This window comes from Acinetobacter sp. WCHAc060006 (assembly GCF_004209135.1).
Lineage (GTDB): Bacteria > Pseudomonadota > Gammaproteobacteria > Pseudomonadales > Moraxellaceae > Acinetobacter > Acinetobacter cumulans.
Genome location: NZ_SGSS01000017.1, coordinates 1 through 57,671 on the forward strand (window position 1 = coordinate 1; position 57,671 = coordinate 57,671).

Here is a 57,671-nt window from a genome sequence, read left to right on the forward strand (position 1 = left end):
AACGTGACCAATTGTGCCCACGTTAACGTGTGGCTTATTACGTTCAAACTTAGCCTTAGCCATGTTTATATTCCTCGTTTACGTCGAACACAATTCTGAGCAAAACCCAGCATCGACTTGCTTGCCTAAAAAAATAGACACCCTGATACTTGAAAAGCAGACTAATAAGCCTGCTTTTGAAATCTTGTGCAACAAAGTTGCTAAACTGTAATCTGGAGCTCTTATCGAGATTTGAACTCGAGACCTCTCCCTTACCAAGGGAGTGCTCTACCACTGAGCTATAAGAGCAAATTTAGTACTTCAATGGAGCGGGAGACGAGGGTCGAACTCGCGACATGCAGCTTGGAAGGCTGCCGCTCTACCAACTGAGCTACTCCCGCACGATGTTGGTACATTCCACTTAATTGAAGTCTTAAAATTGGTGGTGAGGGAAGGATTCGAACCTTCGAAACTTTCGTAGCGGAGTTACAGTCCGCCCCCTTTGACCGCTCGGGAACCTCACCATTTTACACTTACTTCAGTGTCGTTCTTCAACCATACTCAAACCCTCTAAGATGGTGCCGGCACACGGATTCGAACTGTGGACCTACTGATTACAAGTCAGTTGCTCTACCAACTGAGCTATGCCGGCGTTTCTTAGTGTTTCGTACGTTTCGTATCGGAACGGTGTGCAGTTTAGCAAATCTTGAAATCCTTGCAAGTGTTTTTTCTAAAAAAAACGTGAAAAACTCATAAAATCAAACCATTTGATGATAATTCAACCGATTTGATCACTGCGCGAGCTTTTATTTGCGTTTCATTCCATTCAGATTCAGGATTTGAGTCATAAACCACCCCTGCTCCAGCCTGAACATAGACCTTATTTTCACGAATTACACAGGTACGAATGGCAATCGACATGTCCATTTCACCATGCCAGCCTAAATAACCAACAGCACCACCAAAAATTCCGCGTTTTACTGGCTCAACTTCGTCAATAATTTCCATCGCACGTATTTTTGGCGCGCCTGAAAGTGTTCCTGCAGGGAATGTTGCTTTAAAAACATCCAAAGCATCTACATCGTCACGTACTTCACCCTGCACATTCGACACAATATGCATCACATGCGAATAGCGTTCGATCACCATTTGATCAGTCACATGAACTTTACCAATTTTTGAAACACGACCCACATCATTTCGACCTAAATCAATCAGCATTAAATGCTCAGCGATTTCTTTTTCATCTGAAAGCAGATCTTTTTCTAAAGCCAAGTCTTCTTCTTTAGTTTTGCCACGTGGACGAGTGCCCGCCAATGGACGCACAGTAGCGACACCATTTTCTAAACGTGACAAAATTTCCGGTGAAGACCCTACAATGTGAAATGGGGTGTTATTGCCCAAGGTCTGCCCTTGTACAAGGAACAAATATGGCGAAGGATTAAGATGACGTAATGCGCGATAAACTTGTAATGGTTCTCCATCAAAGTCTGACACCATACGATGACCTGGCACCACCTGCATCACATCCCCTGCTCGGATGTAATCTTTTACTTTTTCAATGGACGCCAAAAAGTTGTCATGGCCTGTTAAAGACTCAAAGTGTGGTGCAGTGTGTTTGATGGCTTTTAAGCTGACAGGCGTCGCAAGTATATCTTCCAGTTTATCTAATTGTGCTTGTGCTTTACTATAGGCATCGGCGTCATTTGCATCCGCATGCACAATTAAAAACAGCGTGTCTTTTAAGTTATCAAACACAATCACGGTTTTAGACAGCATCATCCAAATATCTGGCAATCCAACTGGATCGTCCGCAGGTACATTTTTTAGCTTTGGTTCGATATAACGCACCGCATCATAACCAAAGTAGCCCACCAAACCACCTGTAAAGCTTGGTAAGCCCGGCAAGTCCTGTTGGGTTGGAACTTTAAACTGTGATTGAAAGTCGCGGATATATTGAAATGGATCGAGGCAGGCTTGCTTACTCAGACTGCCATCGGCAGCTTTCACAGTAAGCACACCTTCATTGCATGAAAATACAGTGGACTCGCCCAAACCAATAATCGAATAACGCGCCCAGTTTTCACCCCCCTCAACCGATTCAAACAAATAGGCTTGTTGGTGCTGTTTTAAACGCGCAAAAATAGACAGCGGTGTATCTGTATCTGCTAAACGCTGACGATACACTGGGATAAGACTATAGCCTTGTTGAGCGAGTTGCTGAAATTGTGCTGATGTTGTCATGTGGTTTTTCTCTTTTAAATAGGGTTACTCAGTATGTAAATAAAATTGAACTGAGCGACGCCATCGAAAAACCTTACAACTATTCATTTTCTTTCCTTAGTACCCTTTGCTAAGCCAGCAGTTCACGTAAATCATCCACAATTAACTGTGGCTGACAGTCTGCTATATTTTCACCATGATTATAGCCATAGCTGACCACAATACAATCAATACCCGCACGGCGTGACGCTTCAACATCATTTGAAGAGTCTCCCACCATCAATATTTGTGCTGAACTGACCTGATAATGTTCGACACAATGATTCAACTGACGTGGATGTGGTTTACGTTCTTCAAAGCGATCGCCACCAATCACATCATCAAAATAATGCAACATATCCAGAGTTTCTAAAATCGTTCGTGCCGGTTGCTCTGGTTTATTGGTCACACAGACCAAAGTTTTGCCTTGTGCTTTTGCCCAATCCAAAAACTGAAGCACCCCAACAAATGGACGGGTTTCTGCACATGGATCGGCATTATAAATTTTTAAAAATGTTGCCAACAGTTGTTGGTGCTGTGCAGGATCCACCGTTACGGTTAAGTGCTCCAACACACTACGACAAAAAAGCGCAGTACCCTTTCCAATCCAAGCACGCACTTGTTCTTCACTCACCGCTGGAAGTTGCAATACATTGAGACTCATATTCATAGCCAAATATAAGTCGGCTGCGGAATCGACCAAGGTTCCATCCAAGTCAAATAGAAAGACTTCACGGTCTTGCAACTTCACATCAAACATAACACCCTCAATTTTTTCATTTTCATTTCAAACCATACATTTCATCTGCTTGAGATGCAATTGTGGTCTATATCTTTTATATCAATACAACAAAGGCATGCGATTGCATGCCTTTAGTATTCGCAACTTCGGGTTTATTTAAAAATAAACCATGCAACAAGCGCAAGAATAATTAACACAATCAGACTCATTAGCCCCAAAGATGCATTTTTTTGCTCAAGCTTTTCTTCTTCGGCACGTGTGATGGGTTGTTCAACAGGAATTGGTTTAGGCTCAGGCGTCACTGCACTAATATCTACACCTTCAGGAATTGGCGCAGGTTTAGGTACAGAAACATTTTGAGGCATTCCATCACGATTGAGCTGTACATTGCTATCGCGCTCACCTAGCTGTGTCATGCCCTGATCACTCAATTGCTGCGCAGCTGTTTTCACTTCTTCTACTACAGGTGCAACTGTTGGCTCAGGCTGAATACTTAACTCAGACACCGCAACAGCTTCAGCAGGTTGACGCAATGGAGTCACTGGTGCATCTACAGAAGCTGCCACAGCAACAACCGTAAATTTAGTCGCACTGGCAAACTGCACCACATCACCTGCGTGCAATTCAACTTCTTCTGTAGCCAGACGAGTATCATTGACAAAAGTCCCGTTTGAAGAACCTAAGTCTTGCACCCATAACGCTTGTTCTTTGAGCAAAAAAGCCGCATGTTTACGTGAAATATCTGCTTGTGCCAACACAATATCTGCTGCTTGATGGCGTCCAACCAAAAGGTCACGCTCAATATTGATCTCTTGCGCCGCCAAGTCGCCACCTAGGGCTTTTATTTTCCAAGTCATGAAATTGCTTCTCTACATGATTTTTTAGCATCATAGCATGCTGAATCAAGAAAGCTTTAACACCCCTGTTAAAGTTTGATTCAGCATGTGAGCATCATGTTTATTGGTTGTTTTTGTTGGCCGGTACACCGTTTGGCACTGTAATTGTCTGACGCTTTAATGCTGGCTCTATGGCGACAGGTGTCGTTACCACTTTGGTCACAGGTGCCGTTTGCGCCACAGGAGCAGTAGGCACAGTTTGATAGGTCGTACCCGTCACATTAGATGCAAGTTTTGAAACTGGCAAACGTTGTTGATAGACATCCTCTACCTGCTCTGGCAATTTCGCAAAGCCACCATCAGCGTCTAAAGCCAACTGTAAGCTATACAATTGATTATAACGTTGCTGAGTCAAACGGCGACTTTCGTTGCTATTACCAATAATGGTCGGGTGAATAAAGACCAATAAATTACGCTTTTTATTGGACTTTCCATCGGAGCGAAATAAGCGACCTAAGCCTGGAATTGCACCCAAGCCAGGAACTGCCTGCCGTAGATAAGATGTGTTATCTGAAATTAGACCACCGAGTACAATTGTTTGCCCATGCTCAGCCAAAATAGAGGTCTTTAAAGCACGTTTACTGGTCACCAAATCAGATGCTTGCCCTTTGTTGGCTTTTACATCTGAAACTTCTTGCTCCACCTCTAAACGAACAGAGCCACCTTCGCCAATGTGTGGCACCACCTTTAAGGTCACACCCACATCTTTACGTTCGATTGTTGTATAGGGATTGGCTGTACCCGCTGAGCTGGTAGACACTGAGCCTGTGACGAAAGGTACGTTTTCACCGACCACAATATAGGCTTCTTCATTGTCCATCGTCACAATTGAAGGTGTAGATAACAAATTGGATTTGGTGTTTTCTTTTAAGGCTTGGATCATTGCGCCATAAAGCTTACGTGAGCCATCACTGCCTTCTTTATAATCACCTAAGACCAAGGACGTCCCTGCACTCACCGCACTGGCCGCTCCCAAAGCACCATTCGCTACCGCACCTGCTGCAATCTGACCTAAGCTAGAGCCAATATTATCAAAGTTAATAATACCAATACCGCTGCTAATATCCCCCAATGCCCACTGTACGCCGAGTTGATCTGCATCATTGCCTTCAACTTCAATAATCGCCGCTTCAATCAACACTTGCTGACGGCGTGTATCTAGTTGCTGAATCGCAGATTCAATTTCACGCATTAACTGAGGATCAGCCTTCACTACCAATGCGTTCTGAGTTGCATCGGCAATAATACTAATGCCATTACCGTTAAACGTAGTGATATTATTTTGGTTAGCGCTACTATTATTTGAGTTTAAATTAATACTCGAACCCGTATTATTATTTGAGCCATTATTCGACGTTGAATTGTTATTCATTAAACTATTCATGGTCGAATTGGTATTTGAAGAAGATGATCCTTTAGACGAATCTGTCGATGAGACTGCTTGCCCCGTGACTAAGCCTTGTAAAATCTCTGCCAAGTTTTTTGCGCTGGCATATTTTAAACGGAAAACTTTTAAGCCACCCAAACGATCTGCAGATGGCACATCCAACATTTCAATCATTTGGCGGATACGTTTACGCGATGCCGTATCGCCTTTAATCACGATTCGATTGGTTCGATTATCCGCAATAATACGCACACGTGCGCCTTTCAAATCTTTGGCTGCACCTGTAGAGCTCATAGAGTCCAATAAGCCAATCATTTCTTCTGCTTGACTCGACTGTAAGGTCACCGCTTCAATGTCATTTTGACCTGTGCCATCAAGGTTACGAATAATCGTTTCCAGCTGATAAATATTACTTGCACGATCTGAAACAATTAAAGCATTCGTCCCTGCAACCCCAGACAAATGTGCAAACTGTGGCATGAGTGGGCGCAGTGCAGGAATCAAATCATTGGCATTGGTATTATCCAACCAAATCACACGCGTTACGATTTGATCTCCCGTCGCACGATGACGTGCATCATAAGGGACACCTGAGCTTTTCACATTACTGTCTGGCACCAATTTAATGGTATTGCCTGACGGAATGGCGACCACGCCATTGACATTTAATACCCCTAAAAAGAGATCATAAACCTCATTTTTATTCAGTGGCTTGTTTGAAATAACTGTGACATTACCTCGAACCCGTGGGTCTACAGCAAAGTTTTTACCTGTAATGTCTGCAACTTCGTTAATAAATGCAGTTAAGTCTGCATCACGTAAATTAATTTTCCATGTCTGTGCATAGCTGGCAGTGCTGACCATAGCCACCAGCGGCGCCAAAGCATAGGCGGCCAATATTGGACGATTATTATTGAATAAAGCCATAACTACTCGTGTTTCCTAACCTGCTTTAGTGATCACACATCACTTCAAATCCTGTTGTACGGTTACCACTTGATCACCGCGTTTTATTTCGAGCTTGACCTGACCCTCACGTCGAGCTTGTTCTAATAATTGTGCTTCTGTTTTCCCTTGCCCAACCGTTTGACCATTGAGCGACATAATACGGTCGCCAGGTTGCAAACCAAGTTTATTGCGTAGCCCTACGGGTGTACGCGCTGTAACTTCATAACCACTGCCATTTGCCGACGACCCAATTCCCATATCTTGTAAATACTGATCACGGTTTTCTTGTATCTGTTGTACTGCTTGGCCTATGGCACTACTGGGCTGTGTATTTTGTGTATTGGCGGGTGCAGATGCACCTGTATTGCTATTTGATGCATTGGGATTAAGTTCTGGAACAATCGGTTGATCTAAACCATTTTCCATACCTTTAAACTTGAGTTCACGCACTGCGCCACTGTTGTTTCTTAAAATCACACGGTCCCAATACACTTCAGACAAACTATAGTTGGAACCTAAAATCATCTCACCCACGCGATAACGATCGGCAACTTCATTGACCTTAATCACGGCTGAAGAGAATTGGCTTGGATAACCTTGTACTACACCTTGCAAACTCATATTTAACTGCTGATCCGCTGCAGATGTATTGGCCGCTTCTTGAAAAAGTGCGAATGAGCTGATATTGGGTACTTGAGCTTGCTGTGAACCCAATTCCACCCGCTCGATTTGCATGACTTGGGGTGGCGCTAATAGCAACCAAAGTAAAGCGGCTAACTTCCAACATAAAATTAAAATCGCGATGGCCAGTGCCACAGGTGCGATACGATCTGCTTGCTTTAAATCCAGTTGTTTAATTTTATCCATCCACGCACTCATTACATGCCACCTCGTATCAATGGCTGACGTGAGCTCACTACATAAGTATCTAAGCCAGCTTTTCCATCATAAGAAGCAACATTCATTAATAAGCGCTGTGTCAATTGCACATCCAGCATTAGGCTGGCATCCAATTGCAAATTCATCATTTTTTGTTCACGTTGATCACGCACATCGATGAGCAACTTACCTTGTTCATCTGAGAGCTTAGCCATTAAAGACGGAATCGTCATTCGGTCTTGTCGTTGTGCATAGGTATAAATTAACTCACCACCCGCCCATTGCAATTGACCTTCTGCCTGCGTAAAACCTTGGCTTGGATGGTATCGAACCGCAACATCTTTTAATTGAATAGCATTCACGGGCCACTGCCAATCGGCTAAACTTTTGAGTGTTTCTGGCGCAATCTGCCCATTCATATCTTGAACATGTAGCGTTTTACCTAAGCCATAGCCTAGCACTGCATCAAGCTTGGTATTGCCACTATGAATTTCAACATTTGCACCCAAGCGCAGTAAAATTAAATCCCAAGGCCGAGTTTTCCAACTGACTGACCCTGTTAACTGATCTTTTTTCCAATCTGCCTGCCCACGCCAAATATTGCCACTGACGTTATGAAGGGTCTGATTATTTTTATAAAATTTTGAAAAAATCCATGCTGCTGGTACTTGCAACAGGATAAAAATAAAAAAACTAATGACAGCAAAGATCAACCATCTGATTTGCTTTGGTTTCTTGCTCATCCTGCCCCAACTAAAATTATCATTTTTCTTCCATGAAACTCGCATTCTTTATAGACACATTATGCACACTTTTTCCACAACGCCAATTCATAGGGATAAAAAAACCAAGCAAAAATGCTTGGTTTTTTATCTTAGCGTCCAATCATGACGATGCCATGACCAATTGCCTCGAAGTTTGCGTCAACTTAGATAATAAAATCTTCTAACTTCGCACCTTTTTCAAGTTCTGCAACCAACCAACGAGGTTGTTTACCACGACCTGTCCAAGTGTCTTCTGGATTTGCTTTGCTACGGTAACGTGGCTCTACTGATTTACGCACAGTTTTTTTACGTTTGCTTGCACCAAATTCTAAAATTTGTTCAATCGTTAAACCTACATTTTCTGCGATTTCTAGGATTTGATTATAGGCATCTTCAACTGCTTGATCTTTTTTAGAGGCAATTAAAGCTTCCGCTTCAACCTGTAGTCGTTTTAATTCTTCTACAGATAAATTACTGATGTCTGGCATTACATTAACTCCGAGTTTCATTTTATTTTGTTTTGTAAAACACGCTCATCATATTTATATTACAATTAATATTCAATAAAAATAAAAATAAAAAACATGTTTTCACTAATCTTCACAAAATATATATACCTCGAATTTAAATGATATTAGAAACACTTAATTCTATTTCTTTCATTTTTAAACGTACGCGCTCTGGAATTGCTGTTTTCTTCATATTGATTTTATCTACACAAACAATGACTGCCTCTCCTTGAGCAATAACTGCTTGTTGCTTTTCACTCCATAAAACATAACTCATTCTTAATGCACTATTTCGGAGCTCTTCAATACGTGTGGCCACACTTAATGTATCGGGATAAAATACAGGTTTTAAATATTGACACTGACTCGAAGCCACAACTGTAAATACATCGGTCGAAAATATATCTAAAGCATCAAAATATAGAATTCGCGCGCTTTCCATATAACGATAATAAACCGTATTATTTACATGACCAAAAGCATCCATATCCCCCCATGCAACAACTTGCTTGAGAATAATTGGATAATGCTTGATTAAGTCCATTTATAATTTTCCTTTAAATTTTAATTTTCACAAAATTCGCATTATTTTCAAAAATAAGATTTAACTGTTGCACTAAATCTTCTTGACCTTGCAACAAAGACTTAATTCTTAAATAACTCATCAACACATCATCTGGATATAACTGCAACAGTGCTTCTGCATCTTGAATACGCCCTGTGGCCATATACACATGCCATTTTGCAAAACTTAATACAGGCAATGCAGGATAACGACTTTCCCAAAGCGAAATTTGCTGCTCAGCCCGCTGATAGTCTGGGTTTTGACACAATAGTTGTTGCTCAAACCACAAATAAAACACCTCTTGATTGAATTGCTCTCCAAGCAAGTGCTCTGCGAGCTGTTGATGCTGCATGCCTAATTCTGGTAAACGCGCTAAAATCTTCAACCAAAGCACTTTAATATCATAAGGGCGCACCTCGATTTGTTCGCTTAAATCTAGATAGCGCTGTTGCAAACGTTGTAAATCAGCAACGGAGGCTTGATCAAATGCCTTTAACAACTGCTTTAACCAGACCTGCTTTGCAGTTTCATCTAAATGTCCGTAGCGCGTAGAATGTAAATATAACCACGGAAACTGCGCAGCAAACTGCCCCCACAAGCTAATTAAACGTTGCTCATACGCTTCTTTAACGTTATTTAACCAAGGGGATAATTCATGTTGATTTAAAAATTCCAGATGTGTGAGTGCTTGCTCACCATCATGCTTTGACAAAAAAATCTCAATACGCTGTTGTTCAGCTAGCTCAAATGCCATCGGATTTGCTTCATTTAAAGCAATTAAGGCTTCGTTATATTGTTGACGCATCCAATATAAACGCGCACTAATAATCCCTTTTAATAAACCTGATTGACTGAACACTTGTTGAATAAAGTTTTGCTGATCAGGACCTGCATTTAATAACCAAACCACTGCCAATTGCTCATAGGGATGCAATTGATTAAAACTAAAAACCGTTTCAATTTTACGTTGCTCACGGCTTAAATAACGTTTTACGGATAACCAAAGCATTTGAACAATAAAGCTTAATAAAATTAAACAGAAAATTAAAACCCACAGATTGGTTTGTATTTGCCATTCACGCCAATATAAATAAACATAGCCAGCACCATAACCATAGCTCAACAAACTAAATAATGCGGTACATAATAAGCCGACAAAGAGATAGGCTAAAATGATCTGCTTCATATTGGCTTATCCGATTAAAGTTCGTGTATTTAATACAGGTGCAGTAAATACAGGGGATTGTTTTAGTTGATGTATACGCTGAATAAAATGCTGGGTGTTGATATCTGGAAGTTGTTTTAAACTCTTTTCAATCGATGTCAACTCAATTTGAAAGGCTTGATATTGCCCTTTCTGTAAAAGTTGCTGTGCATTTAATAAGCGCAATTGGGCTTCTTTTAAAACCAATGAACGTTGCATTAAAACCGCACTTGGTCGATCGACAGATTCAATTTGAATCCAACGCTTTAAAAATGACTGATCTTGTTGTTCTGGCAAACCAATATGTTGTTTTTGGATTTCTTTAGCCAATTCCGCATCCAATTGCTGGAGCAGATTCACCGTCTTTTGGTTTTGTGCATTCCGTGCATGTACAAATTGCACAATATTGCCCCGATCTTTTTCAATCACCTGATGCAAACTAACTTTCAAAGCAGGTGCCAAAGTATAGCCTTCTAAGTTTTGATCCAATTTCATCAGCTTATCTAAAGCCAAAGTATATTGTTGTTGCTGTAAGGCAAACTCAATGTAATCCAACTGCATTGCAATGAGCTTGCTTGGCGCCATTTGCTCAACTGGAATCGGATCGACTTGTGCACTTGGAGCAACATTTGTGGTCAATGGCTCGCCTATTTGTCGTTTTAATGCCGCCATTTGATCATTTAAGCTGGCATTGCGTTGTTCTAATTGGCTTTGATGCTGTTGCGCCTGTTGCTGCTGCCCTTGCAACAGGTAAACGTCATAACTTAACTTCAGCAACCATAATGCCAGTACAACCACCAACAAGATAGACAGTTTCTTCATGTATTCCCTTGCACAGCATGAAGCTGTTTTAAAATAGTATCCTGTTTTAAATCTTCGAGCTGTATCACCTGATACCCCAATTGATGCTCATGACAAGATTGCTCGACCAGATGAGTCACTCGCTCAGCCAGAACAAAACAATATATTGAGATCTGTCCAAGCGAATAGTGCTGTGCTAATCGTAGCCAATTACGCCAACTGGCCTCACTACTCACCAGTAATACACAAAGCGAAGCCTCACGAATGAACACCAAATTTTCTTGCAAGCTTTGCTCTGTAGAGGTTGGGCAATAGCGTCGATACAACACAAAATTGAGAACTTGAATCCCTTGTGTAGCTAAAGTATCCATCATAAATTGACGGCCACCTTCTCCACGCCAAAACGCAATCCGCGCCGTTCGACCAAGTCGTTGTAGCACAGGTAAACGTAGCATGCCTTCCGAGGTTTCAACTTCGGGCACTTGGCTTTCGAAGCCATATTGCAATAGTGCTTGTGCTGTTGCTTGCCCGACCGCAATCCACTGAATATTGTGTAAATCTTCAGGCTTGCCACCAGCTTGAGCCAAGGCCTGCATGCCAAATTCCACCGCTGCTGGACTCACCACAACAATCACCTGCACTTCGTTTATTTGGGCAAATAAAGTCGCAAGTGATTCAGACCACGGCATCGCCTCAAGTGCTAGCAGAGGAAGTTCTAATACAGTCAATCCCTCAGCTTGTAATGCTGACGTCAGCTGCTGAGCGCGATCTGCGGGTCGAGTGTTAATAAACAACATGGCGTGAAGGATAAAACGTGTTTAGTACAAGGCTTTCAATAAATCGCCAGCACCTTGCTCCAGCAAATCTTTGGCTAAGGCCACACCTAGTGCTTCTGCATCTGTCGTTGCACCTTGTTGGGTTGCTTGTAGGAGCGTTAAGCCATCAACACTACCGACACGCCCTTCAATGTGCAATCCATCCTGTTGCAAGGTCGCATAACCTGCGATTGGCACCTGACAACCACCTTCCAAATAGGCATTAAAAGCGCGTTCCGCACGTACGCAGGCATTGGTTTCGTCATGCATTAAAGGCAAGATATAATCCAATACTGTGCTGTCTGCTTCACGGCATTCTAGGCCCAATGCACCTTGGCCCACAGCAGGCAAACTTAATTCAGCGGCTAAGCTATGACGAATGCGATCAGCCAAACCAAGGCGTTTTAAACCTGCGCTGGCCAAAATAATCGCATCATATAACCCTGCATCAAGTTTAGATAAACGTGTGCCCACATTGCCACGTAAATCAATAATTTCGAGGTCTGGACGGCTTTTTAAAATCTGACATTTACGGCGCAAGCTTGATGTGCCCACCTTAGCACCCTGAGGCAAGTCTGCAAAGCTTGCATAAGTATTTGAAACAAAAGCATCGAGCGGATCTTCACGCTCACAAATTACTGCCAGCGTTAAACCCTCAGGTAATGCCATTGGCACATCCTTCATGGAGTGTACGGCTAAATCTGCACGACCATCTAGTAAAGCAGCTTCAAGTTCTTTAACAAATAAACCTTTACCACCAATTTTAGCCAAGGGTGTGTCTAAAATTTTGTCACCCTGAGTTACAAATGTAACCAACTCCACCTGCAAACCTTGGTGCAGGGCTTCGAGACGAGCTTTAATGTGCTCCGCTTGCCAAAGTGCAAGCGGGCTTTGTCGTGTTGCAATCTTCAGGGTTTTCATAACATTCAAATAACAGTCAATATGAACACATTCTAAACTTAACTGTCTTACATTGAAATGCAATATCTTTAAGGCACAAATACGCGATTAAAGATTATAGTTTTTGTATGCGCTCTCTTAAACTGGGTAAATGTCGGCGACTCACTGCCAAGCGCTCTTCCAGTTCACGACAACGTACTTGATATTGCCCCGAACTTACTACTTCTAAGCCATCTAAATAACTCACTGACACCAAAGCATTACGATGGATTCTAATGAATTGGTCCCCAAATTCGAGTTCTAAATCTTTCAATGTTTCATCAATCAAAACACTGCCATTTTTATGTCTTACCGTGACATATTTTTGATCCGCCAAAAAATAGTAAATATTTTCTACAGGCACCAATTCCACACCACGATAAGTCTTTGCCGCAATCTGATGACGGCTGATTTTAAGTTCTTCCATATTTTCTTTTTGTTTTATACCGCTCATTTGAGCTTGAGTGAGTTTAACGAGATGATCTAAAACTTGTTGCAATTCCTGTTGCATCACGGGTTTAAGCAAATATCCCTCGGCATTGGATTTAAATGCATCCAGTGCATGGTGATCATAGGCCGTACAAAATATAATAGCTGGCATTGGATCCAGCTCACGTAAATGTTGTGCGCAAACCAAACCATCCATTTCAGGCATTTGAATATCTAATAAGATGACATCGGGTTCTAGGCTTTGTGCCAAATCAATCGCCTGTTGACCATGCGATGCTGTTGCCACAACTTGATGTCCCATCTGTGTGACCAAACGTGATAATCGCTCTACTGCCAGAGACTCATCATCACATATCAGGATGTCCATTTCTCCTCCTTACACAGTTCACTTTATTTATTTTTATAAGTGCGCGGTGCTGTTTTTTACTTATATTGATATTGTACAACGGTTGTAAACATTTCTTTTCCTGCATACGTTTGAAATGTCACTTGCGGTCCATAATAGGCCTTTAAGCGCTGATGTACATTTTCAACTGCAATACCATGTCCTTGGCGTAACTTTATTTTATCCTGAACAAAAGGATTAGTAATGACGATATTGACTTGATTTTGCGAAATTTCAATCAATATGCTTATCGTACTCTTTGTTAGAATTTTTTCAACTCCATGAAAAATACTATTTTCCACTAAAGGTTGTAAAGTTAGCAGTGGAATTTGTACGCGATCGTACATTTCTGGATTTACCAGTTTCCATTCCACACTCAAACGCTCACCTAAGCGAATTTGTTCAATGGCCAAATAACGCTGACACAACTCTACCTCGTCTTTTAGGCTCACCAATTTGAGTTCCTGAAAACTGGCCCGAAATAAGCGCGATAAATTCAACAGCATTTGTTCAGCTTTATCGGGATCAATCGCAATTAAGCTAATGACACTGTTCAGACTATTAAATAAAAAATGCGGATGAATACGCGCTTGCATCGCCTGAATTCGCGCATTCAACTCACTGTTTTGTTTACGCGCCCAAAGTTCTCTTAAATAAATATAACGAAAACAAATCGTTCCTAAAAGCACACCAAAACTTAAATGCATCAACACACCATCCCACGCATGCGTTGCACTCAAGCCAGCCAAACTCAGGTTTTCACCAAAATAGATTAGGCTATTGATACTCAAGGTCGTCAACAACACCAAGACTTGTAGCAGTAAAAAGCCCAAAAACAACTTAAATTGTAGTTTTAATGGCGACAACCTCGCCTCAAAATATTCTGTTAAAGCAGCAAAAGCCAATAAAATCCAATTAATAAATAGTACATATTGCATGGTATGGGTAAAGCTCAAATTCTCCCAAGCTCTGGCCTGTGCCAAGGCCAAAACCAAGGCCAAAATATTGCCCGCCCACAACAATTCCAGTAAATACTTCCCTCGACCAAAACGCGTTGTGAAGTAACTTAAGGTCGTGGTTCTTGACCGCTCACGAAAAGTTTGCAGGTCAGCTTCGGCAATGGGCGTTGAATTTGCTATACTCTTTTTAGTTCTACCGCTTTTTATCTTATTGAGCCGACATGACCACATCTTCTAATTCCTCTAATCCGTCACAAGCCCAAACTTCGGGTATGTGGGGCGGCCGTTTCGCTGAAGCAACCGATGCTTTTGTAGCTGAATTTACAGCATCTGTTCAATTTGACCAACGCTTTTATAAACAAGATATTGCAGGCTCTATTGCCCATGCAACTATGCTTGCAAAAGTTGGCGTTTTAACAGAACAAGAACGTGATGACATCATCACGGGCTTAACTGCAATTAAAGCAGATATTGAAGTTGGCAACTTCGAGTGGCGCATTGACCTAGAAGATGTGCACATGAACATTGAGTCACGTTTGACTCAGCGTATTGGCATCACAGGCAAAAAATTACATACGGGTCGTAGCCGTAACGACCAAGTGGCAACAGACATCCGCTTATATGTGCGTGATGAAATTGATGCTATTTTAGAATTATTGCAAAAATTGCAAAAAGGTATTTTGGGCTTAGCCGCTAAAAATACCAATACCATTATGCCAGGCTTTACACACTTACAAACTGCACAGCCAGTGACTTTTGGTCACCACTTAATGGCGTGGTTTGAAATGTTAGTACGTGACTCTGAGCGCTTAATTGACTGCCGTAAACGTACTAACCGTATGCCATTGGGCTCAGCGGCTCTTGCAGGTACAACCTACCCAATCGACCGTGCATATACAGCTGAGCTTCTAGGCTTTGAAGCTGTTGCTGAAAACTCACTCGATGCTGTATCTGACCGTGACTTTGGCATTGAATTTAATGCTGCTGCATCACTCATCATGATGCATTTATCTCGTATGTCAGAAGAAATGATCCTTTGGACATCTGCACAATTTAAATTTGTGAATATTCCAGACCGCTTCTGCACAGGCTCATCAATCATGCCGCAGAAGAAAAACCCAGATGTACCTGAACTCATTCGTGGTAAAACTGGCCGTGTATATGGCGACCTCATGAGCTTATTAACGCTGATGAAAGGCCAACCATTGGCATACAACAAAGACAACCAAGAAGACAAAGAACCATTATTTGATGCTATCGATACGGTTCGTGGTTCACTCATGGCATTTGCTGACATGATTCCTGCATTGGTTCCAAACATTGAAATCATGCGTGAAGCTGCCCTTCGTGGTTTCTCTACAGCGACAGACCTTGCAGACTACCTCGTGAAAAACGGCGTAGCATTCCGTGACGCACATGAAATTGTGGGTAAAGCGGTTGCGCTTGGCGTGCAAGAAAGCAAAGACTTGTCTGAATTAACACTTGAGCAATTACAACAGTTCTCAGATTTGATTCAAGCAGACGTATTTGAAAAAGCATTAACGCTGGAAGCTTCTGTGAATGCGCGCAACCATATTGGTGGTACGGCGCCTGCTCAAGTTGAAGCGGCTATTGCACGTGCTTACACACGTTTAGAAGCACTTTACGCTTAATCGCCTTATATAAACTTTGGAGTATTGATATGTCTCGACAAATTTTTTGCCGTAAATATCAGGCTGAAATGGAAGGCTTAGACTTTGCACCTTTCCCTGGTGTAAAAGGCCAAGAACTTTTTGACACCGTGTCTAAACAGGCATGGGGCGAATGGTTAAAACACCAAACAACGCTCATCAATGAAAAGCGTTTAAATGTGTTTGAACCGGATGCTAAAAAGTTCCTTGAAGAACAGCGCGAAAAATTCTTCAGCAATGATGAATCACTTGAAAAAGCTGAAGGGTTAAAGCCTGAAGAAAAATAAGGCATTGCCTTATTTTTCTGCAAGACAAGCGAAGCGCGTAGTTTCAAATGTCAAAAAAGGAGTCCGCAAAGGCTCCTTTTTTAATGCTCCGCCACGCCACAAGACGAGAAGCCATGCTTCGAGTGGAAAAATTAAAGCACTGCTTTTCTTTTTTACGCAAGACAAGGACGAAGTCCGCGTAGGCTTTAATTCAAAAAGAATCTCCAATTTTGGGGATTCTTTTTTACTGCTCTAAAAATTACGTAAGACAAGCGAAGCGCACAGTTTCAAATGTCAAAAAAGGAGTCCGCAAAGGCTCCTTTTTTTTATTTATTAAATTGCTCTACCACAGACCAATACCTGAGCGAGCAAAGCGTTCATCTACCAACGATTAAAATAAAGCCTGAAATAAAAACAAAATGAACAACAATTATTCATGTACCAGAAATACTTCAAGCACGCAGCTTTGTATCAAAATAATTTAATGTAAACATGCAGATACACAACCCACATAAAACTCAACATTACACTACAAGAAGCCACATGATTCCTATCAGGTGAGTGCCTATAATGGCACTTAAGGATAGAGAGACAAACTCTTTTTCTATAACCACAAATATCCCCGATTTTTATTCCCAGTCTTCCCCCAAAGTCTGGGAATTTTTTTATCTGCTTTTTGCATAATCTACACTATGCCCGATCCAACCAGATCCAACCAAGAGTGCCCTAAAACAAAAAAGCCCCTCATTGAGGAGCTTTATTTATTTTTAAATCTTGTGTTCAATCACGGTTGCTTTAGATACGGCCATGCAGCTTTCAAATAAATAAACATCGACCATAAAGTTAAGATCACAGCCATATATAACAAGCCATAACCCAACATTTCAAGCGGTTGCCAGTTTAATAAAAACACGGTAATCGCAATCATTTGAAAAGCAGTTTTATACTTACCCACCGTAGATACAGCCACACTGGTACGTGCACCTAACTCGGCCATCCACTCACGTAAAGCCGACACGGTAATTTCGCGTGAGATAATCACAATTGCAGCAAAAGCCATGGAAATAGTAGGTTGCCATTGCACTAAAACAATTAGCGCGGCGGCCACCATCAACTTATCTGCAACAGGATCTAGAAAGCGACCAAATGCCGATGTCTGATTCAAAGTACGCGCCAAATAACCATCAAACCAATCGGTTACTGCAGCGACAACAAAAATACCCGTCAACAAAATATGACGCGACATACTTGCATCATGGCCTTCTACGCCCATTGCTGGTGGCCAATACGCTACCGCAAGAAAGACTGGAATTAGCCCAATTCGCGCTAAAGTTAAAATATTTGGAATATTCAGGATTCGACCTGCTGCCATAGACACCGCCAGTGTTTACCCCCGTCATGCACGATGTAAATGCACAATTTTCTGAGGATTTATCCATCATTATTAATAGCGTTCACTTTATACGAAATGCCCAACAGTGTCACTAGGCAAAGACCGTCACCACCTGTCGCGAGATTGCAATCAGACGGCCAGCACTGTCCCAAAGCTGCGCCTGTTCTGTGGCATAACCATGTGCAGCATAGTCTGTAAAGACTTTATATTTCAACCAATCATGCAGATTTGACTGCAATGGATGCACACAGGTCAATTGCCATGTAAGTGAGCTGGCTGGCGCCATAGTCTTAAACATTGGCAACACACCAGGTGGCCACATATCAAACGCAGCCATCAAATCCGCCGTTTGTAATGCTCGATTTTCATGCAATGCAGGATCAAAGCGAAACCAGCCACCAAAGTCTGGCTTCGGGCTTGCAGTACATGGATATTGCCCTTCTGCCCAAATCATTTGCATTTGTTTAAAGCATTCAGGTGCCAGCGGATGATGCTGTGCGATTTGAAGCTGTTCAACTGCAGGATACTCTGGCGCAGGCTCTTCATGATGAACGACTATGCTTGAATCACGTAGCACACCAAAACTCGCAAGCAAAATTGTTTGTACGGCGTCATCTTGCCATAGACGCACTTCAATGGTGGTCACCGACTTGCCTTGTCGCAAGATTTCTGCGCTTAACTTTACTTTGGCCAATTGCACTGGCCCCACAAAAGTAACACTGGCACTCAATAAGCCTTTACTTTCATCTGCAATGGTCGCAATGGCTTTATGCATCAGTATACTTGCAACCAATCCACCATAAATGGTCCGTCCCTGTAACCATCCTTCTGGTATATCAACCCATTCAGATTGATCAATTTGTGCGTACATTTGCGTTAACGACATGGGGCATCCTTTCTAAAGCACTTAGTCTGTATAGTTATGCAAGTTTGAACTGATGTGAATGATCATTGACCCATGCGTCATTGAGCACTTTGGCCAAGACTATGTCATTTCATTTGTTATCTCAGCCATTCAAACAGCAGAATCTAAAGTGCCTCATGCAATATTTTATAAATTGCTCGCGCCATCACATCCCCCAAACCAGGCACCAGTTTTAGATCATTTTCAGAAGCTTTTAACACGCCTTGAATGCCTCCAAAATGCGTGAGCAAGTCACGGCGACGTTTTGGTCCTAAGCCAGGAATTGCCTCAAGTACCGATGAACTCCGTTTTTTATCGCGTTTGGCGCGATGCTTGGTAATCGCAAAACGATGTGCCTCATCACGTACCTGCTGAATTAAATGTAGCGCTTTATGGTCTTCGGGCAATTGAATTTTGGTGCCATCGGTAAAATGCAGGGTTTCTAAGCCGGGCTTACGCCCCTCTCCTTTAGAGACACCCACCATAAAAGCATCGAGCTCAAGCTCCTGCATGACTTCCATCGCCATGTGTAATTGCCCTTTACCCCCATCAATCAACAGTAAATCGGGTAACATGGCTTTTTTATAGCGTCGGGTCAGTGCCTGACGCATGGCAGCATAATCATCGCCTTCAGTAATATCGTTTATAGAAAACTGACGATAATCGCGCTTACGTGCGCCACCTGAATCAAAGACCACACAGGAGGCCACGGTCTCCTCCCCCATGGTATGAGAAATATCAAAACATTCGATGCGATCGATCGGACGCCCTACCACCTGTTCTAACTGATGAAAACGCTCATTGAGCTCAAAATGATTCGCCAGCTTGCCTTTAATCGCATGCTGTACATTCATTTGCGCCAGTTCGAGCCATTCGGCACGGGTTTCACGCACACTGTGCTTAATCTGAATTTTTTGCTCAAAGTGCTGATGCAGCGCATCTTCCAGCTCTTTACGGTTGGCTGGCTCTACATTCACAATCAGCTCAGCAGGAATTTCATCCGCCACTTGGAAATAAAAGTTAGCCATAAAATCTGCCAGCATCTGTTCTAAATCATCGCCCAACATGTCGGGGAAATAGCTCTTACCACCCAGCATTTTACCGTTGCGCACATGCATGATCTGCACGCAAGTGACACCCGCGTGGTAGGCAATCGCCAATATATCCGCTTCGCCTTTGACTTTATAAATGGCCTGCTGCGACTGCACATCTCGTAGCAAGGCCATACGGTCACGGTAGAACACTGCCTTTTCAAACTCTAGCGCTTCAGCAGCTGTTTCCATTTTTTGAATCAGCTCCTGATTCAGTTCTTTGGTGTCACCTTGCAAGAAACGAATCGAGTTATTGACGTCTTCTTTATAATCTTCAGGGGAAATTAGGCCTACACATGGCGCAGAACAGCGTTTAATTTGGTATTGCAAACAAGGTCGCTTACGTTGTGAAAAATAGCTATTTTCACACTGGCGCACATTAAATAGTTTCTGCAATACCACCAGCGTATCGCGGGCATTGTAGGCACTCGGATAAGGGCCAAAAAACTTGCCTGTTTGATGTTTGCCTTTGCCACGACCTGAGGCAATACGCGGGTATGGCTTATCACTGGAAATAAAAATATACACATAGGATTTATCATCACGCAGCATAATGTTATACGGCGGACGATGCAGCTTTATCAGATTTTGCTCGAGTAATAACGCCTCGGTTTCCGAACGAACCACCAGCGTTTCAATATCATAAATCCGTGCGACCAAAGCCTGTGTTTTCGGGTGCTCAATAGTTTTAACAAAGTAGCTCGATACGCGGTTTTTTAAATTTTTAGCCTTACCGACATACAGCAACTCGCCATCTTTACCCAACATACGATACACGCCGGGCAAAGTGGTCATATTGGCTAAAATCGTTTCGATATTTTCACGCGCGTTTTCGTTCACAGGCATCCTGTTTAAAAATGGATTTGCACACTTAAAATATAGCTCAAATTCCAAATTTCAACTGAGCGGATCGACCCATTTTTTAATTATTCGAAGTTTCTTCGACTATATCTGGCTCAGTTATATCATCTGACTAAGCAGTGTTCATTTGACTTCCTTGTAGATAAAATCGCTAAGCCATCTCCAGTGACGGCATTCATTTTGAGCCATTCCCATTTAAAGCTTCATTCACTTTTTTATGTTTTGAAAACGAATCACTAAATGCATTAAATGCCGTTTCATTCATAAAATCACAAGCAAGCTGATCTGGCACTTGTATCAAACTTTCATTTTTAAAATGATAGAAACCCCAATATATATCTCCCTCTATTTCAAGTTTGATATTCGCCAATGCACTCTCACCCTCTTGGCGTTGAAACTCAATCCATGTGACATTATTCCACACACCGCTCCGAACGACGTCCTGTGTATCCTCCACATGGGGAGCAATCTGTTCAGGATAAAATTCAATATACTCTTAGCTGCTTGAAGCCGACTGTTTTTGCCAACATTCTGAACCTTGCGGAAAAACATTATTTGCCACAGAAGGCATCCCCAAAACCATAGCAATAACTTGGGCAACACTGTCCCATTGGATATAATGCAAAGGGTTGCTGGAATCCTCTCTAATCATCCTTCCAGATACATCTATTTTTTTATATTTCCAAGACATGATTAAAGGAGGGTTTCGCCTATCCGTGCTCAAGCTATAAGTTAATTCATCATTCTTAAAACTTGCGCTCGAGCCCACCCAATATTTATGTTGTTCTAAATATACCGATTTTTCTGATAAGAAATAATCCGGCGTAATGATTTGCCTTAATACTTCAGTCTTAAAAATCGGTAAATCACTGTAATTAATATATAAATTTTTATTTTCATCAAAACTATATGTTTTGCCATTCGTATAAATAGAGGTGAACATTATAAGATCATCTATATCATAAGCTCCCGTATAACCATCAATGGCATATAAGTTCTCAGGAATCACAGTCTCTTGATCTTGATCATTACCGCCGCATGAAGCCAACATGAGGGCAAAAATGGCAGACGTTATTGTTTTTTTCATGGCGCTATACCGTATCCTTTTATTTTTAATTATTAAACTTTGGCTAAATTTCACACACCAACACAATAAAAGCCAGTTATTTCTATGTTTTCAACAATCATCTGATTGCTAAAAACTATCAGTGCAAAAACTGAAATTTGCTATGCTCCCTTGCATGACTGACCGAAGGATTCTTCCGAATGAGCAATGCCAATCATGTATTCCATGCTGTGCACCCCACACTCTCTACACACAGCGCTTCAGAAAAAAACCGCTTGATTGGCAAACCACGTTTTCATTTTGAGCCTCAAGTGGTCATGCAAAAGTTGCGCGAACGCATTATTGGGCAGGATGCCGCATTAAATGAAATTGAAAAAATGTTGCATGTGGTTAAAGCGGATTTCTCCAGCCCAGACCGTCCTTTAGCAGTCACCTTAATGCTCGGCCCGACTGGTGTGGGTAAAACCGAAACCGTTCGTCTCATTGCCGAAGCTATTTACGGCCGCCCAGATGCCTTTTGCCGCATTGATATGAACACTTTAGCGCAAGAACACTACGCAGCTGCGTTAACTGGCGCGCCTCCGGGTTATGTCGGCTCTAAAGAAGGCCATAGCTTATTTGATGAAACGGCAATTGCGGGCAGCCATACCCGCCCAGGCATTATCCTGTTTGATGAATTGGAAAAAGCCTCAAATGAAGTGATCCGCGGGCTCATGAACGTACTGGATACAGGCCGTTTAACGCTAACAGCTGGAACAAAAACCATTGATTTTCGTAACTGCATGATCTTTATGACCAGTAATGTGGGTGCTCAAGCCGCACAGCAATATTTAGATAAGCTGAATTTTTTACCTAAAAAAATGCAGGACATTTGCCTCAAACGTGTGCCGACACAAACCATCATTGAAAAAGTCATGCAACGTAAGTTTGATCCAGAATTTTTAAACCGTATTGATCGTAGCTTGCACTATTTACCTGTACAAGATGATGCTTTACCCAAACTGGTCGATATTGAACTGGAAAAATTAAATCTACGCTTACAACATCAAAAACGTCGCGTGAACTTAACAGATGCAGCCAAAGCGCATTTTTATCAAGGGCATGACATTCGTTATGGTGCACGCCATTTAGGACGTAAAATGCGTACAGAGCTTGAGCCTATTTTGGCAGTGTATTTTTTAAATCACCCCGAGCACATGGACTTAACCCTAGATATGCACCAAGGCGTGCTGTGTATAGCAACACAGCAAAACACTTCAAGTAGCTCAGAAGAAACATCTATTCAAGCTTAGCCCCCAAACTGGCTTTAAATAAGGCGATTTTACGTGGCGAGATTAAAATAAATTTTTGCTTGCCCTCTTGAGCATAATCAATACGTAGGCGCTGAAAAGACAATGCAGGTGCAACTGTTGAAAAGTCAGTGTCTTTGACATGCTGTATGCTTTCTAAAGGGATATGCCATGTCAAAAACATGCATTTCACCACCAATTCTTTGGCTTGGAGCTGATAACGTGTACTCCACAAGGGCCACCACAACACCACAATCGTGAGCGCATAAACTGTAGCAAATAACCAATTCTGTTGCAGACTGCCTTTGGCCAACATATTGAGGAGTAACTGTAGCAACAAACCACTCATAGCAATAACAAAGCCCCATACCCACCAATCGACTTTTGAATGAAATGTCTGTGTCTGCATCGTTGAATTCCCCCTTCTTTATTGCATTCTATACAAAAGACAAAATGAAAAAATCAAAATGATGGGAAACTTAAGTGTAGCCCTGAACTTAAAACCCTATGCTGGCGATGTAATTCTCTTTGCCACACTGTCGACAGCATCACAAAAAATGAGCCAATTGACCTTTTTGACTCGACCGACACTGTTTATTCTCTTGAAAAATTAGACTAATTCCTCATATACATAAGCGTGATAAAACTAAAAATATGAGTCGAAACAAAAGTTTCTTCGCATCATGACCTGCTGAATTAAGCCTTAAACACACGGGATGCAAGTTTAAAGACTAAAAAATTTGATGACCCTTGCGTCACGGCTTGATACAACTTGTTATGTTCTTTTTGGATATAGTTATCGTAAGATTGGCGAAGCAGAAATGTGCGCAGGAATGGCGCTCACGCTTCACAACATCAACTTAGAAGTCCTCCAAAATAAAGGAGATCAGGCATGATCCACGCTGGCAATGCCATTACCGTCCAAATGCTTTCGGACGGAATCGCAGAATTCCGCTTTGACTTACAAGGTGAGTCGGTCAACAAATTTAACCGCGCAACGATTGAAGATTTCAAAGCTGCGATTGACGCTGTTAAAGCAAACGCAGACGTTAAAGGTTTAATCGTCACTTCAGGCAAATCAACATTTATTGTTGGTGCTGACATCACTGAGTTTGGTGCAAACTTCGCTCAAGGCGAACAAGCCATTGTGGACTGGGCACTGCCTGTTCACGATATTTTCAATGCATTTGAAGATTTAGACGTTCCTAAAGTTGCTGCTATTAATGGCATGGCTTTAGGTGGCGGTTTTGAAATGTGCCTCGTGTGTGACTACCGTGTCATGTCTGAAGCTGCACAAGTTGGCCTTCCAGAAATCAAACTTGGTATCTACCCTGGTTTTGGTGGTACTGTTCGTTTAAGCCGTGTAATCGGTATCGACAACGCGGTTGAATGGATGGCAATGGCTGCGCCTAAGAAACCTGCTGCTGCGCTTAAAGACGGTGCTGTAGATGCGGTTGTGGCTGCGGACAAACTACAAGACGCTGCAATTGATCTTGTGAAGCAAGCACTTGCTGGCCGTGTAGACTGGAAAGCAAAACGTCAAGAAAAACTTGATCCAGTTAAACTCAACATGCTTGAGCAAATGATGGCATTCAATACAGCAAAAGGTGCTGTACTTGCAAAAGCCAATCCTGCTCAATACCCTGCGCCAAAACTACTTTTAGACTCATTACAAGCAGGTGCAAGCCTTCCACGTAATGAAGCGCTAAAAATTGAAGCGCAAGGCTTTGCTAAAGCCGCTGTTACTCCACAAGCTGGCGCGTTGATTGGTTTATTCATCAACGACCAAGTTGTGAAGAAAACATCGAAAAAATATGAAAAAGGTGCGCACCCTGTAAACCAAGCAGCTGTACTTGGCGCTGGTATCATGGGTGGTGGTATTGCTTACCAAGCGGCAAGCAAAGGCACACCAATCATCATGAAAGACATTGGTAACCCACAACTTGCTTTAGGTATGAAAGAAGCGAATGGCTTGTTAACAAAACAAGTTGAACGCAAGAAAATGAAACCTGCGCAAATGGGTGAAACACTTGCTCGCATTCGTCCTACATTAAGCTATGACGAATTCAAAGAAGTGGACATCGTGATTGAAGCAGTAACGGAAAACCCGAAAGTTAAGGGTATCGTACTTGCTGAAACTGAGAAAAATGTTCGTGAAAACACGATCATTGCTTCTAACACATCTACGATTTCTATCACTCGCTTGGCTGAAAACCTACAACGTCCTGAAAACTTCGTAGGCATGCACTTCTTTAACCCAGTTCACATGATGCCATTGGTAGAAGTGATCCGCGGTGAGAAAACATCAAGCGAGGCAATCGCGACAACTGTGGTTCTTGCTCAAAAAATGGGTAAAACTCCAATCGTTGTAAACGACTGCCCGGGCTTCCTTGTAAACCGTGTATTGTTCCCTTACTTCGGCGCGTTCGACCTTCTGCTTAAAGATGGTGCTGACTTCCAGCAAATCGACAAAGTGATGGAAAAATTCGGCTGGCCAATGGGCCCTGCTTACTTGATGGACGTTGTTGGTATCGACACTGGCGTTCACGGTGCAGAAGTAATGGCTGAAGGTTTCCCTGACCGTATGAAGCCAGACTTCAAAGGTTCAATTCAAACCATGTACGAAGCAAAACGTTTGGGTCAAAAGAACGACGTTGGTTTCTACAAGTACGAACTTGACCGTAAAGGCAAAAAAGCCAAAGTGGTTGATCCAACTGCTTATGAGCTTGTTGCATCTGTTGCAACTGCTGAGAAACGCGAATTTGACGCTCAAGAAATTATTGACCGCATGATGCTGACTTTCTGCAACGAAACTGTTCGCTGCCTAGAAGACAACATCGTAGCAACTGCGTCTGAAGCTGACATGGCGATGATCATGGGTGTAGGTTTCCCTCCATTCCGTGGCGGCCCATGCCGTTACATCGACCAAACTGGTGTAGCTGAATACGTAGCGCTTTGCGACAAATACGCGCACTTAGGTAAAGCTTATGAAGCGCCACAAATGTTGCGTGACATGGCTGCTAACAACAAAAAATTCTACGGTTAAGGAGCAACGTGAATGGCTACTTTAAATCCGCGTGACGTTGTCATCGTTGATGGTGTACGTTCAGCAATGGGTAAAACCAAAAACGGTATGTTCCGTAATGTACGTGCAGACAGTTTATCTGCTGAACTTGTACGTGCTTTAGTTGCTCGTAACCAGTTTGATGTTAACGAAGTTGAAGACGTGATCTGGGGCTGTGTTAACCAGACGCTTGAGCAAGGTATGAACATTGGTCGTAACATTGCGTTATTGGCTGATTTACCACGCACTGTTGCAGGTCAAACGGTTAACCGTCTTTGTGGTTCTTCTATGCAAGCAATCCACACGGCTGCTGCTCAAATTATGACTGGCCAAGGTGATGTATTCATCATTGGTGGTGTTGAGCACATGGGCCACGTGGGCATGATGCACGGTATCGACATTAACCCTGAAGCATCTAAGCACTATGCAAAAGCATCTAACATGATGGGCTTAACGGCTGAAATGTTAGGTCGTATGAACGGCATTACACGTGAAGAACAAGATGCGTTTGGTGTTGAATCTCACCGTCGTGCTTGGGCTGCAACACAAGAAGGCCGTTTCAAAAATGAAATCGTGGGCGTTGAAGGTCACGATGCAAATGGCTTCAAACAGCTTTGCGACATCGATGAAGTGATTCGTCCTGATGCCAACCTTGAAGCGTTCCAAGCTTTACGTCCTGTATTTGACCCGAAAGGCGGTTCTGTAACTGCTGCAACATCTTCAGCATTGTCTGATGGTGCTTCTGCAATGTTATTGATGTCTGCTGAACGTGCTCAAGCTTTAGGTCTTAAGCCACGTGCTGTAATTCGCTCTATGGCGGTTGCAGGTTGTGATGCTGCAATCATGGGTTACGGTCCTGTTCCAGCAACGCAAAAAGCGCTTAAACGTGCTGGCTTAAGCATGGCGGACATTCAAACAATCGAGTTGAATGAAGCGTTTGCTGCTCAAGGTCTTTCTGTAATGAAAGGCTTGGGTGTATATGAAAAGCAAGACATCATTAACTTAAATGGTGGCGCGATTGCATTGGGTCACCCATTGGGTTGTTCTGGTGCGCGTATCACAACAACATTGTTGAACGTTATGGAACAGCAAGATACGCAAATCGGTCTTGCGACGATGTGTATCGGTCTTGGTCAAGGTATCGCGACTATTATCGAACGTGTTTAATGTTTAGTTAAATACTGAGATAAAAAGAAACCCCGCTTATTGCGGGGTTCCTTTTATGTCTGAATCCAATCAGGATAAACTGCTTGGATAAGGTCTATTATTTTTTTCTCTAACTCTTGATATAATTTTTGATAAAATTCTAAAGATTTATCTTCATATTCATCTGATCTAGCTTTCCAAGTAAATTTCACTAAATCGTTATTATCTAAATAATCTATTCTAAAATTTGGACTTTTTCCTAAATCTTTCGAAAATATATAGAATGGCAATATTAAATGCCTAACATTTAAATGTTCTAGACCAACCAATCTCTCTACTAAAATAGATTTTGTAAATAATGGCTCATACCCATTGAAAAAATTATAACTCAACCATTCTTCATTAAAATTAATTCGTTTTCTATCACTTTGAATAGCTCTTTTAATTTGATTAAGTATACTTATTTCACTTTCATTAATTCCTTCATATTTTTCTTTAGTGTACCTAACAACGTCAACTCCATTTATTTTTTCATTAAATATAAACCCGCCTTTATCAATCCAATCCTGATCAAAAATATTTTTAAACCAACCATTAAATGAATCAGGGTAAACTAAATCATACTCTGATAGCGTTGACACATCAAAACCAGAATTAATAAACCGATCTACATGGTAAAAGTTAAATTGCTTTAAATTTATTAATTCGCTAAAACTCTTAGCGTAAATTTGACATTTATCATTTTTATACTTGTAGTTTACCAAATCTTCAGCACAAAATAATTCTATATTTTTCCATTTATTTTTACTTTTATCTTCATTGAAATAAAATTCAAAAAGTTCAACTAAACCTTCATCCTTTAATATATTATCCAATTCATTTTTGTAGTTTTCCAAAATATGCCTACTTAGTTCATGCAAAAATTTATCATCAATAAATTTATTTTCAAAGCCTTTATTCCACTCATTTCTATTTGTCTGCAACGTATTTTTAGCTTCAAAACCAAAGAACATAAGATATATATCAAACATCTGCTGATAATAACTTATGGAACCAACATTTTGTCCTTTAAAACCGCCATGCAAATTTCCATTTAATTTATTTAAATTTGACCTATTTAATCCATTAATTTCAAAATACAGGTTGTACTTCTCTACCCATATAGCATTTTTAAGACTAATCTCATGTGGGGGAAGAATATCATTTATTTTTGTTTGCCAATTTTCATTAAATTCATAAGGGAAACATATTTTTTCTAAAACATCGCTCTTGATACCTTCAATTTGAGTAGCCACATTGAAGATATCAAACATTTCTTCTTTTAATGGATCATGATCAGCATACAAAAACTGATATAATTTTGATGAATTAAAGGAATAACTTCTTGCTCTTCTTTTCTTCTTGAATTTTAAAATTATAGTTGTGCCTATATCTTTTTTGACATCTTTTTGTTCCTCGATAAAACAATAACCTCTTTTCGAATTTAGAGGAGAATTTAGCTCAATTTTATATGTTTTATAATCCGATGAATTCGTACTAATGATAGTTATTTTTTGTTCATCTTCATTAAGATCTTTTAAAAGCAAGAAAGCACTATGTAAACCTATTCCAAACTGACCAGATGGTCTCATCCATTTTGGCATTCTGTTAATTATTTTTTGGCGCTCAATATTTCGGCTTGAACCAGCAACTTTTTGCATATAATTCAAGTCTTGCAAACTTACACCAGTACCTTTATCTTCAATTCTAAATTCCCACCAAGCATCATCACTTCCCTCTATTATTTCTATTCTTTCAAAAGACAAGTTGATCGCATAACCATTTAAGGCACTCTGTGTTTTATTATCAAAAGGATGTGACTTTTTAGGTAACTTTATTTTTCCTTTTTCATAATCACACCATACTTGTATTAACGTCGCATCAATTGCGTTTTGAATTAACTCCCTAAAAATGTTTATATCATTTTTGTATAACCCACTTCCTTCTAATATTTCTAAAGCATTACTTTCATCAATGGAAAATTTCATTGGCTTATTACTTAATAAAACCTTATTGCCTTGCATTTTTACATCTAGTTGTTCAATAGTAGGAAGTGAGCCAAATTTTAGACTTGGTACAATCAAATTCCATTGTGACATTTGATTTTGAAATTCTTCACGAATCCAACCAAACCAATTTTGTGTTTCAACATAAGACATTTCATCGGGACATTCTGCTACAAGTTTTACTGTTCTTTTATCAAGTTGAAACTCACGTAATGATAAATGCTTATCATGATGATGTTTGCTTACAGAAGGTATATTGCTGACGTGCTTTGCCATGACAGGACAAAAACGATTGTCATCTAAATCAAATAAATCCCCCAAACGCAGTAAACATCCTATAAATCTTGGATGGCAATCTTCCGTACCCAATCCAGTTTGTTTATAAGGGATTGTTTCCATCAAAGTATCAAAATTCATACCATGAGAAACACAAATTTGTCCTAAATAACGATAAATTCGGTTAGGTAAAAGTTCGGTTCTTGGTGAAGTTATTCCTAAGTCTTTAAATGGATCTTCAACAATCTTGCCAACCCGCTTGTCATGTCCACGTCTAAACCACTCAGCAACTAATTGACGGTATTGTTCAATTCCATCAAAAGGATGATCTACAGTACCAATTGCTGATAACCAATTTTTTTCTACATAGGCTTGGCAGAATTTTTGAAGATCATGTCCTTTTTCATTTGCGATTGTTTGGATCATGAAATTGAAGTCTGGATTTGAATGTACTTCCTTAGCATTTTTAGCATCGACTAACATTCCAACATCATGCCAATAAGAAGCTTCTAAAATTAGCCACGTATCTGTGGCTGTTAGTAATTCAATATCATCACCCAATAGCCGTTCGATATTGACCAAAATTTGCTGTGAATGTGATGCATTATGATTACTAAAATGTGGGTAAAAACCACCAATATTTTCTAAAGCTTTTCCTACTAACTTTTGGTCAAACTCCCACTGTGCAAATAGAATTGCTACGTTTCCATCTTCTTCACACTTCTTTTTTAAATGGGCTATTAATTTAGTACTCATAATGAATTCATTTATTTAGTTGTTAGCCCATCCTAAACAATATTTACTTATTTTTTAAGTGGTTGTAGCCAAAAGAATTACAATAACTTTAATAATTTTTGACTTATATCCTTTACACCAATAATGTCGCAAAATGCTGTTTAATCCGCTTCCCCCTATTCACCCACCCAATGCAATTCACCGTTCAACATTAAAAAATTTATATTTATTCCACTTTAATTCGTGTACAAAAAACCCGCTTAACGCGGGCCTTTTATTTATTCAATCCACCACAAAACTAATCTTTAAATTGACCCGATACTCACTAATTTTATTGTCCTTCACCACAACTTTTTGCTCATTAATCCATGCACCTTGAATATTTTTTACCGTTTCAGAGACCTTGGTAATTCCCGATTGAATCGCATCCTCAAAACTTTTGGTGCTACTCGAGTTCACTTCTATAACTTTTGCAATACTCATGTCATCCATACTCGTTTTATTATTGGAGTACTCATCCTAAGCGCTGATTTTAAGGAGCGAAATACCGCTTAATCATTCTGCATCAGAATGCCACGGATCATGCACATTTTTTAATGTTTAGTTTCTATACAAATTTCAAAATTAAGCGTTGCCCATATTCAACACGCTATGACCAATCATTTTTCTACTCTATAACATTCAACATCAGCCAAAACAATTTTATAATTCACGCCAAAATACCTCACTATAAATATACAGTCTTTCAAATGTTATTCGTTTGTAATTTTAGTATCTTTTTCATACACTTATAAAAACTTATACCCCAAGTCATTTCAACAAAGCGTAAGATTCCACAGCCTTTGCTCCTTTAAGGCTTTTTTTGTTGGGAAATGATCATGAACTTTATTAAAACTACGCTTATTACAGCAATTATCGCAACATCTGCATCAGCTATGGCTGCTGAACAAGGCTTTCTTGCTACAGCTAAAGCAGATGCAATCAAAACTGCGACTGCTGTAAAAACCAATACTGTTGCAGCCAAAGATGCAACCGTAGCTAAAGCTGTAGCGACTAAAGAAGCGACTGTTAATAATGCCGTTGTAAAAAAAGAAGCTGCCGTAGCTAAAGCAACAGCAACAAAAGAAACTGCAGTAGCGCAAAAAGAAGCTGCGGTAGCTCAAGCAGTTGCAAACAAAGATGCAAAAGTGAATGCTGCTGTTGCAACTAAAGAAGCAACTGTTGCTAAAGCAACAGAAATCAAAAATGCTGCAGAAAAACCAGCAGAAACAGTAAAAGCTGAAGCGAAAAAAGAATGTGCAAAAAAATGCGCAGAGAAAAAAGCACAAGCTGCAAAAGCACAAACTGAAGAGAAAAAAGGTTTCTTCTCTTGGTTTAAAAAATAAGTCATTGTTGCTTATTGCTTAGTTAGAGCAAAAAAGGATGCCTCTCATAGCATCCTTTTTTTTGAGTTCAATCATTGAAAAATGACTGACCCTATTCATCGTAATATTTGAATGACAGTACACCAAGATCCCGTCGCTTATAAACTATTTTCCAGTTCTACACGATTGGCATGGCTCACTTGTTTCATTTGCTGATTCAAGGCCAACATCTCTTTATACAGTGCATTAAATTGCTTTAACGGCGCATCTTCATAAAACATAAACAGTTTATTTTTCTTTTCCCAACGGTTATTTTTAAGCACTGCAAAAATTTGATCGGCTTTGGCTAAACTTTGCTGTTCCAGTGAAAACAATGCAGATGCATCATCATTTTTTTGGCTTTCTCTTAAGCTTTGCACCAGTTGATGGCTATGAAGACTGCTGACGGCCAATTGTTTGGCTTGCTCTAAGCGATGTTGCTCCATCTCCTTAGTTTGCTCAGCATAAGCATCAACCACCGCATGTACATCTTTCAGCATTTTTTCTGTTTCTACATATTGCTGTTTTTTATCTCGGCTCAGGCGGTCAATATCTAAAAAATGATCCCAATTTAAGGCTTTTAACTCGCGTATATAACGATTTCGCGCCTCTGCTGTTTCAATCATTTGATTCAGCACAAAACTCGCCATAATTTGATAATCACCCGAAAGACGTGCATCAGAAGTATCAACTTGAATAGGCGTATCCACCTGTCGGGCTGCCGTTAAAATCTGTTCGGTTTTATCTAAGAGCACTGCTTGGTAGGCTTGCAAATTTTGCTCATCTTGTTTTTGCGCATAATATTGATAAAACAATCCACCAAAAATCAGCACTGTAGCAAAGCTTAAAATAAGCGAAATACGTGACATAAAAAGCTCCGAATACACTGAACTCAGCCACTTTGAATTTAAAATAAATTCTTTAATTTAATGTGTATAAGTCAGATGGTTCTATCTTATTTTGCTTTTGAATTTAAAATATGTACGCTTTGTTTTGCTTCGGTTTAATTTTAAATTCAAAGTTTTATCAACAAGCTTATTTTTAAATTCATTTAAAAAAAACAGCCTCAATATCGTTTTGAATTCAAAACTGATGAACACTTAATAGTGCAGATGTTGCATAGCTATCGTACTCATCTTAAGCGTGAGCTCACTGAATTCATTTTAAAATTTCACCCAATAGTTTCGCCCAATCTAGTCATCAATCCATTTGCATTTAAAGTAAAGTGATGTGCGACCTTATGCACACCACTTGTGGCTGATGATTGATGCCTACAATTTTTTGACAAGCAAGCTTAAGGTAATGTCCGCTCTAATATGCCTAAATTGAGTTGCTCACGACCCATTTGTACACTGGTGGCATTACGATCAATACCAAAAGGCTGAAGCATTATATAAAGGCCATTGCGTGGGTCTGATGATTGCAAGCCTTCTGCAATATTTAAAAGATGTTGCTGCATCACAAGGGATACACCCGAAAAATTGGGTGCAGGCTCTGGTGCCTTCACATCAAAGTTTTGAATCACTGTTGGGTCCGCCGCATAGTTTTGCATATTACGCTCCAACTTCATTACCTCTTGTTGCAGTGCTTTACGTTTTGCAGGTTCTTCTTGCGCAGGCTCAACCACGGTTTCATTACGTAACTCACGGTCAGCCATGACTGTTAATACTGGCAAACGTACAGTTTCACTGGCTTCATCTTTCGCTTGTGGTGCTGCAAAAGCATGTGCCGTACATAAACTCAGTACCGCACCTGTCATTAAAATATAGTGTTTTGGAAGATTCATAAGGCAATTCTCAAATTTTAAATTCAAAGATTTAATTTCTTCAAACTATTTTAAAATTGTACAATAAATCATCTTATTTTCTGTGGAACTCAGATAAACGGTTGCTGTTACAGCAATGCAACCCACTTATGCAAAGCGTGGAAATTTTGAATTCAATACTTCATTTTGGCTGTTGTGTTGCCTCTATACGAATCCCAAAACAGCGACATTAGACTATTTCAGCCTTTAATTGATTCCCCGATAAATTAAACAGCTCATCAAAATCACATCACTTTATTTTCCAATCCTCAGCAGTACCGGAAACGTAACCTCATAGTGCTGTGCAGGTGTTTGCTGAAAAAAATTGGCCATCTCTAGCAAGGGATTTAGCCCAGTTGACTGTACATAATGCTTTAGGCCCGACCAAGTTTGGAAATAGTCCAACAATTATTGCCCTGTCCAACTGTAATTGAGTTGCAGTGTAGGTACAGACTGTTCTGCAAAAGGAAATGGAATACTTTGATAGCATTCATCTATATAACGCCGTTCTGCATCCCAATAGCCATGAAGGGTAGTTTTATAGAGTTGCTGAATCAGATGGTTGAGCCGCTCATTTGATGCCTCTATCAACGCATAGCCTATGACCGCTAAACAGCCATGCGGTTTGAGTACGCGTTTTACTTCTGCATAAAAAGTATCAAAATCAAACCAGTGAATCGCCTGTGCAACCGTGACTAAATCCACGCTTTGCTCAGCGAGGCCAGATGCTTCGGCACTGGCTTGCAAATAGCGCACATTGGCCAATTGCGGTGCCTGTGCCAGTTGTGCTGCACTCAAATCAGTAGCTAACACCTGCTGAAAATACGGCGCTAAGTAACGACTAAACTGCCCCGAACCCGCACCACAATCCCATGCCAAAGCATGCTCAGGCACATACTGCATAATATGCTCAATAATTTCAGCAGAATAGCTAGGACGTGCCTGCCGATACAGCTGACTATTCTCGGAAAATAAATCCTTCATCTTTTATCTCTCAACTTATCCCTCGATGATGCATAGCTTAAATTTAGCCCGATGGTGCCCTAACCTGTGACTGATCATGCACAATCTTTAGACAGCCTAAAGTATGGTGACATATTCCAGAATAGCGAAAAGCCTAACAACGTAAATTTTAAAATATACATCAAACACGAATGTCTTCGTCGCGTATCAACAACATGAAATATCGTCTTTGAAGGTCGGATGGCAGAAGAAATCAAAATGATAGACAAAAAAAAAGCCCCAAACAATGTTTGAGGCTTTTTTGAATATGGTGGCGAGACCCAGGATCGAACTGGGGACACACGGATTTTCAATCCGTTGCTCTACCTACTGAGCTATCACGCCGATGCGGTGTATTAAGCCGTATCTGATCATATTAGTCAATCAAAATTATGATTATTTTTTCTGAGTGAATAAATTTTAGGCAAAAAAAATCCTTGATGGGATCAAGGATTGAAACTTTAAATAAGTTTTGAATATGGTGGCGAGACCCAGGATCGAACTGGGGACACACGGATTTTCAATCCGTTGCTCTACCTACTGAGCTATCACGCCGATGTCGCGTATTAAACAATTTAAGCAGCATGCCGTCAAGCACCGTCATGGCTTTTTTGTGTGTTTGTTTACTTTTACAGCAATATTTTATATCGATTGATTATTTTTTGTTTAAAACTCAGTTTTTTAGCCCTCTTTCTTTGCAATGGAGCATAAGCACTTAGCACTCTGCAAAAGTGCTTATGCTCCATTGGTCTTATTTTTAAAGAGAGCTCAACATCTATAGGGCATAAAAAAGCAGTCCGAAGACTGCTTAAGATGTGACTATGCTTGATTCAAGCCTTTACAGCTTGTCTAAATGCGCCAAGCAACGATGAATTGCACCACAACCAGGTTCAAATACTTTGACACCTTTTTCTTCTTCCATACGGCATGCTTCACTCACCAGCCTTTCTGCCACACCGCGACCCCGGTTGGCTGGATGAACTACAATATTTTCAAGGGTTTTACTTTCCCCTTGTCCCGTACACCAAATTGCACCAATCAGTTTGGTGTTGAATTCCGCCGTATAGATTAAGGTATACTGGGTTAAACTCTGCTCTAATTGCTCAATGGCATCCGCGCCGTCACTAAATTCTGGGCTGGTGTCATACAGTCGCTCAAGCTGGCTGCGTACTTCATCATTTTCCAAAGAAGTATAGGCATGTACGGTAATAGGCATTGATAAACCCTCCTGAGCAATCTAATATCGTTGACTTCGTCATTAAGGCGAAAATTTTACATCATTTTTGACGTTTTTGAGGAACGTGTCTATGACAGATCGTATCAGCGAAGTGGTAAGAAACACTAACGAAACTAAAATCCGAGTTCGTTTGAACCTCGATGGTACAGGTCAAGGCACACTCAACACAGGTATTCCATTTTTAGATCATATGATCGATCAAATCAAGCGACATGGCTTATTTGACATTGATATTCATTGTGATGGCGACCTTGAAATTGATGACCATCATACTGTAGAAGATTGCGGTATTACTTTAGGTCAAGCTTTCGCACAAGCTTTGGGTGATAAAAAAGGCCTTAAACGCTATGGTCATTTTTATGCACCACTTGATGAATCACTCAGCCGTGCAGTAGTGGATTTGTCTGGCCGTCCAGGTTTATTTATGGATATTCCATTTACACGTGCCATGATTGGTCGCTTTGATGTGGATTTATTCTCTGAATTTTTCCAAGGTTTTGTGAACCATTCACTAATGACTGTTCACCTTGACAATCTGAAAGGCAAAAACAGCCATCACCAAATTGAAAGTACATTTAAAGCATTTGCACGTGCACTTCGTATGGCATGTGAAATTGATCCACGTGCTGCCAATACTGTTGCTTCAACCAAAGGTACTTTGTAATGACCCGTATTGCCCTTCTTGACTATGGCATGGGAAATCTTCACTCTGCAGCCAAAGCACTAGAGCATGTAGGCGCAACAGTTGATGTGACCAATGACCCTAAGCTGATTGCTCAGGCAGATAAAATTGTATTCCCTGGTGTCGGTGCCATGCGCGATTGCATGCAAGGCATGCACGAAGCTGGCATTGATGAAGTGGTACGCAATGCCGTCTTCAACAAGCCTGTATTGGCGATTTGTGTGGGTATGCAAGCCTTAATGCAGCACTCTGAAGAAAATGGCGGTGCTGATGCACTGGGTATTTTTGAAGGTGTAGTGAAACGTTTTCCAGATGTAGACGGTTTAAAAGTACCGCACATGGGTTGGAACCAAGTTCATCAAGCAGATCCAAGCCATCCAATGTGGAATAACATTGAACAAGATGCGCGTTTCTACTTCGTACATAGCTTCTATGTTGAACCTAAAGATACGGCGCTCGTAGCTGCAACTTGTGATTATGGCCTAGAATTCTGTACAGCAATCCATCAAGAAAACTTGTTTGCGACGCAGTTCCATCCAGAAAAGAGCCATACTGCTGGTTTACAATTATTAAAGAACTTTGTGGAATGGAATATCTAAATCCATTTACCAATAAAAAAAGCCAACAAAACGTTGGCTTTTTTTATATTTTTTGTTCTTTGTTTTAAGACAATATTATTTTAAACATATAAATTCAAATATTTATAATTAAAAAATCCACATAAGCGATAAATAAAAAATCAAATATTCACTTAATATATTAATTAATTATTCATTTTAAATTACACAGTAAATAGCCAACACTTATCAAGTAGATACGATTAAGACTCTGTTTTTTATCAAAAATAATTACATTTTCTCACAATTCTTTTTTGTCACAATATTTGGTTGTTTTTTAACACAAAAACCATAAACAGTGACATATATCACTATTATCTACATTTTTTATATTTTGTTCACACTATGTTTGTCTGTTAAACATAAATAGTAAGACCTCTTCACATACTTTCAAATACAAGAAATGCAAAACGGAGAATTCCAAAATGTTTAAATTATTTTCGGGCAAAATCAGTGGCGTTTTAACACTGGGATTACAGGGTCTCACCAAAGCTGTGGGCTATATTTTAGATGCTGTGGTACATACAGCCGACGCGCTCATTGATACAGTGGGCGTAGTTCTCTCTCCACTCACGAGCGCTTTAAGCCATGTACCAATATTAGGTACAACGGTCAATAAAGTCTTAGACACAACCACCAACATTTTAGATTCAGTTACCCATGAATTACACCAAACTGCACATACGCTAAAAACAGGTAACCTTGAAGGCGGTGTCATTGACCTGCTTGATGGTGTGACCAGTATTGCAGGCAATGCAGTTACAGATGTTGCAGGCTTAGCTGACCATGTGGTTGGCTTAACCGATCCACTCACAGAAGTACTTGGTCAAGTGCCAGTATTAGGAGGTGCTGTTTCTGCTGTTGGTGGTACGGTAGATAACCTCTTGGGCTTTGTGGCTGAAACAGGCCAATATGTGGCAGATATCAACCCAACCGACCTTCTGAATGATCTTGCATCTAATCCAACAGGAACATTGGGTGGTGTTGTACAAGACCTTGCTGGCTCTGGTGCAAATTTAGTTGCCGATCTAAATCCACTGGTAGATCTTGCTTCACAAATTCCAGTATTGGGTGATGTGGTCGGTGCAGTCAGCGAAACAGGTACTAACTTAACAGGCTTATTAGGTGAAACTGGGCAATATATTGGCGGCATAGATGCTGGCCAATTTATTGGCAGTTTACTGACCAATCCAATTGCCACTACTGGTGAATTGGTTCAACAGGTTTCAGGTACAGTCGATAGTCTGCTTGATGACATTGCACCAATCACCGATTTAACCAATCCAATTCCAGTGGTGAATTTGGCTGTAGATGCTGTAGGTGCTGTTGCAGGAGGCGTAACCGCTGGCCTATATGATGCTGGTACGATTTTAACAACTGCTCCATCTTTACTGGATCAATTCCAATTGCCTTCTTTTGTCTAAATCTCTCCCCCACGACTTTAAGTCTCTGACTTAAAATCACAAAAAAAACCTGCTCTATCGGCAGGTTTTTTGGTATTTCATCTCCATGATGAACGGATTCAATCCAACTCCTAATGACTGCACTTTGCCTAATCTTTGAAAAAATATTAAGCTCAAATACTTGCTTACTTGCGTGTCCACACCATGGATCAATCAAAATACCCGCCCCTACCCAATAAAGAAGAAATTCAAGGTTTTCCACTGTTTCAAAACTTAGCAACCGAACACATTGTTGTGATTCAAAATAAAGAACAATGTCAGGCCATTGAGACTGAACTCACACAGGCCGCGCTATTGGGCTTTGACTCAGAATCGAAACCCACCTTTCAAAAAGGTGAAGTGGCAACTGGCCCACATTTGATTCAATTGGCCACGCAGGAACGCGCATATTTGTTTCAGGTAAATGCCGAAATTTTAGCGTTTTTAAACCCTATCTTTGCCAACAGAGATCAAATCAAAGTCGGTTTTGGTCTAAAAAATGACGCTCATTTATTTCGTAAAAAAGGGATAGAACTCAATAGCGTGATTGAGTTATCAAAGTGTTTTAAGGCCTTTGGTTTAGAAAATCCTGTCGGACTTAAAAATGCCATGGCGCTCCTGTTCCGCGTAAATTTCCCTAAAAGTAAAAGCATCAGTACGTCCAACTGGTCAAGAAAGCAATTACTTCCCCAGCAAATCGCTTATGCTGCTGCTGATGCCTACGCGCCTGTTCTGGTTTTTGAGGAGCTCCTGCGTTTAGGTCTATTACCCAAGGAAATCCCCAATACCTCGCTCAAACTGCGTATACGACCGAATAAAATAAATCCAGCATCAGACGCTTAGCGTTTTGCCAATACTTTGTTAAGATGGCGCACATTGTATTCAATTTAAGATTGGGCGAGGAGCGAAAGCATGCTGATCATCCCTGCAATTGACCTGAAAGATGGCAAATGTGTCCGTTTAAAACAAGGTCGTATGGAAGACGATACCGTATTTTCTGATGATCCAGTGGCAACTGCACAGCATTGGGTAAATGAAGGCGCGCGTCGCTTGCATTTGGTTGACTTAAATGGTGCTTTCGCAGGTACTCCAATTCATAAGCCTGTGGTTGAAGCGATTGCAAAAGCTCAACCGAATTTACCTATTCAAATTGGTGGCGGTATTCGCTCACTCGAAACCATTGAGCACTACCTAGATGCAGGCGTATCGTATGTGATCATTGGGACTAAAGCTGTTCAAAACCCTGAACTTGTTGAAGAAGCATGTCAAAAATTTGCAGGCCACATCATTGTGGGTATTGATGCAATGAATGGCATGGTGGCAACAGATGGTTGGGCAAATGTGACTGACGTTAAGGCGACTGAACTTGCGAAACGCTTTGCGGATGCTGGTGTATCTAGCATTGTGTATACCGACATTGCACGTGATGGCATGATGCAAGGTGTAAACATCGAGCAAACCGTTAATCTCGCAAGCTATTCTGGTTTACCGGTGATTGCATCTGGTGGTGTTACCAATATTGATGATGTACACGGCTTAAAAGGCCAACCGGGCATTTTAGGTGCGATTACTGGTCGTGCAATTTATGAAGGCACTCTCAACCTTCGTGAAGCTCAAGCAGTTTTAGATGCTTAATTAAGTCTCTGATTTTGTTTTAAAAGAGGTCTACGGACCTCTTTTTGTTTTTTCCGATTCCAGCCAATGAAGTGTCATGCTCTCAGTCCCCTCGGCTTTTGCCAACAAACTTCCTCAAATTTCCCTAATCCTCATTACCATCATTTGGGGCGGGAGTTTTCTCACCGTACAATATGGTCTTAATTTTAGTAGCCCACTCATTTTTGTCGGTCTACGCTTTGCAGCGGCAACACTTGCTGTCAGCATCTTGTCATGGAAATACCTCAAAGGCTTAAATCGCCATGAAGTATTTGCGGGCTTTTGTATTGGCGCGGTGATTGCAATTGGCTATGGCACACAAACCATTGGCTTACAAAGTATTAGTAGCAGTGAATCTGCTTTTTTGACTGCACTGTATGTACCACTGGTGCCTATTTTGATGTGGCTTTGCTTTAAGCACCGTCCACACCTTATGACATGGTTAGGCGTACTCTGCGCATTTGTTGGCTTGGTGTTTTTAACAGGTAATGGCTTTGGTGCGATTCGACTCAATGCCGGGCAAATCATCACGCTTTTAGGCTCCATTGCTATCGCATTTGAAATTATTCTGATCAGCTATTTTGCCAACACTGTGAATTTACGACGCGTCACGGTATTACAACTGGCTTTTGCCTCTTTATTGTGTTTTATGATTGCGCCTCTGAATGGTGAAACCAGCCTTCCTCAGTTTGAGTGGCCCCTGCTCGCTGTGCTGTGTGGACTCGGTTTAGCCAGCGCCGTTATTCAATTGGTGATGAACTGGGCACAGCGTATGGTTGAGCCATCTCAAGCCGCCATTATTTATGCAGGCGAACCTGTATGGGCTGCACTGATTGGCCGTATTGCAGGCGAGCGCTTAGCACCCTTGGCTTTAATCGGTGGCATGCTGGTGGTCATTGGCGTCATTGTGAGTGAATGGCGCCCGAAGTTTTTAAAGAAAAATAAAGACAAAATTACTGAAGAGATGTCTTAATCCTCAAAAACCGCCCTCAATAATGAGGGTGCTTTTAAGCGATATCCTTCATAAAAAAGACTTAAATTTAGAAGGACACCATCTTGCCCGGATTGACCATTGCCCCCAGCCCATAAGCGGTTTTCGCCATTGGAATCACCATCGGTGCAAGTGCGCGACCAAACAAAATGTCCTGATGCTGAATACTGGTGAGCATTTTAAAGTCATCGGCATTGCCACAAAAATCATCGGCAATGGCTTTGCCTATACGCACGGTTTGCGCCACACCATGACCGCTCCAGCCTTGCACGGCATAAATCGGATATTTCCCATCGGACTTACGGCTATCGGCTGCGCCATTCATAGTTAAATCTGTGGTGCCACTCCAAACAAAATCCAGCTCAACCTGTGTCAATTGCGGGAACACATGCTTGATTCGGCCCAATAAATAATCATGGGTTTTTTCAGGCGTCCAGCAAGAACCCGTCCCTTCACCGCCAAACAGCAAACGGTTTTTAGATACCCCGCGATAATAATCAATTTGGAACTGTGTATCGTACACAGGCGCATCACTCGGCAGGATTTCACTCAAGTCCAGCTCTAAAGGCGCGGTAGTACAGACGTAGGTATAAAATGGAATGGTGGTTTGATTATGGCTTTGCAGCAGCTTAAATGAAGCATGATGCACCCCAATTACGGCGCTCTTACGTGCTTTAATCACACCGCCAGTGGTCGTCACATAAATCCCATCTTCACGCTCATCCACCGATAACACTTCGGTTTGCTCATAAATTTTGCCACCTTGTTGACTAAAACCATAAGCAAGGCCACGGTTTAAAGCCAGAGGATGAATATGCCCGCCGAGGGTATCAAGTAAACCGCCATAATAATTTTCCGATTTCACATGCTCAAACAGCTCATGCTTGCCCATAATCTGAGTATGGTCTTCACCCAAATATTTACGCGCATCTGCACCTTCAGTTAAACCCACCAAATGCCCTGGGTGTACAGCTGCGGTAATGTGCTGACGTTTGCGCTGTAGCTCTAAATCATAGTTCTGCGCAATTTGGTCAATTAAAGACATCGCCTCCGTCGAAGTGAAGTGCCATAAGCGTTTAGCCTCTTCATAACTAAAGTGCTCAATCATTTCCCCTGCTTCCCAACGCGCCAGCCCAGGGGTTAATTGCCCGCCGTTACGCCCCGATGCAGCACTACCAATACGGTTTTTTTCGACCAATACTGTATCTACACCTTGCTCTGCCAAATGCAGTGCCGTGGACGCACCCAATAAGCCACCACCAATCACCACCACATCACACTCAATATCTGCATTAAGTGCATCAAAAGCCTGCCATGCGTCTAATGAGCTTTCATAATAATTGGCTGGAAAATCAAAACTGCCGCGTGCAGGATTGAGCCAATTCCACTCCTTACCGCTTTGTACATTGACACTGTTTTTATATTCAACATCGTCTACAAATTTTGGCTTTGTATTCATTTTATTTACATTCCTATTTATCAATTCTGTTTAATCGCTATAGAGGCTTCGGCCACTTAATACGCACTACCAATCACAATATTTTGTTTTCTTAACTTTTTATAAGCGAACAATACAACGCCTACTGCCAACCAAATGCCACCGCAAACCAAGGCGTTGTGTTCTAAATTCACCCAAAGGCACATCAGCGTAGCCACTGAAAGCAGCGGTAAAATCAGGTTGAGAAAGATATTTTTAAGACCATGACGTTGACCATCTCGTACATAAAATTTCATAAACACGGAGAAGTTCACGGCTGTAAAGGCAATAAGGGCACCAAAGCTAATCATGCTGACCACAGTGGCTAAATCTAAACGAATGGCTGCCAAGGAAATCAAACCAATCAACAAGACTGCATATAGTGGCGTGCCCAACTTGCTATGGACTTGACCAAATGTGCCTTTATGAAAAATGCCGTCTCGTCCCATAATATGAATCAGGCGTGATGCACTGGCATGCGTGGCAAGCCCTGAGGCAAATGTATTCATAATTTGGGCGCATAAAAATACCGATTGGAATAGCGCCCCGCCCACGTACAGGACGATCTCAGGCAGCGCTTCATCTGGGTTGTTAAAACGGACATTGGTTGGAAAATACAATTGCACAAACCAGGATGCCGTAATAAAAATCACACCGCCCGTAAGCGTGGTGAGGATAACCGCACGCGGAATAGTACGTTTCGGATCTTTGGTTTCATGTGACATGGTGGTCACCGCATCAAAACCTAAAAAGCTAAAGCACAGGATTGAAGCCCCTGCGATGAGTGGCAAAATTGATGTATCACCATTAAATAGCGGTGCGAACGTCAAGACATGCGCATAACCTTGCTCACTCCCTACCCCTTGAATGACCAAATAAATAAAGAAGCCCATAAGCAATACAGGTGCACAGACAAAGATCATGCTTAAGTTGGCCAATAGATTGATACGAAAGCAGTTGATTAAAGTGACCAAGCTGGTAAATAAAATCACCCACGCCCAATACGGTACGCTTGGAATGACCGCTTCTAAATAAATACCTGCCAACAGCGCATTAACCAAAGGCAACATGATGTAATCCAGCAAAGAACACCAACCAACAAAAAAGCCAGTTTGAGGCCCACAGGATTCTGCCGTGTAGGTATAAGCAGAACCCGATTTATCCGAATGTTTACTAAAGCGCGCATAACTAAATGCAGTAAGGAGCATGGCAAATAAAGCCAAAATATAAGCCAGTGGTACACGACCATCGGTAATACCAGACACAATGCCAAAAGTGTCAAATACAACCATTGGCGTCATATATGCGACACCAATGATCACCACTTGCCATAAAGACATTTTTTTGAAAGAAACTTGCGCTTTTTCCATAATGTCACCTGATTATTCGTTTTATTAAAGTTAATTATTTTTTTGCAACAACTATGCCATATAATATAATTATAAATATTTAAAAAATGAGCCAGTAAATGCCAAAGTATTCCATTGAAACGCGAAATCTCGCCATTCAGATGTACAAAAAAACCGACTATAAAGTGGCGGTTTGCAAAGAATTCAACATCTCTCGAGTGACCCTAGATGCATGGATAAAACTGGAAGAAGAAACAGGCGAACTGCGCCCAAAAATAGGAAAAAAACGTGGGGCACCAAGCCATATTAAGGACTGGAATGAATTTCAAGTATTTGTAAAAGAAGTAAAATTTCAAAACATCAGTGATTTAATACCGCTTTTTGAGCAACGCTTTGGCTATTCAGTTTCTTATGCAGTTTTGGTGCGGGCGATTCATCTTTTGGGCATGCGCAGACGCCGTGGACGCTACTATGCCTAAGTCATTTTTGAACTGAAAATTTAAACTATTTTTAAGGTTTAAATTAATCCAATTAAATGTACATAAATGTAAAGTTAAATTTATTAAAATGTAAATTATTTATATTAAAAAAGTAAATAATATTAATAAAAAATGTAAGTTTAATTTATTAAAAATGTAATTTAATTTTATTAAAAATGTATAGTATAAAATATTAAAAGGTACATTCAATTCGGTAAGCTTCACCATAATGAAGCAGGCACGGGCTTCAAAGTAGCGCAGATTGAAATGATAAGTACAAAAAAGACAGCCTGAGCTGCCTTTTTAGAGGCCTCACGATATCAATGAGACCTTGTATACACGCTGTGATTGTTCACCCGACTTATTGATACATCGGCTTATTGTCATTCACTGTAATAATGCCACGCACAGCACGATAAACAATCCACACCCAAGATGCCCCAACCACAAATATACAAAATGCTGAAGCGCCTAAAGCGGTTCCAGCAAATAAGTCGGGATTATTTCCTGTGAAAAATAGGAACAAGAAAGGTACAAAAGCAATCACGTTCCAAATGAGGTACCACCAAAAAGTACGGATTTGCCAAGTAAAGTGACTTTCAAAAATCGAGCCTTGCACACTGTCACGCTTGATATAATTAATCACCAATGCCACCAATGCCAATATACCCGCCGTAAAAATTGCGACGATATACAACACATATAAGGCAATGGTTAAAGTACGGTTCGAATCTTGATCTACTGAATATTCCATACACGCCCTCTTCTGTCTTTATACTTCGTTTTAAAATGGATTAAATGGTGAAATCAGCCATAAAATCAAAAGAATGTTAAAAGCTATAGTACAAAAATAAATACGGCGAAAGGGTTGTTTTTGTGTTTTATGTCTCAGTTTTTGCTGTGCCAACCACGCAGCAGGCCACCCTCCTAAAAAAGCCAATAGATGTAAACTTTGTTCAGGCACACGTCGGTTGCCCAAACGCGCTGCTTCTTTGTCCTGCGCATAAAACCAATACGTTGCTACATTTACCAAACTTAAAGCCAAGAGCGCTATATCACTAAGTAATCCTGCAATACTTAAGGCTGCAATGGCCAAAATATAGAGCACACACAGTATTTGCATGGCAGAGATATTCTTGGGCATGTGTATCACATTGTCTTTGACTGCTGGCTTGGACTGTTGTACTTGACTGGCTTTAAGGTAAGTCACTTGCTGGGCACGAAAGCGCCCATGCTCATCCAAAACAACCAAATACTCCAAAGCACAGCCGACAATAGGTCGAGGGCCAGGGCGAGCAAAGTCCTTTATATGTAAAAACACCCGCTCTTTACTGCTGTCACTGGGTTGAATAAAGCCATAGCCTTGCTCATCCAACCATTCTACTAAACGCCCTTGATCACGCATGACCACTCCCTTCAGCCTATCTTTAGGTCGTTACAAACTTTAAACGCTCAATTAACATATTGCGCATTTCAGCTGGGTTTTTCTGCAAAATATCATCCCCTGTACGGCCTTCAGCGGCATTTTTTTGTGCCACTTGCAAACGCATCATCCAGAAACGACCTGCAGCCATGGCCAAGTACAGCTCCAAACAAGATTTTTCATCCGAGGTTAAAGGGCGCACCGTTTCATAAGCATTTAAAAATGCAATGGCCTTTTCTTCATTCAACGCAACACTTGGGTATTCTGTACAAAAGTCATTGAGCGTAATCGCAATATCAAACAATAATTCGTCTTGATTTAACTCATAAAAGTCCAAAATGCCTTTGAGTTCATTGCCTTCAAATAAAGTGTTATCACGGAACAAATCGGAATGAATAAAGCCCTTTGGACGCTCTGGATACATTGCAGTTAATACTTCATATAAGCCTAAAAGGTTATTGAGTAGCATGGTATCGGCATCGTTTAAGCTTGGACGAAGCTCACGTGAAACCCCTAACCAATAGGCATGGTCACGGTAAAATGCGCGCTCTAATGGAAAACCTTGTAAAGCCACATGCATTTTTGCTTGCGCCACGGCAATCTGTTTCACTTGCTCAAGTTTAGATGGCATGGGATGTTCCCCACGCATACGCGGTGCAATTTGCGCAGGCTTATCTTTTAGCGTATGGATGGCTTTCCCCGCATAAGACAGGGGCACGGGTACAGCTAAGCCTGCTTGTCCCAAATGCTCTAATACAGGTACAAGTTCCCCTGCACCTTGCTCATCCATTTCTTCAAAAATGGTTAAAACAAACTGCTGATCATTTTCACAGACAATAAAATAGTTGGTATTTTGAATTCCGCCTTGAATGGGAATCAGGTCCACAACATTTAAACCATAAGGTGTGGCGAAGTCCTGAGCTTCCTTTAAAGTCAAAGTGGTATAAACCGACATACAAAACCTGCAAAAAATCTTACATAAGTTTGATAGAATAACCGCTCCGACTATTAAGGTGTAGCATCTAAGTCGCGAAGTTTCATAATCGGCTGTTATTTTTGGAAAAAATTATGCTTGCTAAACGTATTATTCCTTGCCTCGATGTCGACAATGGTCGCGTAGTAAAGGGTGTTCAATTCCTTGATATTCGTGATGCAGGCGATCCAGTAGAAGTAGCGCGCCGTTATAACGAACAAGGCGCAGATGAAATTACTTTTTTAGACATTACTGCCACCTCAAATGGCCGTGACACGACTTACCGTACCGTAGAGCGCATGGCTGAGTCTGTATTTGTACCACTGACTGTAGGTGGCGGTGTACGTAAAGTGGAAGATATCCGCTTATTACTCAATGCAGGTGCTGACAAAGTTTCAATTAACTCTGCAGCCATCTATAACCCAGAATTTGTCCAAGAAGCATCGCAGCGTTTTGGCGCACAGTGCATTGTGGTTGCCATTGATGCCAAAAAAACTGGCGATAATAAATGGGAAATTTTTACTCACGGTGGCCGTAAAGAAACAGGCATTGATGCCATTGAATGGGCGGTTAAAATGGCGGAATTTGGCGCGGGTGAATTACTCGTGACTTCAATGGATGCCGACGGCACTAAAGCTGGTTATGACCTTGCCCTCATGCGTCAAATCAACGACCGCGTGACGATTCCAACCATTGCATCAGGTGGTGTTGGTAATTTACAACATTTAGCAGATGGCATTATTCAAGGTGGTGCAGATGCGGTATTGGCAGCCTCTATTTTCCACTTTGGTCAGCATACCATTCCTGAAGCGAAAAAATATCTTGCAGAACAAGGTATTGAAATGCGTCTTTAATTGACTGCATGGCAACAAATATGATTAAAAGAGCATCTATATAGATGCTCTTTTTTTTGTCCATAATGTACTTAGACACCGCATTATTTATTACAAGCTTCGGTAGCTTGATCTTATTTGGCCTCGTTGCTTATGGGCTTAAAATGAGCCAAAACACACAATCTATCATCATCCTAGTGATGATCTGTGGTTTTATGTACATGTATTTATTTGGCTTAGACCTGTACCGTGAGTCAAATTATCAAAAAGCTTTAGATACACCACTTCAAAATTATACTTGTGCCATTTTTGTAAGACAAATTCACTTCAATATAGGGCGCAAGCAACAATATGAAACTGCTTTTCAATTCAAAACTCCGAATTCTAAATTTTTAGAATTTAATGGCGATCCGATTGCATTCAAGCATATTGCACAGTTGCAAACTTTGCAGGCTGGTCAAACTTATTGTTTTCATTATGCAAGTCAAATTCATGATTGGAATGGACGTTTTATTTTGACTGAATTACATCCATTCGCATTACTAAAATCAGAATAAAAAAAAGGAGCCTTTTCGGCTCCTATAAACCAAGAAAAACTACAGCACTTGGTTAGTGAATTTCAATATACGTCAATCTAAAATGCAGTACATTTTCGATAATAGGATTATAAAAACACTCAACTTAGAAATATTGACAATATTGAAGCAATTTATTGACCAATCACGACAAAACGATATTTTTAGACACCATTCGTCGTCTTTTCGGCCTAAGAGCGTAGCTCTTCAACAGCGACCGCCTTTTTATCTGCGAGCTGAACAGGAAAGAAACGTGTGACCGCTTGATTTAAAGCTTTTGAAAGTAACGCTGGCAAGGGAATACCTAAAGGATTCTTCTCTTGTAAATCTGGTGATGAGATCACTCTGGTACCCAACAGATAATCAAACCAAGGTTTGGTCACACACCAATTGGCATCCTGATTTGAGTTCATGTGGTGGTCATAGTGCCACGGAATTTTTTTCATCGCCCAATCTGGCTCTAAGTGTGCACGGCGATGGATATAGTAATAATTACCTGCAGCATACAACACGGCAAGGCTCATTCCTTTAGATACAGGATAAAACAAAGGTGCAAATACACCTACAGCAACTGCCAAAGACATGACTTCATTTTTTGTACGCCAATTTTTTAAACCTTCGACATAGCCATAATCTTCAAAAGCAGTTTTTCGTACTTCACGATGATGCTCCCAATGCGATTTCATATTGCTTGGTGATGGGCTCCAGCGTGGCCTGCCTGTGCGGTGAGTGCCATGCAAAAGATACTTATGTGCAACCCACTCAAAACCATTAGCAACCACGAGGCCCACAAGAAAACCTTTTAACATATATGCAACCTCCGATCTTTTATCTCACTATAAGCAATCAAAAAGGCTAGATATTGACCATGTTTTTAAATATCATTGACAAATTACGACAAAACCAAGAATAAAAAATGCAGCACCTTAAAGATTATACTGGCACTGTGTATGGTGGTCTCGGGCATTTGCTCTATACGTTTTATGAGCAACAACAGCTAGAGATTCCTTCCGCCTTGACTCAAGTTCAAAACCTAGAACGTTTCGACTATTCGGTTTGGCGCGATTTACTCAACTTACTCAATGAACAATTACAACGCCCTGCACTCGGGCTAGAAATTGCCAATGCCGTACAGCCCAAACATTTGGGCATTATTGCCTATATCGCCATGTCCTGTGCCAATTTAGGCGAGGCGCTGTATCGTTATCATGATTTTCACCGTCTGGTTTATGATGGCTCTCCCTTAAAAGTCGAAGGCTTAGGCGCGTATTTATCCATTTGTTGGTCAGAGTTGCCACCGAATATGTCCAACCAACTCACCGATGAAGTCGCGATTGCATTAATGGTTGGTTTTTTAAAGCATTTTATTAATTTTGAAGATCTGCACATTCATGAAGTACATTTTAGGCAACCTGCACCTAAGCATGTGGCCTTATATGAACAGTTTTTCCGTTGCAAAGTCCGCTTTTCTCAACCGAGTTCACAAGTACTTTTACCCATCGAAGAGTTGTCTCGCCCGTTTTCACACAGTGATGACACCCTGCAACAGCTCTTAATTCAACAAGCGCAAGCCTTACTGGAAAAGCTCCCCAATATCACCCAAACGGATCAATATTTACAGCAAGCCATATTAACAGGCTTACAAAAAAATCAATTTCAGATTGAAGATATCGCCCAGCAATTGCATATTTCTGTGCGCCAACTACAACGCCATTTACAACAACAAGGCAGCACCTATCAACAGCGTATGCAACAAGTACGCTGTATGTTGGCCGAAGAATACTTAAGAGATCCACATTTGGGCTTACATGAAATTGCACTATTACTCGGTTATTCCGAACAAAGTGCCTTCCAACGTGCCTTTAAACAGTGGCGTCATGTGACCCCACTACAATGGCGTCAACAGGTGCAATAATCACAACATAAGCTCCGTTTATCTTATGATTATTGTGAAGTGAATCACATTTTGATAAATATAATTCAGGCAAAACTCCACGCTGTCATACAACAAAAAAAAGGATCTTTGGAGCACAACATGAATAAATATATTGCGGAATTAATCGGTACATTTTGGCTGGTGTTTGGTGTTTGGTGTTTGGTGGTTGTGGGAGCGCAATTTTTGCCGCTGCCTACCCTGAACTCGGTATTGGATTTGCAGGCGTTTCTCTGGCATTTGGTTTAACGGTTTTAACCGGAGCTTATGCGCTAGGTCATATCTCTGGAGGGCATTTTAACCCTGCCGTGAGTATTGGCTTATGGGCAGGTGGTCGCTTCAATGCCAAGGACTTAGTACCTTATATTATTGTACAAGTGATTGGTGCAGTATTGGCTACATGGGTGCTTTACGCCATTTTCAGTGGTCAAGCGAACTTCGCAGGAACTGGTGGCTTTGCTAGCAATGGTTTTGGCGACCTTTCGCCCAACAAATATTCCATGATGTCTGCACTGATCATTGAGGTTGTTCTCACTGCAATGTTCTTAATCATTATTATGGGTGCAACTGACAAACGCGCACCTGCAGGTTTTGCACCAATTGCTATTGGTTTAGTACTCACCCTTATTCACCTCATTAGTATTCCTGTGACCAACACATCGGTAAACCCAGCACGAAGTACAGGTGTAGCACTGTTTGCAGAAACTGCTGCACTCAGCCAACTTTGGCTGTTCTGGATTGCGCCTATTGTTGGTGCTGTCATTGGTGCGGTCATTTATCGTGGCATCGCACAAGATGAACCTTAAGCAACACTAAATGCCCACTATACCCATAAAAATGCCCGTCATAGTGTGGGCATTTTTGTGTAAATTTAGCAGCGTTTATAAAAAAGGATTTTCGACTTCACCCGCCTCTGCACGTTGAATTTTTTCGGGTAAATTCACCTCAGCTTCTAAGGCTTTTACAACATCGTTTAACACTGCTTGCAAAGCTTTAGCCGCAGCTAACCCTGCTTGATCTTTGGTCAGTTGTAAGTTGCCATAAAGATTGACGCAATCAAGGTCATTTTCTAAAGTCAGATCATGAATTGCGTGTGATTCTGTGCCATTTTCATAAGGCTTAAACATGATTATCTCGCTTTTTATTGATCATATCGTTGTTATATCGCCATGCCTTCGACATGGCCCTGATTTATCCTAAAGCAAGCACATTATTTCAACAACTGCAAAATATACTGCAATAAAGTTTCGATTAGCTGACTAATGATCGCATCTTGTGTACTGCTGTTTTGACCTGTACCGCTATTCACGTCCGTACCACTATTTGTATTAGATACATTTGAACCACCAGCAGACTTAAACTGGCTTTGCATCGCATTCAGCTTGTCAGTTGCAACATCTTCTGCACATTGGCTTTCTGCATCCCAATGTGAATAAGCAAATTGGGTATTGGCTTTTACTCCTGCAGCGGTCAAAGGCAGTTTGTAAGTATTGCGCTTTTGCTCTTCAGTCAACTGCGGAAATAAATTAATGCCGAGTTGTTCTTCTAAATAGCAAACACTCACAACTTTCACCTGTAGCGAATTGTCATTCGGTGCATAGTAAGCACCGATCGTACCCGTTTTAGGTAAGTAGATTGCCTTATAGGTTGCCGTTGGAACAATCACCCCATTACCAATGGTTTTTAGTTTCTTCGCAGCAAATACTGGCCCAGTAACGACATACACATCTTGCTTTTGCTTTGTCACAATAGCGCGGGTCGCTTCTTCTAATTCACGCCAAACCTTTTGGTTATTCTTTGGCGCTTGAGGCACCATGTTGGCTAAAGAGAAACTGTCAAACTGCGATTCTGTGTTTGGCATATCGGCATTGGGTGCCATGTGACCACGATCATAACCCGATGCTTTGTAATCCGATAAAGTCGCGCGGTGTGCACGATCTACGCGCTCTTCTTCATGAAAGCTATCTTCACGCGGAATTTTTTGACTTAAACGAGAAGGTGTTAAAGCTTCCGCTACCCACAACGGCGTTTTAGACACCCCTGAATACATGACGTTAAAACCATTAAAACATAATGGATAACTGTGCTTATTCAAGCTGTCTTTCATTAAATAAGGGGGCACATCACGGTAAAACTGATCTAGGCATGCGCTATTTGAACCTGAGCCTGTATTAGACACAAACTGCTGAATTTTTTCTTGTCCAAATGCAATGGCAAAACTCCCTGCAGCAACCACACCCAAAATCGCTTTCACCCCATTTTGGTTGAATAATTGGGAAAGAACACCACCAGAACTACTTTTCTTTTTTGCCATTGCTACAACGATTACTTAAAAACAGATTATTTTTCTGGAGCTTAACAAGGGTAAGTCCGCCTGTATATGTAATCGCAATAGCATTGATGAAGTTTTATGCAAACATTGTCTAACAATTCACCAGATGATGTAACAGTTTGTCGCGCTTCTATATCAGTTTCATACAAGTCTTGACGTGATTAAGTATGTTTCATTGAATAAAGAACTTTGATTATGACATGGTAAGCCTACTTAAAATTCGAAGAATCGATTATTGGAGTCATTATGTATTCTAAACTTCTAGGCCTTGGCCTGATTGCTGGTCTTGCTAGTGCATCTGTATTTGCCGAACCTGCTGTACAGCCAGGTGAAACTTTGGAAAGCTTATCTAAAGCCAAAATTACCACCACAGTAAATGGCCAACCTGGCTCCTTAAATGAATTAATTACAAGTGGCAAAATCCAACCGATTACGACAGCACCTGCGCAAGGTGCTGACAGTACAGTGACTGAAAACACACCCGTAACCCAAGCCGAACCCACTGCAGAGACACCATTAAATCCAGCCAATGCTCAGGCGGAACTTCCTGACCCAAACGCTGAAGCACAGGCTACACTTTCATCCTCTGCTGATGCACCAGTTAACCTAGAAACGCCTGTACAAGCCACCCCAAATGCTCAAGCAACAGACGAAGCGTTGCAAGCAGCACCTGAGCAACCTCAGATTAATGAAGATGCCTTTGCCCAATAAAATAAAGGTGGCATTAAAAAACCAGAGCAAAGCTCTGGTTTTTTTATTGCTGATTACATATCAAATTTCAATTTGACTGCCCAACTCCACCACACGATTGGTTGGAATCTGATAGAAGTCACTGACTGGACTGGTATTCCGTTGCATTGAAATAAACAGTTTTTCTCGCCACGGCGCCATTCCCTCACCCAAGGTATGAATAATACGATCGCGTGAAATGAAGAAGCTGATTTGCATCAGATCAAAATCAAAACCTAATTGCGTATATGCATGTGCTAAGGCCTGTGGAATATCAGGTTGATCTTTAAAACCATAGTACATAAAAATACGATAGAAACGATCATCCAGTTTTTCTACCTTAAAACGCTCCGCTTCAGTCACATAAGGAATGTCTCGAGTGACCACAGTCACCATCACATTACGCTCATGTAGAACCTTGTTATGCTTAATATTGTGCAACATTGCATGAGGCACAATATTTGGCGTTCCTGTTAAAAACACAGCATCGCCAGGGACAAACTTGGTTTCGTCACTAAAACCAATACTCTTAATAAATAAGTCGATTGGCAAGGCATCTTTGGCTAAGCGGTTTAACACTAACTCGCGACCATCTTTCCATGTCATCAAAATAGTAAACAGCACTGCACCAATCATGATTGGCACCCAACCGCCTGACAGAATTTTTAATGATGTTGACGCGACAAACACCAAATCAATCAGCAAAAATGGCACCGCAAATAGCGCCACTTTCCACACGGGCCAACGCCATAGACCATAAGCCAAAACTGAAATCAGAATCGTGCCACAGAGCATCGTCATAGTGACGGCTACACCATAAGCGCTGGCTAAATTGGCACTATTTTCAAACAGTAAAATCAGGATCAGAACCGAAATAAACAATGCCCAGTTAATAAATGGCAAGTAAATTTGGCCACGTTCCACATCTGAGGTATGACGTACTGTTAATCGGGGCAAATAGCGTAATTGAATGGCTTGGTTCACCATTGAAAATACACCCGTGATCACAGCCTGCGAAGCAATGACCGCAGCGGCCGTGGCTAAGCCAATCATCGGATACAAGGCCCACTCAGGGATCAGCATATAAAATGGATTGGCCAAAGCTTCAGCATTACGTAACAGTAGCGCTCCTTGGCCTGCATAGTTAAGTAGCAAGCAAGGTAACACCACAATAAACCACGCTAAACGAATCGGTAAACGCCCGAAATGCCCCATATCTGCATATAAAGCTTCACCGCCAGTGATGGTTAAAATCACAGCACCCATAGTCAAAAAAGCCACATAAGGCTGATTAAATATGAAACTGAGTGCCCAATAAGGATTGGCCATTAACAACACATATGGCGTTTGAATCACGCTCCACAGTCCAAACACCCCAATAGATAGAAACCATGCCAAGGTAATTGGTCCAAAGAATTTCCCCATTGTTCCTGTGCCATGTCTTTGAACCAGAAACAGCCCTGTCAAAATACCAATGGACAATGGCACTAACCATTGATTGAACATTGGCGTTGCAATGCTGAGGCCTTCAATCGCAGAGAGCACAGAAATTGCAGGTGTAATGATCCCGTCGCCAAAAAATAGCGAAGCACCAATAAAACCTAGAGCAATGAGATAAATCTTTTTATTGTCATTGATTAGTGTGGTACGTAGATTTAAGGCCAAAAGAGACATAATGCCCCCCTCGCCGTTATTGTCTGCGCGCATAATAATCATGACGTATTTAAAGCTGATGGTGAGCATCATGCACCAGAAAATCAGCGATAGAATACCTAACACGGATGCTTCTGAAATAGCTAAATGTGCAGTAAGGAAACACTGACGCAGTGCATACAACGGACTGGTCCCAATATCACCAAACACCACGCCGAGTGCTGCTAGGGTAATAGCGGGCAATGCGGCTTTTTGTGCAGTACTTTGCATATTATGTGTCTTCAGTTTAGACAGTATTTTCGCGCATCATATCACCATAGAAAAAGTTTTTCTCTAAATCAATTGTTTCAGCTTGGCAGTCCCATTATTTTTCGCTATTATCCTCCGCGCAATAAGGTGAAGTGTCCGAGTGGCTGAAGGAGCACGCCTGGAAAGTGTGTAAACGTTTATAGCGTTTCGAGGGTTCGAATCCCTCTTTCACCGCCAGAATTTAAAATCCCTAAATGGTTTCATTTAGGGATTTTTTTATGCCTGATAACAAGCGGACAATAAAAATTAAAGCTATCCCCAGTAAAATCAATACACTCAACCATCCAAATCATCCAGCCCAAGCTTATAAAGACTGTTTTAATGCTCATCACTCAACTTGGCACATATTTAGCTTCATACACATGCAATAAAAGCTATGTTATGTTTAAAACATCACTAAAAAACAAGGCGCGAATTAACCCATAACATTTTATCTAGGCTGAAACAAAGACACTGCAGCATAAAGCAAGTACCCAAAACCCTGCTATTTTTTGGAGTGAGCATGAATAACAGTGCAAATAACTACGCCAAACAAATGAAAAATGCCAAACGTGGAGGCTATGTGCCGACCATCGCCAAGGATGTGAATAAACATAAAATTCAAAAAGCCCTCAGACTGATCGAACAATGGAGGCAACTGGCCAACGAACTTAAGCCTCAAATGCAGTTAGATATGGCCTTTACGCTGGAAGAATGTGCCCAAGACCTCGATAAAATCCTAAGACAAAAATAGCCCCTAATCCCTCTTCATACCTTGCCATAACCCGATCTGATTGGGTTATGGCCATAATATTTAAAATTAAAATTCGATTGGCTATTTTTTGGCTTGCAGCTTCAAAAAAAATCTGTAGAATGCAACCCATAATGCCGGCATAGCTCAGTTGGTAGAGCAACTGACTTGTAATCAGTAGGTCCACAGTTCGAATCCGTGTGCCGGCACCATTATCTTAGCCTCGCTTTTTAGTGAGGCTTTGATGTTTCTGGGCTTTGTATTTTTACACCTTTCTTGCCCACGCAAAACATACTGCAAACCTAACTTTCAAGCATCTTCAACATGTGCACTATGCGTCTTTTAGACGTCTTTACTCGCACTAACCTGTACATAGTGAACCAAGCCTTCTTCAAATAAAGTACGGCATAATTTTGCTGTCATTTGAATTTTAAACTGCGCTAAACCTTGTGCTGTCATATTTGAATTTAAAACGTGATGTGCATACTGTGCAAAGCCCGAAAAAACCTGCATGCTGATATTTTCGATCTGAACATTTTTAAATTCAAATTGCTTCAAATTTTCTTGCAAGCTATTTGCTGTTGGTAATTTTCTTATATCAACATCAGCCGCCTTTAACAAAGCACGATAACGTAATTGTTGCATCGCATTTAAATTCAAAAATTTCTCATCCACAATTAAATAATGGAAGCCCAAACGGCCTTTTGAATTTAAAACGGAAGTCGTGGATAACAAGAATGAATTTAAATTGCTGTGATACGCAGCATCAATGCACATCACAACATCGAAACATTTTTTTGGAAAGATTGAATTTAAATTCAAAAAAGAATCAGCAAATATTTCAATATTTGCGGTGGCTATGTGTTTTGAATTTAAAAGGTTTTGAATACGTTGAACACAAGCCTCTTGTAGTTCAACAGCTTTGATGGATGCAACCTGATACTGTGTATGCCAATGCCAAATACTCGCACCCTGACCACAACCCAAATCTAAGACCTGATCATTGGCTTGTAGTTTTAAGCTCTGTGCTAAACGATCTGCGAGTGCTTGGCAAGCCTGCGGATAAGGATCATCCACGGCCTGCCAATAGCCTAAATTGCTCCAAGCCAACAGTGCATCATCACCCAAAAACTTTGCATCAATGGCATATTTATGGCGTGGAATATACTGTTTAATGCTGTGAAGCCACTTCATAGATTTAATAGCCGAGTTGCGGTGCAACCTCTACTTTAGGTTTTAAGCCTACAAACGGCAATGGTGCACCCAAAATTTCTGCAATATGCATAGCTGAGGTTACTGCAGATTCTAAAATTGGCAATCCATCACAAGACCATGAGCCACAGAAAAATACTTTACGGGCTGCGCTCATGTGACGTTGTTGCAATTGCTTATTTAATGCGACTGTTTTTGAATCAACAACCGCACGTGTCAGCGTCACGGTTGAAATCACTTTTTTAGGATCAATATCCGTGACTGGACGCCAAGTTTGGAACACTGGCGTTTTACCAACCAAACTCGGTTCAATCGAATTCAACCATACCGTAAACTGCTGACGGGTAAATTTACGGTCCATCATATAACTGAGTACAGACCAATCTTTACGCTTTGGTGGCATCACACTACTGTCAGTATGAATAACCAATTCACCTTGCTCAAACTTAAATTGTTTTAACAACGCAATATCTTCAGCAAACTGAGTTGGCTCTAAAAACTCTTCAATTTTAGTTGTTGGCGTTGCCACCACCACACGATCAA

54 protein-coding genes, 8 tRNA genes and 3 pseudogenes (1 of these 65 running past the window's edge) are annotated in these 57,671 nt (G+C 41.1%); 21 read left to right on the top strand and 44 right to left on the bottom strand.

What is annotated here, in order from left to right; all coding sequences use genetic code 11:
- The 19 genes and pseudogenes from EXE29_RS10850 to EXE29_RS10940 form a co-directional block, all read right to left on the bottom strand.
- Positions 1-63: pseudogene (locus tag EXE29_RS10850) on the bottom strand (GTP-binding protein); the annotation flags it as partial.
- A gap of 150 nt (positions 64-213) precedes the next feature.
- A tRNA-Thr gene (locus EXE29_RS10855) sits at positions 214-288 on the bottom strand.
- Between the two features lie 16 nt (positions 289-304).
- A tRNA-Gly gene (locus tag EXE29_RS10860) sits at positions 305-380 on the bottom strand.
- Positions 381-419: 39 nt separating this feature from the next.
- Positions 420-503, bottom strand: a tRNA-Tyr gene (locus tag EXE29_RS10865).
- 52 nt (positions 504-555) lie between these two features.
- Positions 556-631, bottom strand: a tRNA-Thr gene (locus EXE29_RS10870).
- Positions 632-729: 98 nt separating this feature from the next.
- Complete coding sequence (trpE, locus tag EXE29_RS10875; protein ID WP_120364702.1) at positions 730-2,223, bottom strand: anthranilate synthase component I; 1,494 nt, start codon at positions 2,221-2,223, stop codon at positions 730-732.
- 109 nt (positions 2,224-2,332) lie between these two features.
- On the bottom strand, positions 2,333-3,001 hold the full coding sequence (locus EXE29_RS10880) for a phosphoglycolate phosphatase (protein ID WP_120364701.1): 669 nt from the start codon (positions 2,999-3,001) through the stop codon (positions 2,333-2,335).
- 134 nt (positions 3,002-3,135) lie between these two features.
- Positions 3,136-3,840 carry an FHA domain-containing protein gene (locus EXE29_RS10885; RefSeq protein WP_106984290.1) on the bottom strand — a complete coding sequence of 235 codons (705 nt, stop codon included), beginning with the start codon at positions 3,838-3,840 and terminating at the stop codon, positions 3,136-3,138.
- 100 nt (positions 3,841-3,940) lie between these two features.
- Positions 3,941-6,193 (bottom strand): type II secretion system secretin GspD, encoded by a 2,253-nt coding sequence (gspD, locus tag EXE29_RS10890; protein ID WP_120364700.1) that lies wholly within the window; start codon positions 6,191-6,193, stop codon positions 3,941-3,943.
- A gap of 39 nt (positions 6,194-6,232) precedes the next feature.
- A complete protein-coding gene (locus EXE29_RS10895) occupies positions 6,233-7,093 on the bottom strand; it encodes a type II secretion system protein N (RefSeq protein ID WP_120364699.1) in 861 nt (286 codons plus the stop codon).
- Complete coding sequence (gene gspN, locus EXE29_RS10900; protein ID WP_106984287.1) at positions 7,093-7,836, bottom strand: type II secretion system protein N; 744 nt, start codon at positions 7,834-7,836, stop codon at positions 7,093-7,095. The genes EXE29_RS10895 and gspN overlap by 1 nt, the downstream gene beginning before the upstream one ends.
- A gap of 185 nt (positions 7,837-8,021) precedes the next feature.
- Positions 8,022-8,345: an H-NS histone family protein gene (locus EXE29_RS10905; RefSeq protein ID WP_120364698.1), complete on the bottom strand. Its 324-nt coding sequence runs from the start codon at positions 8,343-8,345 to the stop codon at positions 8,022-8,024.
- A gap of 136 nt (positions 8,346-8,481) precedes the next feature.
- On the bottom strand, positions 8,482-8,910 hold the full coding sequence (locus tag EXE29_RS10910; RefSeq protein ID WP_120364697.1) for an acyl-CoA thioesterase: 429 nt from the start codon (positions 8,908-8,910) through the stop codon (positions 8,482-8,484).
- A 13-nt stretch (positions 8,911-8,923) separates the two neighbouring features.
- Positions 8,924-10,117 carry a heme biosynthesis protein HemY gene (locus EXE29_RS10915; protein ID WP_120364696.1) on the bottom strand — a complete coding sequence of 398 codons (1,194 nt, stop codon included), beginning with the start codon at positions 10,115-10,117 and terminating at the stop codon, positions 8,924-8,926.
- 6 nt (positions 10,118-10,123) lie between these two features.
- Entirely contained in the window at positions 10,124-10,957 is an 834-nt protein-coding gene (locus EXE29_RS10920; RefSeq protein ID WP_120364695.1) for a hypothetical protein, read from the bottom strand.
- Positions 10,954-11,733 carry a uroporphyrinogen-III synthase gene (locus EXE29_RS10925; RefSeq protein WP_117006636.1) on the bottom strand — a complete coding sequence of 260 codons (780 nt, stop codon included), beginning with the start codon at positions 11,731-11,733 and terminating at the stop codon, positions 10,954-10,956. Before EXE29_RS10925 ends, EXE29_RS10920 begins: the two co-directional genes overlap by 4 nt.
- 21 nt (positions 11,734-11,754) lie before the next feature.
- Positions 11,755-12,672: a hydroxymethylbilane synthase gene (hemC, locus tag EXE29_RS10930; protein ID WP_117006635.1), complete on the bottom strand. Its 918-nt coding sequence runs from the start codon at positions 12,670-12,672 to the stop codon at positions 11,755-11,757.
- A gap of 94 nt (positions 12,673-12,766) precedes the next feature.
- Positions 12,767-13,507: a LytR/AlgR family response regulator transcription factor gene (locus tag EXE29_RS10935; protein WP_120364694.1), complete on the bottom strand. Its 741-nt coding sequence runs from the start codon at positions 13,505-13,507 to the stop codon at positions 12,767-12,769.
- 56 nt (positions 13,508-13,563) lie between these two features.
- Positions 13,564-14,715 carry a sensor histidine kinase gene (locus EXE29_RS10940; protein WP_120364693.1) on the bottom strand — a complete coding sequence of 384 codons (1,152 nt, stop codon included), beginning with the start codon at positions 14,713-14,715 and terminating at the stop codon, positions 13,564-13,566.
- Here EXE29_RS10940 and argH point away from each other — a divergent pair.
- Together argH and EXE29_RS10950 are read left to right on the top strand one after the other, a co-directional pair.
- Positions 14,706-16,136, top strand: a complete 1,431-nt coding sequence (gene argH / locus EXE29_RS10945; RefSeq protein WP_120364692.1) for an argininosuccinate lyase — start codon at positions 14,706-14,708, stop codon at positions 16,134-16,136. The genes EXE29_RS10940 and argH overlap by 10 nt on opposite strands.
- Positions 16,137-16,165: 29 nt before the next feature.
- Positions 16,166-16,441 (top strand): oxidative damage protection protein, encoded by a 276-nt coding sequence (locus EXE29_RS10950; RefSeq protein ID WP_120364691.1) that lies wholly within the window; start codon positions 16,166-16,168, stop codon positions 16,439-16,441.
- Between the two features lie 763 nt (positions 16,442-17,204).
- Here the strand turns inward: EXE29_RS10950 and pgsA are convergent.
- The 5 genes from pgsA to EXE29_RS10975 form a co-directional block, all read right to left on the bottom strand.
- Positions 17,205-17,792: a CDP-diacylglycerol--glycerol-3-phosphate 3-phosphatidyltransferase gene (gene pgsA, locus EXE29_RS10955; RefSeq protein WP_106984277.1), complete on the bottom strand. Its 588-nt coding sequence runs from the start codon at positions 17,790-17,792 to the stop codon at positions 17,205-17,207.
- A gap of 112 nt (positions 17,793-17,904) precedes the next feature.
- Positions 17,905-18,699, bottom strand: coding sequence for a thioesterase family protein (locus EXE29_RS10960; protein ID WP_106984276.1), 795 nt, complete (start codon positions 18,697-18,699; stop codon positions 17,905-17,907).
- Positions 18,700-18,842: 143 nt separating this feature from the next.
- Entirely contained in the window at positions 18,843-20,648 is a 1,806-nt protein-coding gene (uvrC, locus tag EXE29_RS10965; protein ID WP_120364707.1) for an excinuclease ABC subunit UvrC, read from the bottom strand.
- Positions 20,649-20,844: 196 nt separating this feature from the next.
- Positions 20,845-21,093: a hypothetical protein gene (locus EXE29_RS10970; RefSeq protein WP_120364690.1), complete on the bottom strand. Its 249-nt coding sequence runs from the start codon at positions 21,091-21,093 to the stop codon at positions 20,845-20,847.
- Between the two features lie 72 nt (positions 21,094-21,165).
- Positions 21,166-21,756, bottom strand: a complete 591-nt coding sequence (locus EXE29_RS10975) for a hypothetical protein (RefSeq protein ID WP_120364689.1) — start codon at positions 21,754-21,756, stop codon at positions 21,166-21,168.
- 179 nt (positions 21,757-21,935) lie between these two features.
- Here EXE29_RS10975 and EXE29_RS10980 point away from each other — a divergent pair, with 179 nt between their 5' ends.
- Entirely contained in the window at positions 21,936-23,027 is a 1,092-nt protein-coding gene (locus EXE29_RS10980; RefSeq protein WP_120364688.1) for an AAA family ATPase, read from the top strand.
- On the opposite strand, the gene EXE29_RS10985 is transcribed toward EXE29_RS10980, so the two are convergent.
- The gene (locus EXE29_RS10985; RefSeq protein WP_106984273.1) at positions 23,014-23,433 is read right to left on the bottom strand and encodes a PH domain-containing protein; all 420 of its coding nucleotides are present in this window, start codon (positions 23,431-23,433) and stop codon (positions 23,014-23,016) included. The two genes, EXE29_RS10980 and EXE29_RS10985, sit on opposite strands and share 14 nt — an antisense overlap.
- A 483-nt stretch (positions 23,434-23,916) precedes the next feature.
- Here EXE29_RS10985 and fadB point away from each other — a divergent pair, with 483 nt between their 5' ends.
- Entirely contained in the window at positions 23,917-26,070 is a 2,154-nt protein-coding gene (gene fadB, locus EXE29_RS10990; RefSeq protein WP_120364687.1) for a fatty acid oxidation complex subunit alpha FadB, read from the top strand.
- A 12-nt stretch (positions 26,071-26,082) separates the two neighbouring features.
- The gene (gene fadA, locus EXE29_RS10995) at positions 26,083-27,255 is read left to right on the top strand and encodes an acetyl-CoA C-acyltransferase FadA (protein WP_120364686.1); all 1,173 of its coding nucleotides are present in this window, start codon (positions 26,083-26,085) and stop codon (positions 27,253-27,255) included.
- Between the two features lie 53 nt (positions 27,256-27,308).
- Here fadA and EXE29_RS11000 read toward each other — a convergent pair whose 3' ends face one another.
- Together EXE29_RS11000 and EXE29_RS11005 are read right to left on the bottom strand one after the other, a co-directional pair.
- Complete coding sequence (locus EXE29_RS11000; RefSeq protein WP_120364685.1) at positions 27,309-30,311, bottom strand: HD domain-containing protein; 3,003 nt, start codon at positions 30,309-30,311, stop codon at positions 27,309-27,311.
- 261 nt (positions 30,312-30,572) lie between these two features.
- The gene (locus EXE29_RS11005) at positions 30,573-30,773 is read right to left on the bottom strand and encodes a dodecin family protein (protein WP_106984307.1); all 201 of its coding nucleotides are present in this window, start codon (positions 30,771-30,773) and stop codon (positions 30,573-30,575) included.
- Positions 30,774-31,168: 395 nt separating this feature from the next.
- Here EXE29_RS11005 and EXE29_RS11010 point away from each other — a divergent pair, with 395 nt between their 5' ends.
- On the top strand, positions 31,169-31,675 hold the full coding sequence (locus EXE29_RS11010) for a hypothetical protein (RefSeq protein WP_120364684.1): 507 nt from the start codon (positions 31,169-31,171) through the stop codon (positions 31,673-31,675).
- A gap of 137 nt (positions 31,676-31,812) precedes the next feature.
- On the opposite strand, the gene EXE29_RS11015 is transcribed toward EXE29_RS11010, so the two are convergent.
- The 6 genes and pseudogenes from EXE29_RS11015 to EXE29_RS11040 all read right to left on the bottom strand — a co-directional run bounded on the left by EXE29_RS11015 (position 31,813) and on the right by EXE29_RS11040 (position 35,715).
- Positions 31,813-32,562, bottom strand: a complete 750-nt coding sequence (locus tag EXE29_RS11015; RefSeq protein ID WP_120364683.1) for a hypothetical protein — start codon at positions 32,560-32,562, stop codon at positions 31,813-31,815.
- 425 nt (positions 32,563-32,987) lie between these two features.
- Positions 32,988-33,479, bottom strand: coding sequence for a hypothetical protein (locus EXE29_RS11020; RefSeq protein WP_171406269.1), 492 nt, complete (start codon positions 33,477-33,479; stop codon positions 32,988-32,990).
- A 273-nt stretch (positions 33,480-33,752) separates the two neighbouring features.
- Positions 33,753-34,481 (bottom strand): annotated as a pseudogene (locus tag EXE29_RS11025) (class I SAM-dependent methyltransferase).
- 287 nt (positions 34,482-34,768) lie between these two features.
- Positions 34,769-34,844: transfer RNA gene (locus EXE29_RS11030), tRNA-Phe, on the bottom strand.
- 134 nt (positions 34,845-34,978) lie between these two features.
- Positions 34,979-35,054: transfer RNA gene (locus EXE29_RS11035), tRNA-Phe, on the bottom strand.
- Between the two features lie 283 nt (positions 35,055-35,337).
- Positions 35,338-35,715, bottom strand: a complete 378-nt coding sequence (locus EXE29_RS11040; RefSeq protein ID WP_106984265.1) for a GNAT family N-acetyltransferase — start codon at positions 35,713-35,715, stop codon at positions 35,338-35,340.
- 91 nt (positions 35,716-35,806) lie between these two features.
- Here EXE29_RS11040 and hisB point away from each other — a divergent pair, with 91 nt between their 5' ends.
- From hisB to EXE29_RS11070, 6 genes are all read left to right on the top strand, one after another.
- On the top strand, positions 35,807-36,400 hold the full coding sequence (gene hisB, locus EXE29_RS11045; protein WP_106984264.1) for an imidazoleglycerol-phosphate dehydratase HisB: 594 nt from the start codon (positions 35,807-35,809) through the stop codon (positions 36,398-36,400).
- The gene (gene hisH, locus EXE29_RS11050) at positions 36,400-37,017 is read left to right on the top strand and encodes an imidazole glycerol phosphate synthase subunit HisH (protein ID WP_106984263.1); all 618 of its coding nucleotides are present in this window, start codon (positions 36,400-36,402) and stop codon (positions 37,015-37,017) included. The genes hisB and hisH overlap by 1 nt, the downstream gene beginning before the upstream one ends.
- Positions 37,018-37,460: 443 nt before the next feature.
- A complete protein-coding gene (locus EXE29_RS11055) occupies positions 37,461-38,459 on the top strand; it encodes a hypothetical protein (protein WP_106984262.1) in 999 nt (332 codons plus the stop codon).
- A 183-nt stretch (positions 38,460-38,642) separates the two neighbouring features.
- Positions 38,643-39,320, top strand: a complete 678-nt coding sequence (locus tag EXE29_RS11060) for a 3'-5' exonuclease (protein WP_117006622.1) — start codon at positions 38,643-38,645, stop codon at positions 39,318-39,320.
- Between the two features lie 69 nt (positions 39,321-39,389).
- Positions 39,390-40,112, top strand: coding sequence for a 1-(5-phosphoribosyl)-5-[(5-phosphoribosylamino)methylideneamino]imidazole-4-carboxamide isomerase (hisA, locus tag EXE29_RS11065; RefSeq protein WP_120364682.1), 723 nt, complete (start codon positions 39,390-39,392; stop codon positions 40,110-40,112).
- A 76-nt stretch (positions 40,113-40,188) separates the two neighbouring features.
- Positions 40,189-41,103, top strand: coding sequence for a DMT family transporter (locus tag EXE29_RS11070; RefSeq protein WP_120364681.1), 915 nt, complete (start codon positions 40,189-40,191; stop codon positions 41,101-41,103).
- A 67-nt stretch (positions 41,104-41,170) separates the two neighbouring features.
- Here the strand turns inward: EXE29_RS11070 and EXE29_RS11075 are convergent, their stop codons facing one another.
- Both EXE29_RS11075 and EXE29_RS11080 read right to left on the bottom strand, forming a co-directional pair.
- On the bottom strand, positions 41,171-42,580 hold the full coding sequence (locus EXE29_RS11075; RefSeq protein ID WP_120364680.1) for an NAD(P)/FAD-dependent oxidoreductase: 1,410 nt from the start codon (positions 42,578-42,580) through the stop codon (positions 41,171-41,173).
- A 56-nt stretch (positions 42,581-42,636) separates the two neighbouring features.
- The gene (locus EXE29_RS11080) at positions 42,637-43,968 is read right to left on the bottom strand and encodes an APC family permease (protein ID WP_120364679.1); all 1,332 of its coding nucleotides are present in this window, start codon (positions 43,966-43,968) and stop codon (positions 42,637-42,639) included.
- A 98-nt stretch (positions 43,969-44,066) separates the two neighbouring features.
- On the opposite strand from EXE29_RS11080, the gene EXE29_RS11085 reads away from it, so the two are divergent.
- Entirely contained in the window at positions 44,067-44,426 is a 360-nt protein-coding gene (locus tag EXE29_RS11085) for a helix-turn-helix domain-containing protein (RefSeq protein WP_106984256.1), read from the top strand.
- Positions 44,427-44,787: 361 nt separating this feature from the next.
- Here EXE29_RS11085 and EXE29_RS11090 read toward each other — a convergent pair whose 3' ends face one another.
- Genes EXE29_RS11090 through EXE29_RS11100 form a run of 3 tightly spaced genes read right to left on the bottom strand, consistent with a single transcriptional unit; the run spans position 44,788 to position 46,804 of the window.
- Positions 44,788-45,180, bottom strand: a complete 393-nt coding sequence (locus EXE29_RS11090; protein WP_106984255.1) for a DUF4870 family protein — start codon at positions 45,178-45,180, stop codon at positions 44,788-44,790.
- Between the two features lie 30 nt (positions 45,181-45,210).
- Positions 45,211-45,831 carry a DUF1294 domain-containing protein gene (locus EXE29_RS11095; RefSeq protein WP_120364678.1) on the bottom strand — a complete coding sequence of 207 codons (621 nt, stop codon included), beginning with the start codon at positions 45,829-45,831 and terminating at the stop codon, positions 45,211-45,213.
- Between the two features lie 22 nt (positions 45,832-45,853).
- Positions 45,854-46,804 carry a homoserine kinase gene (locus EXE29_RS11100; protein WP_117006619.1) on the bottom strand — a complete coding sequence of 317 codons (951 nt, stop codon included), beginning with the start codon at positions 46,802-46,804 and terminating at the stop codon, positions 45,854-45,856.
- 113 nt (positions 46,805-46,917) lie between these two features.
- Here EXE29_RS11100 and hisF point away from each other — a divergent pair, with 113 nt between their 5' ends.
- Positions 46,918-47,676: an imidazole glycerol phosphate synthase subunit HisF gene (gene hisF, locus EXE29_RS11105; protein WP_106984252.1), complete on the top strand. Its 759-nt coding sequence runs from the start codon at positions 46,918-46,920 to the stop codon at positions 47,674-47,676.
- A 143-nt stretch (positions 47,677-47,819) separates the two neighbouring features.
- Positions 47,820-48,212, top strand: a complete 393-nt coding sequence (locus EXE29_RS11110) for a hypothetical protein (RefSeq protein WP_130125654.1) — start codon at positions 47,820-47,822, stop codon at positions 48,210-48,212.
- 209 nt (positions 48,213-48,421) lie between these two features.
- Here the strand turns inward: EXE29_RS11110 and EXE29_RS11115 are convergent, their stop codons facing one another.
- Positions 48,422-49,039: a sterol desaturase family protein gene (locus tag EXE29_RS11115; RefSeq protein ID WP_120364676.1), complete on the bottom strand. Its 618-nt coding sequence runs from the start codon at positions 49,037-49,039 to the stop codon at positions 48,422-48,424.
- Between the two features lie 107 nt (positions 49,040-49,146).
- Here EXE29_RS11115 and EXE29_RS11120 point away from each other — a divergent pair, with 107 nt between their 5' ends.
- Together EXE29_RS11120 and aqpZ are read left to right on the top strand one after the other, a co-directional pair.
- On the top strand, positions 49,147-50,145 hold the full coding sequence (locus EXE29_RS11120) for an AraC family transcriptional regulator (RefSeq protein ID WP_120364675.1): 999 nt from the start codon (positions 49,147-49,149) through the stop codon (positions 50,143-50,145).
- Positions 50,146-50,265: 120 nt separating this feature from the next.
- Positions 50,266-50,969: pseudogene (gene aqpZ / locus EXE29_RS11125) on the top strand (aquaporin Z).
- A 75-nt stretch (positions 50,970-51,044) separates the two neighbouring features.
- Here aqpZ and EXE29_RS11130 read toward each other — a convergent pair.
- Together EXE29_RS11130 and EXE29_RS11135 are read right to left on the bottom strand one after the other, a co-directional pair.
- Positions 51,045-51,290, bottom strand: a complete 246-nt coding sequence (locus EXE29_RS11130) for a hypothetical protein (RefSeq protein ID WP_106984248.1) — start codon at positions 51,288-51,290, stop codon at positions 51,045-51,047.
- An 83-nt stretch (positions 51,291-51,373) separates the two neighbouring features.
- Positions 51,374-52,477, bottom strand: coding sequence for a DNA/RNA non-specific endonuclease (locus EXE29_RS11135; RefSeq protein ID WP_120364674.1), 1,104 nt, complete (start codon positions 52,475-52,477; stop codon positions 51,374-51,376).
- Between the two features lie 264 nt (positions 52,478-52,741).
- Between EXE29_RS11135 and EXE29_RS11140 the strand changes: the two genes are divergently transcribed.
- Positions 52,742-53,206 carry a hypothetical protein gene (locus tag EXE29_RS11140; protein ID WP_120364673.1) on the top strand — a complete coding sequence of 155 codons (465 nt, stop codon included), beginning with the start codon at positions 52,742-52,744 and terminating at the stop codon, positions 53,204-53,206.
- A 60-nt stretch (positions 53,207-53,266) separates the two neighbouring features.
- On the opposite strand, the gene EXE29_RS11145 is transcribed toward EXE29_RS11140, so the two are convergent.
- Positions 53,267-55,147 carry a potassium transporter Kup gene (locus EXE29_RS11145; protein ID WP_120364672.1) on the bottom strand — a complete coding sequence of 627 codons (1,881 nt, stop codon included), beginning with the start codon at positions 55,145-55,147 and terminating at the stop codon, positions 53,267-53,269.
- Positions 55,148-55,272: 125 nt separating this feature from the next.
- Here EXE29_RS11145 and EXE29_RS11150 point away from each other — a divergent pair.
- From EXE29_RS11150 to EXE29_RS11160, 3 genes are all read left to right on the top strand, one after another.
- Positions 55,273-55,363, top strand: a tRNA-Ser gene (locus EXE29_RS11150).
- Between the two features lie 325 nt (positions 55,364-55,688).
- Complete coding sequence (locus tag EXE29_RS11155; protein WP_106984244.1) at positions 55,689-55,919, top strand: hypothetical protein; 231 nt, start codon at positions 55,689-55,691, stop codon at positions 55,917-55,919.
- Positions 55,920-56,052: 133 nt separating this feature from the next.
- Positions 56,053-56,128 (top strand) — tRNA-Thr (locus EXE29_RS11160).
- A 130-nt stretch (positions 56,129-56,258) separates the two neighbouring features.
- Here the strand turns inward: EXE29_RS11160 and EXE29_RS11165 are convergent.
- Both EXE29_RS11165 and EXE29_RS11170 read right to left on the bottom strand, forming a co-directional pair.
- Positions 56,259-57,110 (bottom strand): SAM-dependent methyltransferase, encoded by an 852-nt coding sequence (locus EXE29_RS11165; protein ID WP_120364671.1) that lies wholly within the window; start codon positions 57,108-57,110, stop codon positions 56,259-56,261.
- Positions 57,111-57,114: 4 nt separating this feature from the next.
- Positions 57,115-57,671, bottom strand: the 3' portion of a protein-coding gene (locus tag EXE29_RS11170; RefSeq protein WP_194229665.1) for an FAD-dependent oxidoreductase. 742 nt of this gene lie beyond the right edge of the window; only the last 557 of its 1,299 coding nucleotides appear in the window; its start codon lies off the right edge, out of view; its stop codon occupies positions 57,115-57,117.

Bases quoted from the DNA above. Each gene is read 5' to 3' on its own strand.
- trpE (WP_120364702.1), bottom strand. From the start codon at position 2,223: ATGACAACATCAGCACAATTTCAGCAACTCGCTCAACAAGGCTATAGT.
- EXE29_RS10880 (WP_120364701.1), bottom strand. From the start codon at position 3,001: ATGTTTGATGTGAAGTTGCAAGACCGTGAAGTCTTTCTATTTGACTTG.
- EXE29_RS10885 (WP_106984290.1), bottom strand. From the start codon at position 3,840: ATGACTTGGAAAATAAAAGCCCTAGGTGGCGACTTGGCGGCGCAAGAG.
- gspD (WP_120364700.1), bottom strand. From the start codon at position 6,193: ATGGCTTTATTCAATAATAATCGTCCAATATTGGCCGCCTATGCTTTG.
- EXE29_RS10895 (WP_120364699.1), bottom strand. From the start codon at position 7,093: ATGAGTGCGTGGATGGATAAAATTAAACAACTGGATTTAAAGCAAGCA.
- gspN (WP_106984287.1), bottom strand. From the start codon at position 7,836: ATGAGCAAGAAACCAAAGCAAATCAGATGGTTGATCTTTGCTGTCATT.
- EXE29_RS10905 (WP_120364698.1), bottom strand. From the start codon at position 8,345: ATGCCAGACATCAGTAATTTATCTGTAGAAGAATTAAAACGACTACAG.
- EXE29_RS10910 (WP_120364697.1), bottom strand. From the start codon at position 8,910: ATGGACTTAATCAAGCATTATCCAATTATTCTCAAGCAAGTTGTTGCA.
- EXE29_RS10915 (WP_120364696.1), bottom strand. From the start codon at position 10,117: ATGAAGCAGATCATTTTAGCCTATCTCTTTGTCGGCTTATTATGTACC.
- EXE29_RS10920 (WP_120364695.1), bottom strand. From the start codon at position 10,957: ATGAAGAAACTGTCTATCTTGTTGGTGGTTGTACTGGCATTATGGTTG.
- EXE29_RS10925 (WP_117006636.1), bottom strand. From the start codon at position 11,733: ATGTTGTTTATTAACACTCGACCCGCAGATCGCGCTCAGCAGCTGACG.
- hemC (WP_117006635.1), bottom strand. From the start codon at position 12,672: ATGAAAACCCTGAAGATTGCAACACGACAAAGCCCGCTTGCACTTTGG.
- EXE29_RS10935 (WP_120364694.1), bottom strand. From the start codon at position 13,507: ATGGACATCCTGATATGTGATGATGAGTCTCTGGCAGTAGAGCGATTA.
- argH (WP_120364692.1), top strand. From the start codon at position 14,706: ATGACCACATCTTCTAATTCCTCTAATCCGTCACAAGCCCAAACTTCG.
- EXE29_RS10940 (WP_120364693.1), bottom strand. From the start codon at position 14,715: ATGTGGTCATGTCGGCTCAATAAGATAAAAAGCGGTAGAACTAAAAAG.
- EXE29_RS10950 (WP_120364691.1), top strand. From the start codon at position 16,166: ATGTCTCGACAAATTTTTTGCCGTAAATATCAGGCTGAAATGGAAGGC.
- pgsA (WP_106984277.1), bottom strand. From the start codon at position 17,792: ATGGCAGCAGGTCGAATCCTGAATATTCCAAATATTTTAACTTTAGCG.
- EXE29_RS10960 (WP_106984276.1), bottom strand. From the start codon at position 18,699: ATGTCGTTAACGCAAATGTACGCACAAATTGATCAATCTGAATGGGTT.
- EXE29_RS10975 (WP_120364689.1), bottom strand. From the start codon at position 21,756: ATGAAAAAAACAATAACGTCTGCCATTTTTGCCCTCATGTTGGCTTCA.
- EXE29_RS10980 (WP_120364688.1), top strand. From the start codon at position 21,936: ATGAGCAATGCCAATCATGTATTCCATGCTGTGCACCCCACACTCTCT.
- EXE29_RS10985 (WP_106984273.1), bottom strand. From the start codon at position 23,433: ATGCAGACACAGACATTTCATTCAAAAGTCGATTGGTGGGTATGGGGC.
- fadB (WP_120364687.1), top strand. From the start codon at position 23,917: ATGATCCACGCTGGCAATGCCATTACCGTCCAAATGCTTTCGGACGGA.
- fadA (WP_120364686.1), top strand. From the start codon at position 26,083: ATGGCTACTTTAAATCCGCGTGACGTTGTCATCGTTGATGGTGTACGT.
- EXE29_RS11000 (WP_120364685.1), bottom strand. From the start codon at position 30,311: ATGAGTACTAAATTAATAGCCCATTTAAAAAAGAAGTGTGAAGAAGAT.
- EXE29_RS11005 (WP_106984307.1), bottom strand. From the start codon at position 30,773: ATGAGTATTGCAAAAGTTATAGAAGTGAACTCGAGTAGCACCAAAAGT.
- EXE29_RS11010 (WP_120364684.1), top strand. From the start codon at position 31,169: ATGAACTTTATTAAAACTACGCTTATTACAGCAATTATCGCAACATCT.
- EXE29_RS11015 (WP_120364683.1), bottom strand. From the start codon at position 32,562: ATGTCACGTATTTCGCTTATTTTAAGCTTTGCTACAGTGCTGATTTTT.
- EXE29_RS11020 (WP_171406269.1), bottom strand. From the start codon at position 33,479: ATGAATCTTCCAAAACACTATATTTTAATGACAGGTGCGGTACTGAGT.
- EXE29_RS11040 (WP_106984265.1), bottom strand. From the start codon at position 35,715: ATGCCTATTACCGTACATGCCTATACTTCTTTGGAAAATGATGAAGTA.
- hisB (WP_106984264.1), top strand. From the start codon at position 35,807: ATGACAGATCGTATCAGCGAAGTGGTAAGAAACACTAACGAAACTAAA.
- hisH (WP_106984263.1), top strand. From the start codon at position 36,400: ATGACCCGTATTGCCCTTCTTGACTATGGCATGGGAAATCTTCACTCT.
- EXE29_RS11055 (WP_106984262.1), top strand. From the start codon at position 37,461: ATGTTTAAATTATTTTCGGGCAAAATCAGTGGCGTTTTAACACTGGGA.
- EXE29_RS11060 (WP_117006622.1), top strand. From the start codon at position 38,643: ATGGATCAATCAAAATACCCGCCCCTACCCAATAAAGAAGAAATTCAA.
- hisA (WP_120364682.1), top strand. From the start codon at position 39,390: ATGCTGATCATCCCTGCAATTGACCTGAAAGATGGCAAATGTGTCCGT.
- EXE29_RS11070 (WP_120364681.1), top strand. From the start codon at position 40,189: ATGCTCTCAGTCCCCTCGGCTTTTGCCAACAAACTTCCTCAAATTTCC.
- EXE29_RS11075 (WP_120364680.1), bottom strand. From the start codon at position 42,580: ATGAATACAAAGCCAAAATTTGTAGACGATGTTGAATATAAAAACAGT.
- EXE29_RS11080 (WP_120364679.1), bottom strand. From the start codon at position 43,968: ATGGAAAAAGCGCAAGTTTCTTTCAAAAAAATGTCTTTATGGCAAGTG.
- EXE29_RS11085 (WP_106984256.1), top strand. From the start codon at position 44,067: ATGCCAAAGTATTCCATTGAAACGCGAAATCTCGCCATTCAGATGTAC.
- EXE29_RS11090 (WP_106984255.1), bottom strand. From the start codon at position 45,180: ATGGAATATTCAGTAGATCAAGATTCGAACCGTACTTTAACCATTGCC.
- EXE29_RS11095 (WP_120364678.1), bottom strand. From the start codon at position 45,831: ATGCGTGATCAAGGGCGTTTAGTAGAATGGTTGGATGAGCAAGGCTAT.
- EXE29_RS11100 (WP_117006619.1), bottom strand. From the start codon at position 46,804: ATGTCGGTTTATACCACTTTGACTTTAAAGGAAGCTCAGGACTTCGCC.
- hisF (WP_106984252.1), top strand. From the start codon at position 46,918: ATGCTTGCTAAACGTATTATTCCTTGCCTCGATGTCGACAATGGTCGC.
- EXE29_RS11110 (WP_130125654.1), top strand. From the start codon at position 47,820: ATGAGCCAAAACACACAATCTATCATCATCCTAGTGATGATCTGTGGT.
- EXE29_RS11115 (WP_120364676.1), bottom strand. From the start codon at position 49,039: ATGTTAAAAGGTTTTCTTGTGGGCCTCGTGGTTGCTAATGGTTTTGAG.
- EXE29_RS11120 (WP_120364675.1), top strand. From the start codon at position 49,147: ATGCAGCACCTTAAAGATTATACTGGCACTGTGTATGGTGGTCTCGGG.
- EXE29_RS11130 (WP_106984248.1), bottom strand. From the start codon at position 51,290: ATGTTTAAGCCTTATGAAAATGGCACAGAATCACACGCAATTCATGAT.
- EXE29_RS11135 (WP_120364674.1), bottom strand. From the start codon at position 52,477: ATGGCAAAAAAGAAAAGTAGTTCTGGTGGTGTTCTTTCCCAATTATTC.
- EXE29_RS11140 (WP_120364673.1), top strand. From the start codon at position 52,742: ATGTATTCTAAACTTCTAGGCCTTGGCCTGATTGCTGGTCTTGCTAGT.
- EXE29_RS11145 (WP_120364672.1), bottom strand. From the start codon at position 55,147: ATGCAAAGTACTGCACAAAAAGCCGCATTGCCCGCTATTACCCTAGCA.
- EXE29_RS11155 (WP_106984244.1), top strand. From the start codon at position 55,689: ATGAATAACAGTGCAAATAACTACGCCAAACAAATGAAAAATGCCAAA.
- EXE29_RS11165 (WP_120364671.1), bottom strand. From the start codon at position 57,110: ATGAAGTGGCTTCACAGCATTAAACAGTATATTCCACGCCATAAATAT.